Here is a 52,555-nt window from a genome sequence, read left to right as displayed (position 1 = left end):
GCACGAACGCGATGTCGGGACGGCGATGGTGGTCGGCGCTCGGCTTGCAGAAGAGCATGCCGCCGCGGTTCAGCGCGACCTGCGTCAGGCCCTCCTGGGTGGTGGCCACCGAGCCGGCCCGCGCGATCGGCCGCCCGGACGGGGTGAGGGTGGGGGCGATGTGCTCCTGCCAGCGGCGCGGCGCGGGGTCGTCGAGGCCGAACAGGGCGACCGAGGCCAGCTCTTCGGCGTCGACGCCGGCGCGGCCGGCCAGCGGGTGGCGTACCGACAGCCCCAGCTCGACCGGGCAGTGGTTCAGCTCGGCGCCGCCCTCCAGGTCGGGCTCCTCCAGTGGCAGCAGCGTGAACGTCAGATCCACCCGCCCCTCGCGCAGCTTGCTGAACGGGTCGGAGAGCGGCACCTCGACCAGCTCGACCATGCAGCCGGGGTACCGCCGCTCGAACGCCGCCACGCTGCCGGTGACGATCTCGGTCGGCGTGGCCAGGAACCCCACCCGCAGCAGGCCCGCCACCTCCCGCGCCGAGGCCGTGGCCCGCGACACGGCCGCCGCCATGCCGTCGTAGGCGGGCCGCAGGTCGGCCAGGAAGCGCCGGCCGAGCGGCGTCAGGCCCACCCGCCTGCTGGTGCGGTCGAACAGGCGGCCGCCGATCCGGGTCTCCAGCGACCCGATGAGCTGGCTCACCCGGCCGGGCGACAGATACAGGCGCTCGGCCGTACGCGCGAAGTGCAGCTCCTCGCTCAGCACGACGAAGCACTCCAGTTCCCTGAACTCCATGCCACTCCCCGGACGCGATCGCTTAGCCTGCCTAAAGCAAGGCTTCGAGCTTCGTCATTGTTCCGTCCCCGGCCGATGAGGAGGCTGAACGGCATGACGACTCTTGAGACCTCCACTGTCGCGCGGGCCCGCTGGCTCGCCGTCCTCGCGGTCGCGGTGGGCACCTTCACCATCGTGACCAGCGAGATGTTGCCCGTCGGCCTGTTGACCTCGATCGCCGCCGACTTGGGCGTGTCCGACGGCACCGCCGGGCTGATGGTGTCGCTGCCGGGGCTGGTCGCGGCCGTCTCGGCCCCCGTGCTGGCCCTGGCCACCCGGCGGCTGGACCGGCGCGTCCCCTTGCTCGGCCTGATGGCGTTGCTCGCGGTGGCCAACCTGGCGGCGGCGTTCGCGACGAGCTTCCCCGTCATGCTGGGCGCGCGGGTGCTGACCGGGATCAGCATCGGCGGGTTCTGGGCCTTCGCGGCCGGGCTGGGCCTGCGGCTGGTGCCCGAGCGCTCGGTGGGCAGGGCCACGTCGGTGATCCTCGGCGGCGTGTCGGTGGCCTCGGTGCTCGGCGTGCCGGCGGGCACGCTCATCGCCTCGGCGGCGGGGTGGCGCACGTCGTTCGCGGTCATGGGCGGGCTGGCGCTGGTGCTGCTCGGGCTGCTGGCCGCCGTGCTGCCGCCGATGCCGGGCGAGGCCGCCTCGGGCGGCGCCCGCGCGCCGCTGCCGGGGGCGCTGCGGGTCGTGCTGGCGGCGACCGTGCTGATCATCACCGGGCACTTCGCGGCCTACACCTACGTCCGGCCGTTCCTGGAGCAGGTCGCGGACGCCGGTCCCGGCCTGGTCAGCGTCGCCCTGCTGGTGTACGGCGCGGCCGGCGTCGTCGGCAACTTCGTCGCGGGCGCCAGGGCGGCCCGCGACCCCAAGCCGGTGCTGATCGTCCTGGCCCTGCTCATCGCCGCCTCCACGGCGGCGCTGGCGCTGGTCGGGCTGCCCCTGGTCATGCTCGTCGTGTGGGGCCTCGGTTACGGCGGCGTCGGCGTGGCGCTGCAGCTGTGGATCATGCGCTCGGGCGGGGGCGAGCTGGGCACCGCGCTGTTCGTGGGGGCGTTCAACGTCTCGATCGCGCTCGGCTCGTTCGTCGGCGGCCGGGTGGTGGACGGCGTGTCGATCTCGTCGGTGATGTGGCTGGGCGCCGCGCTGGCGCTGCTCACCGCGGCTTTCGCTGGCATTTGGGGCAGGAGTACGACGACCGGTTCATGAACGCCTCGCGCCTGATGGGCGTGCCGCAGCGCGAGCACGGCAGGTCGCGGCGGCCGTAGACCTCCAGCGACCGGTCGAAGTAGCCGCTCTCGCCGTTGACGTTGACGTAGAGGCTGTCGAAGGAGGTGCCGCCCTGCTGGAGGGCGGCGCCCATCACCGTGCGCACGCCGGCCAGCAGCTCGGCGACCTTCGGACGGGTCAGCGTCTCGGTGGGACGCGCCCAGTGGAGCCGGGCGATCCACAACGCCTCGTCGGCGTAGATGTTGCCGACGCCGCTGATCAGCGACTGGTCCAGCAGCGCCCGCTTGATCTCGGTGCGCCTGGCCCTGAGCCGGCGGGTGAACTCCGCCTCGTCGAACGACGCCTCGAACGGGTCGGGCGCGATGTGCGCGATCGGCGCGGGCACGCCGCCGACGAGCGGGGTCAGCATGACGTGGCCGAACGTGCGCTGGTCGACGAAGCGCAGGTCGGGGCCGCCGTCCTCGAAGCGGAGGCGGACGCGCAGGTGTTTCTCCGGGGGCGTCTGCGGATCGACGACGAGCAGCTGGCCGCTCATGCCCAGATGGGCCAGCAGGGCCTCCTCGCCGCCCGACAGGGGCAGCCACAGGTATTTGCCGCGGCGCTCGGCCGACAACACCGTACGGCCCTTCAGGCGGGCGGTGAACTCGTCGGCCCCGGGGACGTGCCGCCGGATCGCGCGCGGGTGGAGCACCTCCGCGGCGGCGATCTCGCGGCCGACGACCCATTGCGCCAGGCCGCGCCTGACGACCTCGACCTCTGGCAGCTCAGGCACCGTGCACCCACCGTCCTCTCGACTTCCCCGGCCGCCGGGCATGCCGCGGCGGGGACGGATCCGCAGTCACAACGCCGGACGCGGGCCGGGGCTTCCCGTGCGCCGGGGTCAGCTCGCGGGCTGGCTCTCGCGCTGCTCGCGGCGGGCCCGGATGCGCGTCCAGGCCGCCTCGGCCGCCTGCTGCTCGGCCTCCTTCTTGCTGCGCCCGCTGCCCGAGCCGTAGGACTCGCCGCCCACGCGCACCATGGCCGTGAACGACTTGGCGTGGTCGGGGCCGCTCTCCTCGACGTGGTACTCGGGCACGCCGAGCGCCTCGGAGGCGGTGAGCTCCTGCAGGGACGTCTTCCAGTCGAGCCCCGCGCCCAGCGAGGCCGAGCGCACGATCAGCGGGTCGAACAGCAGGTGGACGACCCGGAACGCCTCGTCGAGGCCCTTGTCCACGTAGATCGCGCCGATCAGCGCCTCCAGCGTGTCGGCCAGGATCGAGGACTTGTCGCGCCCGCCGGTGCCCTCCTCGCCCCTGCCGAGCCGCAGGAACCGGCCCAGGCCCAGGTTGCGGGCGACGTCGGCCAGCGCGCGCATGTTGACCACGGCGGCGCGCAGCTTGGCGAGCTGCCCCTCGGGCAGGTCGGGGTGGTTGCGGTAGAGGGTGTCGGTGACCACGAGACCCAGCACCGAGTCGCCGAGGAACTCCAGGCGCTCGTTGGTGGGCAGGCCGCCGTTCTCGTACGCGTAGGAGCGGTGCGTCAGCGCCCGCTCGAGGATGTCGGGGTCGAGGCCGACGACCAGGACCCGCTGCAGCTCTTCCCTGGCGACCTCCACGGCCACCGGCTTAGGACCTGCGCCCACGTGTTTCCTCCTCGGACATCTTCACAAGGCGGCCGCGGAAGATGCCCGAAAACGTGGTGGGCGTCGGGGTAACGGGTAGCCCCGGCGTCCACCACGGCCGCGGGCGAACCGCCGCCGTACGCATCTACAGACGTTAACGCCGACCGAGGCACAATGGCACCCGGTCGGCATCACGTCAACTGCTGACGGTGAAACCCGCTCCGAACCTGACGGGCGGGCCTGCTGTCAGTGTGATCAGGCGGACGGCTCGATGACCTGACGACGGTTGTAGGTGCCGCAGGTGGGGCACGCGATGTGCGGCTGCTTGGGCGAACGGCACTGCGGGCAGCTCACCAGGGCGACAGCAGTCGTCTTCCACTGGGAGCGACGGGCGCGGGTGTTGCTCCGCGACATCTTTCGCTTCGGGACGGCCACGTCACTTCTCCTGATCGTTATCGTTCTCGGAAACCAGACCTTGCAACGACGCCCAGCGGGCATCGATCTTCTCGTGCCGGTGATCGTCGCCGGCCTCGGCCAGCTTGATCCCGCACTCCGTGCAGAGCCCCTCGCAGTCCTCGCGGCACACGGGGCTCAGCGGCAGTGCGAGCACCACCGCGTCACGGAACGTCGGCTCGAGGTCGAGCAGCTCTCCGTCGAGCAGCGAGTCGTCCTCCGAGGCGTCCTCGTCGGAGTAGAAGAACAGCTCCTGCAGATCGACCTCGATGTCCGAGGTGATCGGGTCAAGGCACCGCGCGCACTCCCCGGCGAGCGGGGCGTGCGCCGTGCCCGAGACGAGCACGCCTTCCATCACTGCTTCGAGCCGGAGGTCCAGCTCGACTTCGGCGTCTTTGGGGACACCGATCATGTCGACGCCGAGGTTAGCCGGTGCCGGAAGGGACAGGGTCATCTGCCGCATCGTGCCCGGTCGCTTCCCCAGATCATGAGTGGAGAGCACCCAAGGGGAGCGGGGGTCGAGGTGCTGAGTCATCCTGCTCTCGCTAGGCATGGCGAAGACGCTCGCCGTCGTACAAGGCCGAAATGAAAGGATACCAGGTCGCGGTCAGCCCCTGAGACGCTCGATGAGCAGCTTGTGCACCAGGTCAGGGACCAGGCCGGACACGTCGCCACCATACCGCGCGATCTCCTTGACCCGGCTGGAGGACAGGAAGGAGTACTCGGGATTGGTGGGCATGAAGAGCGTCTCGACGCCCGACAGACGGTAGTTGAGCTGGGCCATCTGCAGCTCGTAGTCGAAGTCGCTGACGACCCTGATGCCCTTGACGATGGCGGGGATGTCGTTGTGCTTGCAGAAGTCCACCAGCAGGCCGTGGAACTTCTGCACCTTGACGTTGGGGTACTCCTTCGTCACGGTCTGAAGGATCTCGATCCGTTCGTCGACCGTGAACAGGCTGCTCTTCTCGATGTTGATGAGGACCGCCACGACCACCTCGTCGTACAGGCGGGCCGACCGGCCGATGATGTCGAGGTGGCCATTGGTGATGGGGTCGAACGACCCCGGGCAGACAACGCGGCGCAAGACGCCTCCCAGGTCTACGGGTTCCCGGCGGCGCGACCGTACCAAACGGATGCTTCGCCGTATCTACGGACCCTCTCCTCAACATATCCTTCCGGCCACATCAAGGACTTTCCCCTCGTTTCCCGCTCGAATGCCACCAGCCCCTCGTCCATCAGCCAGCCGTTGTCGCGCAGCAGCTCCAGGACCCGCGTGACCTCGCCGTCACCCAGCGCGTACGGCGGATCGGCGAAGACGATGTCGTACGGCTCCTCCGGCGGCCTGGCCAGGACCCGCTCGACCTTGTCGGCCACCAGCTCGGCGCCTTCCAGGCCGAGAGACCGGATGTTGGCCCTGATCGTCCGGATCGCCTTGGCGTCGGACTCGACGAGCAGCGCGTGGGCCGCGCCCCTGGACAGCGACTCCAGGCCCACGGCGCCCGAACCGGCGTACAGGTCGAGCACGCGGGCCTCGCGCAGGCCGTACAGGGAGTCGAGGGTCAAGAAGATGCCTTCCCTGGCCCTGTCGCTGGTCGGCCTCGTGCCCCGCCCCGGCGGCACGGCCAACCGCCGCCCACCCGCGCTCCCCGCGATGATCCGAGTCATAAGGCCCATTGTTCCGCATGTTCGCCCAGGTCAAGAGTGGACAAGTGTCGGCCTCGACTGCGCAAGGGTGATTCACATCGGCCGGATCGGCCCGCATGATGAGTCTGCGGCCTTCAAGGTGACCCACATGAAGGCCGACCGGCGTGATCGTGAGCCCTTCCGCACGCCGGTTCCCTCGGCACCTGACCCGAGGGTGGGCCCAGCCGGGGACGGCATTCGGGGGGAGGCCGTCCCCGCGGCTGGGCCATTGACTTCTTCTTTTTTACGGCTTCGCGTGGTTTCCCACTCGCCATACTTCGGCTGACGGCCCTCCATGTAACGGCCTCTGACCCTTCACCGGCTCGCCGCCGTCACGCGAGCCTTCGTTGACCGGCTCCGTGGTTCTCCTGGGCCCTCACGTCTTCTCCAGGTACTCCGCCTTCTCGTCCTCCAGGAGGCGGGCTATCTCGGCGCGCAAGCCCTCATGGTGGGCCAGTTCGGGGTCGTCCGACAGGAGCTTTGCGGCTTCGTCCCGCGCTGTTGTGATGACGTCTTCGTCTCTCAGGAGCTGCAGGAGCTTCAGCGAGCTGCGCTTGCCCGACTGGGCCGCCCCCAGGACGTCGCCCTCGCGGCGCTGCTCCAGGTCGACGCGGGACAGCTCGAAGCCGTCGAGCGTGGCGGCCACCGCGTCGAGGCGGGCGCGGGCCGGGGTGCCCTCGGGGAAGTCGGAGACCAGCAGGCACAGGCCGGGCAGGCCGCCCCGGCCCACCCGCCCGCGCAGCTGGTGGAGCTGCGAGACGCCGAAGCGGTCGGCGTCCATGATGATCATCACCGAGGAGTTGGGCACGTCGACGCCCACCTCGATGACGGTGGTGGCGATCAGCACGTCGAGCTCGCCCTTGGTGAAGGAGCGCATGATCGCGTCCTTCTCCTCCGGCGGGAGCTTGCCGTGCAAGGTGCCGACCCGCAGGTCCTGGAACGGGCCCTGGGTGAGCAGCTCGGCGACCTCCAGCACGGCCAGCGGCGGACGGCGGTCGTCGTCGCCCCCGGCCGCCGCCAGGTCGCCCTCGTCGCCCTCCAGGTCGCCGATCCGCGGGCACACGATGTACGCCTGCCTGCCCAGCTCCACCTCCTCGCGCACCCGCTGCCAGGTGCGTTCGAGATAGTGGGGCTTCTCGGCGGCCGGCACGACGTGCGTGGTGATGGGCGCGCGCCCCGACGGGAGCTGCGACAGCGTCGAGACCTCAAGGTCGCCGAAGACCGTCATGGCGACCGTGCGCGGGATCGGGGTCGCGGTCATCACCAGCACGTGCGGACGGCCCCCGCCCGCCTTCTCGCGCAACGCGTCACGCTGCTCCACGCCGAAGCGGTGCTGCTCGTCGACCACGACCAGCCCCAGGTCGGCGAACTGCACGTGCTCCTGGAGCAGGGCGTGCGTGCCGACCACGATGCCCGCCGTGCCCGAGGCCGCGTCGAGCAGCGCCGCACGCCGCGCCGCCGCGCCCATCGAGCCTGTCAGCAGCGTGACCGCCGTGCCGCCGAACATGCCGCCCTGGGCCAGCTCGCCCAGCATGTTCGTGATCGAGCGGTGGTGCTGCTGGGCCAGCACCTCCGTCGGGGCCAGCAGCGCGGCCTGGCCGCCCGCGTCGACCACCTGGAGCATCGCGCGCAGCGCCACGACCGTCTTGCCCGCGCCCACCTCGCCCTGCAGCAGCCGGTGCATCGGGTGCTCCAGCGCCAGGTCGGCCGCGATCTCCTCGCCCACCTGCGACTGCCCCTCGGTGAGCGAGAACGGCAGCCGCCCGTCGAAGTCGGCCAGCATGCCGTCGGAACGCCTCGGCCGCGGCCTGGCCGGCCACGCCGTGGCCGCCTGGCGGCGCTGGAGCAGCACCGCCTGCAGCACGAACGCCTCGTCGAACTTCAGCCGCTTGCGCGCCCGGCCCACGTCGGCGAGGTCCTTCGGCCGGTGGATGGCCACCAGCGCCTCGGCGAGCGGCTGGAGGCCGTGCCTGGCCCGCAGGTCGGCGGGCAGCGGGTCGTCGAGCGGGCCCAGCGTGTCGAGCACCACGCCGACCGCCCGGCGGATCGCCCACGGCGTGACGTCCTTGCCCGCCGGGTAGATCGGCACCGGCGCGGACGCGAACTCCTCAGCGCTCGCCTCGGCCTCCTCCTCGAACAGCTCGAACTCGGGGTGCGAGAGCTGCCAGCGCGGTTTGGAGCGCGCCCCGAAAAGCCCCACCTTGCCGGCGAACATGCCGCGCCGCCCCGGCTTGAGCCGCGACTCGGCCACATGGGAGCCCTTGCCGAAGAACGCCAGGTAGATGCGGTTGCCGTTGCCGTCGACGACCTCGGCCTCCAGCCACGTGCCGCCGCGGTTGCGCATGGGCTTGCGCATCAGCCTGGTCACCTCGCCGACCACGGTGACGTGCTCGTCGACCTCCAGCGCGTCGAGCGAGGTCAGCTCGCCGCGCTCGGCGTAGCGGCGCGGGTAGTGGCGCAGCAGGTCGCCGACCGTCTCCAGGCCGAGCACGCTGTGCAGCAGCTTGGCGGTCTTCGGGTCGAGCGCTTTGGTCAGGGGCTCGTCGAAACGGCTCACGGGATCCAGTTCTACCGCCTGCGGCCGACAGGAATCCCGCACCGGGCCCGGGAGTCGCCCGCGGAGGGGGCCGCGCCGAGCCCCGGGGCGCCCACGGAAGAGGCCGCGCCGGGCCTGGGAGTCGCTCGCGGAAGGGGTGCGCGCCGCTACTCGACGCCGATCAGCAGCGGGTAGCCGCCCTGCTCGCCGTCGTAGACGACCAGGTCGACGTCCGGCCGCGTGCGCCGCAGGTGGTCCTCCAGCCGGACGGCCAGCCGTTCGGGCAGGTCGGAGCCCGTGACCAGGGTCACCAGCTCGCCGCCGCCGGCCACCATCCGGTCGATGATCAGCCTCGCCACGCGCTCCAGGTCGCCGCCGATCACCGCCACGTCCCCGTCGATCAGGCCCAGCACGTCGCCCGGCCGGCACACGCCCGCGCTGGTGAACGCCTCCCTGTCCGCCACCGCCAGGTGTCCGTACCTGGTGTGGCCGGCGGCGTCCGTCATGGCCACCACGTCGTCGTCGAACCGGCGCAGCGGGTCGTGCACGGCCAGCGCCGACAGCCCCTGCACGGTCGCCCTGGTCGGCAGGACGCTGACGGCCACGCCGTCCTCGCGGGCGATCTCCGCCGCCGCGACGGCGACCGCGAGGACGCCCTCGTCGTTCGGCAGCACGGCCACCTCGGCGCCCGCCTGCCTGATCGCGGCCAGCAGCTCCGGCAGCGCGGGCCGGGTGCCTGGCGCGCGGCGCACCACGACCGCGCCGCTCTCCTCGAACAGCGCCGCGATCCCGTCGCCGGCCGCCACCGCCACCACGCCCCTGCCCGCCCTGCCCCGGTGCGTGCGCTCGGCCAGGTACGTGATCCTGACCCGGTGCGGACGCCCCGCCCGCAGCCCCGCCTCCACGGCCGCCCCCGCGTCGGCCACGTGCACGTGCACGTTCCACAGGCCCTCGCCGCCCACCACGACCAGCGACTCGCCCATGGCGTCGAGCTCGTCGCGCAGCGCGGCCACCGCGCGCTCGTCGGCGTCCAGCAGGTACATGACCTCGTAGCCGGCGCCCACCTCGGTCATCGGCGTGACCCGCCCGGTCGGCGCCGGCACGTCGTAGTGGTCGCTGTAGGAGTCGGTGAGCACGGCGGCCAGGGTCTCCAGCACGATCGCCGCCCCCGCGCCGCCCGCGTCCACGACCCCGCTGCGGGCCAGCACGTCGAGCTGCCCCGGCGTGCGGCGCACCGCGGCCCGCGCCTCCCGCGCCGCCTGCCGCGCCACCTCGCCCGCGTCGCCGTCGGCGTCCCGGGCGGCCCGGGCGGCCGACTCCAGCACGGTCAGCACCGTGCCCTCGACCGGCCTGGCCACGGCCTCCCTGGCGAGCGTGGCCGCCCTGACCAGGCCGGCGCGCAGGTCGGAGCCGTCCTTGAGCACCTCGGCCAGCCCGCGCAGCGCCTGGCTGACGATGACCCCCGAGTTGCCGTGCGCCCCCACCAGCGCCCCGTAGGCGAGCGTCTGCCACACCACGGCCGCGTCGACGTCGTCGGGCAGGGACTCGACAGCCTCGGCCGCCGACAGCATGGTCAGGTGCAGGTTCGTGCCGGTGTCGCCGTCGGCCACGGGGAACACGTTGAGCGCGTCGATCTCCGGTCTCGCCCGGCCGAGGGCGTCGGCGGCCAGGCGGGCCCAGCGGCGCACCGCGGGCGGGTCGAGGGCCTTCATCTGCGCTCCTTCGACCTCCCCGCATGCGCTACCTTGTTGGAGGAGAATATCCCCGCACCGGCCACCGTCCAGTGCTCTGGTTCGCGCCCAATGGTGTGGATCAGATATTCTCGTCTGGCTGGCCGGTTGTCCCGGCATGCCCTCCGCCCGGAAAGCATCAGCGGACAGGGCTACATCGACTGTTATAAGGAGCGATACCGTGGCTTCCGTCTGCGATGTCTGCCGCAAGGGGCCGACCTTCGGCAACAACGTGTCCCACTCGCACCGCCGTACCCGTCGTCGTTGGAACCCCAACATCCAGACGGTCCGCGCGGTCGTCGGCGGCACGCCGAAGAAGCTGAACGTGTGCACCTCGTGCATCAAGGCGGGCAAGGTCACCCGCTAGTTCTCGTCTTTCGCGAAGCCCGCCGCTCCTGATCACTGGAGCGGCGGGCTTTCGTCGTGCCCGCCCCCTGGCCCGCCCCGCCATGGGACGGGCTCAAGGGTCAGCGCCAGCGCCAGGCGTGGTCCACCGGACCGATGCCGGAGCCCAGAGGGAAGCCGCGGGCGATCGCGCCCGTCACGTACTCCTTGGCCCTCCCCACCGCCGTCGGGACGTCGTCGCCGAGCGCGAGCCGGGAGGCCAGGGCCGAGGCCAGGGTGCAGCCCGTGCCGTGGGTGTGCCGGTTGTCGAGGCGTTGGGCGGCGAAGCGGTACTCGGTCGTGCCGTCGGTCAGGAGGTCGACGGGGGCGCCGGGCAGATGGCCGCCCTTGATGAGGGCCCAGGACGGCCCCAGCGCGAGCACGGCGTCGGCGGCCCTGCGCAGGTCTCCCTCGTCCTCGACCTTGACCGAGGTGAGCTGCTCCACCTCCCACAGGTTCGGCGTCACGACCGTGGCCACGGGCAGCAGGCGCGTCCTGAGCGTGTCGACGGCCTCGGGGGCGAGCAGGGAGTCGCCGTGCTTGGACACCCCGACGGGATCGACCACCACCGGCGCGTCATAGGCCCCCAGCACCTCGGCCACCGTCTCCACCAGCACCGGTGAGGCCAGCATGCCGGTCTTGACCGCCTGCGCCCCGATGTCGCCCAGCACGGAGTCGAGCTGCGCGCGCACGGCCTCGGGCGGCAGCTCCCAGTAGCCCTGGACGCCCAGCGAGTTCTGGGCCGTGACGGCGGCGATCACGCTCATGCCGTGCACGCCCATCGCCATCATGGTCTTCAGGTCGGCCTGGATGCCCGCGCCGCCTCCGGAATCGGAGCCCGCGACGGTCAGCACACGTGGAGGGGTCGTCATGAACCCCATCCAACCACTCGACCGGCACCAAGCAGGCACTCAGCCGATCGCGCACTCCCCGCCGACCAGCCCGCACGCGCCCGGCTCCTGCGCCTTCCCCGTCGCCGAGTACGTGACGCTCACCGAGTCCCCGGCGGCCAGCGAGCCCGACAGGTCGATGATCAGCAGGTCGCCGTCCTGGGTCCAGGAGCCGCCGTTCACGTCCATCACGCGGCCCTCGACCGGGAGGGAGAAGGTGGCGTTCGCCAGCGGGGCCGGCGACTGGTTGGTGACGCGCAGCGTGGCCGAGTACGAGGTGAGCCGCTGCTTGACCGTCTGCCGCACGTTGACCGAGCCGCCGCTGCCGCCGTACCCGGACGTGGAGGTGGTCGCGGGCGCGGGGCTGCTGCCCACCGTGGGGACGACGCCGGTGTCGGAGTTGCCCAGGGGCGTGCCGTCGTCGGTCGGGGCCTCGGAGATCGTCTCCTCGGCCGGCGGCTCCGGCTGCCGCGTCGGCTTGGCCGAGGCCTTCGTCCGCGTCCTGGTGGGCGTGGGGGTGGGGGCCGTGCTGCGGCGCGGGGCGCGGTTGCCGACCGTGGGGGCGGTGGTCGTCGGGGCGTCGGAGGGCGTGCTCGTCTCCTCGTCCTCCGACGGCTCCTCGGAGGGCTCTTCCTCCTCCGTGCCGGGGTCGGAGACCGCGGCGGTCGAGGGGCTGGCGCTGGTGTGGACGGCGGCGCAGCTCGCGTCCGCGCACTTGCCGGGGTCGTCCGAGGAGCTCATGAGCTTCACCCCGGCGACCGTGCCGCCGAGCACGACGGCCACGGCGGCGACCGACAGCAGCGCCATGCGGCCCCTGCCCTTGCCGCTGCCGCCGCCGGCAGGCGGGTTCAGGCCGTCGTCGTCGCCACCGCCGCCGCCCCTGGACGACTTGCGCCGGCCGCCGCGGCGACGGCCACGGGACTCGCCGGACTCGTCCAGGTCGTCGAGGTCCTGGTCGGAGGACCAGCCCGAACGCAGGAAGCCGGTCTCGGCCTCCGCCCAGGCGGGCGTGTGCGCGGCGGTCGGCTCCCCGGCCACCTTCACGTCACCGGGCTCCGGCGGCCTGGCGTGGAAAGCGGTGTCGGACCCGGCGGGCACGTCGAACCTGGCCGTGCTTCCGGGCTCCGGCACGTCGAACCTGGCGGTGCCACCGGGTCCAGGCATGTCGAACCTGGCCGTGCCGCCCGGCTCCTGGGCGTCGAAGGGGCCGGTGTTCCTGCCCTGCCTGTCGAACGGGCCGCTGTCAGGGCCCTGCGCGTCGAACGGGCCGGTGTTCCGCCGGGGGGCGTCGAAGGGGCCCGGGGTGCGGCCGGAGGCGTCGAAGCTCGGCGGCGGCCCGAAGGCGGACGTGGCGTCGGGCTGGGAAGAGGGGCCGACGGCGTCCCAGTCGGCCGGGCGGGCGAACGCGCCCGTCACCTCGAACGGCCCGGCGCCGTTCGGCTCGGGGTAGGGCGACCCGGAGAACTGGGGGCCGTTCGGCGGCGGAAAGGGGCCGGAGGGGGCGTCGGACGGCGGGAACCCTGGGGCGGCGTCGGCGGGCACGGCGAAGGCACCCGTGGTCTCGAACGGCTCGGGCTGCCTGCCGCTGCGCTGCGGCGGGCCGTCCTCGCGGCGCGGCATCGGGGCCCACTGCCCCGTCACCTCGACCTGGTCCGGCAACGCCGGCCAGCCCGGCGCCTCGGCCGGGTCGTCGGGACCCCAGAAAGCGCTGCCGTTCCCCCGTTCATCCCCATCGTCGGATCCACCGGTGCCGTGGCGGCCCATGGCTGCCCTTTCTCGCGGTTACAGTGGCCGCCAATCTTCATAACACCTTTACTACGTCCTTGTCACAACAATCCCGCTAGTCCTACCCTAAATCCGGAAAATTTCACGTAAATCGGGACAAGTCATCACCGAAAGTGATCCCAGCCGCCCTGTCCTACCTGGCGGCCGTGCACCAGGACGCCCTCCCCCTCGACCACCCGGCCCACGACCTGCCACGACGGCGGCAGCCGTACGTCAGGAGGGAAAACCGCGGCGAGCGCGTGATCCTCACCACCCGTGAGCACCCATTCGAGCGGATCCTGCCCCAGTTCCTCGGCCGCCGCCGCCACCGGCTCCCCCACGGCGAACGCCCCGGGATCGAGCTCGACGCGTACGCCGCTGGCCGCGGCCACGTGCCCGAGGTCCTGCACCAGGCCGTCGCTGACGTCGAGCATGGCGCTCGCGCCCAGCGCGGCCGCCCGCGGCCCCTCCTCGTACGGCGGGCAGGGCCGCCGGTGAGCGGTCACCGCCTCCGCCAGCACGCCGGAACCCGCGGCGACCCCGGCGGACAGCAGCGCCAGCCCCGCGGCGGCGTACCCCAGCCGCCCGGCCACGGCCACCACGTGCCCCGGCCGCGCCCCGGACCGCGTCACCGGCGCCCGCCCGCGCAGGTCGCCCAGCGCGGTCACCCCGATGACCACCAGGTCCGACCGGGTGATGTCGCCGCCGACCACGCTCGCGCCGACCACCGCGCACTCCTCGCGGAATCCGTCGGTCAGGGCGTCCAGCCAGGCCACCGGCAGCTCGGCGGGGATGCCGAGCCCGACCACGATGGACGTCGGGACGGCCCCCATGGCGGCGATGTCGGCCAGGTTCTGGGCGGCGGCCTTGCGGCCCACGTCGCGCCCGCCGGACCAGTCGAGCCGGAAGTGCCTGCGCTCGACCAGCAGATCGGTCGAGACGACCACCCGCCCGTCGGGCGCGGCGACCATGGCGGCGTCGTCACCCGGGCCGAGCATGACCCCCTCTCCCTGGGGCAGGCGTCCGGCAATACGATTGACGACACCGAACTCGCCGAGATCTCCGACTGTGATGACGCACCTCCTGACGCTCACAGGGTACGGTGGCCCTTCGGCGTGATCCAATCGCCCGGGAGGACGTGATGGTGCAGGCCTACATCCTTATTCAGACCGAGGTCGGCAAGGCCGCCGCCGTTGCCGAGGAGATCTCCGGAATTCCGGGGGTCACCCAGGCGGAAGACGTGACGGGGCCCTACGACGTGATCGTCCGCGCTGAGGCGCGCAACGTCGACGAGCTCGGCAAGCTGGTCGTGGCGCAGATTCAGGCGGTGGAAGGGATCACGCGTACTCTTACGTGTCCGATCGTTCATATCTGACACATTCGAGGTCTGGGTTCCATGCGCGCCGCCGCCGTTCTGTTCCTTCTTCTGGCACTCGCCGGCTGCGGTGGCGTGGTGCAGGTCGATCCGCCCAAGCCTTCGGGGGAGGCTGCGGCGGCCTGTGACAGGCTCGCGTCCCTGCTGCCCAAGACGCTCGACGGCGCCGAGCGCGGCACGTCGGAGCCGGCCTCGCCGTACGTGGCGGTCTGGGGGGAGGCGTCCATCGCGGTGCGCTGCGGTGTGCCGCGGCCTGCCCGGATGGCGCCGACCGACCAGCTCCGGGAGATCGACGGGGTGGGCTGGTTCGCCGATCCGGACAAGCCCACCCTGTTCACCGCGGTGGCCGCGCCCACGTACGTGGAGGTCACGGTCGGCGGCGACCACGCGGCGCCCGACGTGCTGGCCGAGCTGTCGGGGCCGATCGGGCGGGCCGTCTCAACGCAGGCCGGGTGAGCGCGACAGCGCGAGCTGGATCAGCCGGTCGACCAGCTGCGGGTACGACAGCCCCGAGGCCGCCCAGAGCTGCGGCGCGACCGACAACGAGGTGAACCCGGGCATCGTGTTGATCTCGTTGAAGATCAGCCGGCCGTCGGGCGTGTAGAAGAAGTCGACCCTGGACAGCCCCTCGCAGTCGAGCGCCTCGAAGGCCCGTACGGCCATCGCGCGCAGCTCCTCCGCGGTCTCGGCCGGGATGTCGGCGGGCACGGTGAGCGACATCTGGTCGGGGTAGTACTTGGCCTCGAAGTCGAAGAACTCCTGGCCGCCCTCGACCTTGACCTCGCCCGGGATCGACGCGGCGGCGGGCTCGTCGCCGAGCGACTCCAGCACCGCGCACTCGATCTCGCGGCCCTCGATCGCGGCCTCGATCAGCACCTTGGGGTCGTGCACCCGGGCCGACTCGACGGCCGCCTCCAGCTCGGCGCGGTCGTGGGCCTTGGAGATGCCCTGCGAGGAGCCGGCCCTGGCGGGCTTGACGAACACCGGGAAGCCGAGCTCCTCGGCCTCCTTCAGCACGCACTCGCGGTTGAGCCGCCAGTCGCGGTCGCGGACGACGACGTAACGGCCGATCGGCAGCCCGGCGGCGGCCATCACGGTCTTCATGTGCGCCTTGTCCATGCCGACGGCGCTGGCCAGCACGCCGGAGCCGACGTAGCGGACGCCGGCCATCTCCAACAGGCCCTGGATGGTGCCGTCCTCGGCGAACGGGCCGTGCATGACGGGGAAGACGACGTCGACCGTGCCGAGCTCGACCGGGATGCTCCCGGGGTCGTAGGCCACCAGCCCGGCGCCGCCGCTGGGCAGCGCGAGCGCGGCTCCGGAGGTGTCGACCGCGGGCAGCTCCCCGGCCTCGATGGCGAACCGCTGGTCGGACGCGGCGAGCACCCACCTGCCGTCCTGGGCGATCCCGACCGGGATCACCTCGTACTTACTCCTGTCGATCACATCCAGCACGCTGCCCGCGCCCATGAGGGACACGGCATGCTCAGAATTGCGACCTCCGAAAACGACGGCGACGCGTGGCTTGCTCATGACGTCCGAATCTACCGGGGTGTCCCCCTGACAGCGAGTCGAGCGCGCGGTGGCGTCCGGATTCACAGGCCGTACCGTTCGGGTTTGGGCGAGCGGGACATGAGCAGCATGCCCGCCTCCGACGGCGACATGCCGTCGTGCACGACCCCGACGACCACCTCGGTGATCGGCATCTCGACGTCGTGCTTCCTGGCCAGCTCAAGGACGGACTCGCAGGACTTCACGCCCTCGGCGGTCTGCTTGGTGGCGGCGACGACCTCGGCGAGGGTCATGCCGCGGCCCAGGTTCTCGCCGAAGGTGCGGTTGCGCGACAGCGGCGAGGTGCAGGTGGCCACCAGGTCGCCCATGCCGGCCAGCCCGGCGAAGGTGTGGGGGTCGGCGCCGAGCGCGGCGCCCAGGCGGGAGATCTCGGCCAGGCCCCTGGTGATGAGCATGGCGCTGACGTTGTCGCCCATGCCCATGCCCGCCGAGACGCCCACGGCCAGCGCGATCACGTTCTTCACCGCGCCGCCCAGCTCGACCCCGACCACGTCGGTGTTGGTGTATGGCCGGAACCACGGCGGCAGGTGGCAGGCGGCCTGGAGGCGTTCGGCGACCGACTCGTCGGTGCAGGCGACGACCGTGGCGGCGGGCTGGCGGTGGGCGATCTCCTTGGCCAGGTTGGGCCCGGACACCACCGCGACCCGCTCCTCGGGCACCTCGGCGACCTCGCGGATCACCTCGCTCATGCGCTTGGTCGTGCCCAGCTCTACGCCCTTCATGAGGCTGACCAGGACCGCGTTCGGCGGGATGTGCTCGCGCCAGGCGGTCAGGTTGGGCCGCAACATCTGCGAGGGCACGGCCAGCACCACGAAGTCGGCGCCGTCGAGCGCGCGCACGGGGTCGGTGGTGGCCCGCAGCGCCTCGGGCAGCGTCACGCCGGGCAGGTAGTCGGGGTTGGCGTGGTCCTTGTCGATCGCCTCGACCAGCTCCGGCCTGCGCCCCCACAGCGTGACCTCGTTGCCCGCCTCGGCGAGGACCATGGCGAACGTGGTGCCCCACGAGCCCGTGCCGAGAACGGCTGCCTTTGTCATGCCATCACCGCCTGGCGGGATCGTAGGGAGTTTCGGGGGCCTTCTCGCCGCGCAGCTCGGTCAGCTGCTCGGTGATGGCCGCCATGATGTCGGCGGTCGCCTCGCGCAGCACACTGGCGCGCAGGGGCTGCCCCTCGTACTTGGACAGGTCGACCGGCGGGCCGACGGTGACGTGGAAGGTCTTGCGCGGGAACAGCCTGGGCCTCTTGGCGCCGTACGGGAGCAGCTCGTGGGCGCCCCAGTGGGCGATGGGGATGACCTGGGCGCCGCTCTCCAGCGCCAGCCGGGCGGCGCCGGTCTTGCCCACCATGGGCCACAGCTCGGGATCGCGGGTGCAGGTGCCCTCGGGGTAGAACAGGATGGCCGCGCCGTCGCGCAGCCGCTGGGCCGACGAGCTGAGCGACCTGGCCGCCTCGCTGCTGCCCCGCTCGACCGGGATGGCCAGCAGGCCGTTGAGCGCCCGGCCCAGGAAGGGCACCTTGAACAGCACGGCCTTGGCCAGGATGACCGGCCAGCGGCCGTTGTTGAACAGGAAGTGCGACAGCAGGACGGGATCGCTCCAGGACAGGTGGTTGGCCGCGATGATGATGCCGCCGGTGCGCGGGAGTCGCTCGCCGTTGCGCCAGTCCTTCTTGACCAGGAGCCACGACAGCGGCTTGACCACCGCTACGGCGAATGACTCCCAGAAACGCGAAGGTCGCGTGGGGCGGCTCATGGTCTCCTCCAACCCGTACGGTGTGCGCCCCAAGTCTCCCGGTTGGCCGCGTGGGATGTCGAGGCGAGATGCTTAAGCCTATGAGCAACCGCTGGTCTCTGGTCATTCCGGTGAAGACGCTGGTCGCGGCGAAGACGCGGCTGGCGGCCGCGACGGGTCCACACCGTACGCGGCTGGCCGTGGCCGTGGCCTGCGACACCGTGGCCGCGGCGCTGGCCTGCCCGGCGGTGGCGCGGGTGATCGTGGTGACCGCCGATCCGGCCGCGGCGGGGCCGCTGGGGGTGCTGGGCGCGGAGGTGGTGCACGACCCCGACCGCGGGCTCAACACCGCGTTGCGCACGGGCGCGGCCCATGCCGTACGCGTCGCGCCCGGTGCGGCGGTGGGCGCGCTCCAGGCCGATCTGCCGGCCCTGCGACCGGCCGAGCTGGCGACGGCGCTGGCCGCGGCGGCCGAGTTCGACCAGTCGTTCGTGCCGGACGCCCAGGAGGTCGGCACGACCTTCTACGGCGTGCTGGCCGGGCGGCCGTTCACGCCGCGGTTCGGCGGCGAGTCGCGGGCCAAGCACCTGGCCGGCGGCGCGAAGGAGCTGTGCGTGCCGGGGATCGACTCGCTCCGGCGGGACGTGGACACCCCCGACGACCTGCGCGCGGCCCTCGCCCTGGGCCTGGGCCGGCACACGGCGGCGGTGGTCGCCGACCTGTGGCCGGGGGCGTGACCCTCCGGGCCGCCTCTCGCCCGCCGGACGGCGGTCGGCTTAGGCTGGACGGCGTGCAGGCGACGGTACGCAGCTTCGACGAGGTCACCCGTTCCGGCTCGGTCTTCCTCGACGACGGGACGGTGCTGGAGTTCGGCACGCGCGCCTTCGACGCGGGGCCGCTGCTGCTGCTGCGCACGGGGCAGCGGGTCAACCTGGCGACCGACGGCGGGCAGATCACCTACATCACGCTGTCGACGTTCCCGATTCCCGCGCCCGAATGACGACGCGGTCCCGGAAAACAGCGAACGCCCGGGCGTGGGCCGCCCGGGCGTGATGTCCGCTGAGACTATTTCTTCTTGCCGATCTGCTTGCCGCCCTCGTTCACCAGGTCCTTGAATTCGGAGCCGGGACGGAACTTGGGCGCCCAGCTCTCGGCGACCTTGATCTCGGCGCCGGTCGACGGGTTCCTGGCAGTGCGGGCGGGCTTGTTCACCATCTCGAACGCGCCGAAGCCCGTGATGGAGACCTTGTCCCCGCTCGCCACGGCCTTCTGGATGGCCTCGATGACCGCGTTGACGGCCTCGGTGGCCGTCCTTTTGTCGCCCACCCGATCGGTGATGGCGTCGACGAGCTCTCGCTTGTTCATGAAAGTCCTGCTCCCCCAGTGACGGCTCGGGGTTCCAGCTCTCGAGTTCGACGTAGAAACCCCTTACGCGCTCGAAAGTAGGCGGGATCGCGGGGGAACTCAATCACCCTGCGTGTTTTCCCCCTCGCGTGGCGTGTCGAGGGCGCCCAGAAAGGCGTCGAGCCGGGCGGCCGCCCTTTCCGGATCGCGCTTGGCGAGATCGCAGATGGACAGGTAACGGCGGGCCGCCCGTTCCTTGTCGGCGGCGGGGAGCATGCGGACGCGGCGGTGCGCCTCGCGCAACCGCCGCGCCAGTTCGTCGTCTTCTAGACGGTCGTCGGCAGCCATGGCTGCCGACCATTCTCGTACGCGGCCACGTCGTCGGCGTGACGCAGGGTCAGGCCGATGTCGTCCAGGCCCTCGGTGAGGCGCCAGCGGGTGTAGTCGTCGATCTCGAACGGCACGACCTCGCCGGCCCAGCGGACCTGGCGTTCCAGCAGGTCGACGGTCACCTGCAGCGTCGGGTCGGCCTCGACGGCGGCCTGCAGGGCCTCGACCTTCTCGGCGGGCAGGACGACCGGCAGCAGCCCCATCTTGGTGGAGTTGTTGCGGAAGATGTCGCCGAAGCGGGCGGCGATCACGGCGCGGAAGCCGTACTGCTGCAGGGCCCACACGGCGTGCTCGCGGGAGGAGCCGGTGCCGAAGTCGGGGCCGGAGACCAGGATCGAGCCGCCCTCGTAGGAGGGGTCGTTCAGGACGAACGTCGGGTCCTCGCGCCAGGCGGCGAACAGGCCCTTCTCGAAGCCGGTGCGGCTGACCTGCTTGAGCCAGACGGCCGGGATGATCTGGTCGGTGTCGACGTTGCTGCGGCGCAGCGGCACCGCCGTACCGGTGTGGGTGGTGAAGGCGTCCATCGGTCTGGTTCTCCTTACAGGTCGGCGGGGGCGGTCAGGCGGCCGGTGACCGCGGTCGCGGCGGCGACCTGCGGCGACACCAGGTGGGTGCGGCCGCCCTTGCCCTGGCGGCCCTCGAAGTTGCGGTTGGAGGTGGAGGCGCTGCGCTCGCCGGGCTTGAGCGTGTCGGGGTTCATGCCGAGGCACATCGAGCAGCCGGCCTCGCGCCACTCGGCGCCGGCGGCCTTGAACACCTCGTGCAGGCCCTCCTGCTCGGCCTGGAGCTTGACCAGCATCGACCCGGGCACGATCAGCGTGCGGGTGCGGACCTGGCGGCCGCGCAGGATCTCGGCGGCCGAGCGCAGGTCCTCGATGCGGCCGTTGGTGCACGAGCCGACGAACACGGTGTCGACCTCGATCTCGCGCAGCGGCGTGCCCGCGGTCAGGCCCATGTACTCAAGGGCGCGCTCGGCGGCCGAGCGCTCGACCGGGTCGGCGAAGCTGTCGGGGCTCGGCACGGACTCGCCCAGCGGCAGGCCCTGGCCGGGGTTGGTGCCCCACGTGACGTACGGGGTCAGCGTCGAGGCGTCGATCTCCACGACCTTGTCGAACACGGCGTCGTCGTCGGTGCGCAGCGACTTCCAGTACTCGACGGCCTGGTCCCACAGCTCGCCCTCGGGGGCGTGCGGGCGGCCCTTGAGGTAGGCGAACGTGGTCTCGTCCGGGGCGATCACGCCGGCGCGGGCGCCCGCCTCGATGGACATGTTGCAGACGGTCATGCGGCCCTCCATGGAGAGCTTGCGCACGGCCTCGCCGCGGTACTCGACGATGTAGCCCTGGCCGCCGCCGGTGCCGATCTTGGCGATGATCGCCAGGATCAGGTCTTTGGCGGTGACGCCGGCGGGCAGCTCGCCCGAGACCTCGATGGCCATCGTCTTCGGCCGGTAGGCGGGCAGCGTCTGGGTGGCCAGCACGTGCTCGACCTCGGAGGTGCCGATGCCGAACGCGATGCCGCCGAAGGCGCCGTGGGTGGAGGTGTGGGAGTCGCCGCACACGATCGTCATGCCCGGCTGGGTCAGGCCGAACTGCGGGCCGATGATGTGCACCACGCCCTGGCCGGCGTCGCCCATCGGGTGCAGCCTGATGCCGAACTCGGCGGCGTTCTTGCGCAGCGTCTCGACCTGGGCCTTGGAGACGGGGTCGGAGATCGGGCCGAGCACGGTCGGGACGTTGTGGTCCTCGGTGGCGATGGTGAGATCGGGCCTGCGCACCTTCCGGCCGGCGAGACGGAGTCCGTCGAACGCCTGCGGACTGGTCACCTCGTGAATGAGGTGCAGGTCGATGTAGAGCAGGTCGGGTTCGCCCTCCGCACGGCGGACGACGTGCTGCTCCCAGACCTTCTCGGCCAGTGTGCGGCCCATGATCTCCTCCTTGAGATTGCCTCCGACTTGCTTTCTCATATGTCGAGACGGCAGTATCGGTGTATGGACAACTCTAGCGGAGTCGGAGTACTCGACAAGGCCGTTCTTGTACTCAATGCCCTCGAAGCGGGTCCCGCTTCCCTGGCTCAGCTCGTCCAGGCCACCGGCCTGGCCCGCCCCACGGCCCACCGGCTGGCCGTCGCACTTGAGCACCACCGCATCGTGAGCCGCGACACCCAGGGCAGATTCGTGCTCGGGCCGCGGCTCGCGGAGTTGTCCACGGCGGCCGGCGAGGACCGGCTGCTCGCGGTGGCCTCGCCCGTGCTGATGCAGCTGCGCGACCTGACCGGCGAGAGCGCGCAACTCTACCGGCGCCAGGGTGACGAGCGGGTCTGCGTGGCGGCGGCCGAGCGGGCCAGCGGCCTGCGTGACACCGTCCCGGTGGGCTCGGCGCTGCCGATGACGGCCGGCTCGGCGGCCCAGATCCTGCTGGCCTGGGAGGAGCCCGACCGGCTGCACAGGGGCCTGCGCGGCGCCAAGTTCACCGCCGCCACCCTCGCCTCCGTGCGCCGCCGCGGGTGGGCCCACAGCGTCGGCGAGCGCGAGCAGGGGGTGGCCAGCGTGTCCGCCCCCATAAGGGGCAGCGGAGGCAAGGTGATCGCGTCCGTCTCGGTCTCCGGGCCCATCGAGCGGCTCACCCGGGCGCCCGGCCGGTTGCACGCCGTGCCCGTCATGGCGGCCGCCGAACGCATCACCGAGGCCATGCGCCGCACGTCATGATCGGCGAAAGCTCGTATTTCGGGGGCCGACTGCCTCGCGGGCGCACTAGCCTGAGTGCGTGACAGATCGCATCGAGGTAGCCGCCACTGAGCTGCGACCCCTGCTCGAAGAGTTCATCCTGTGGGCGCGTTCCAACGCGCCCGGAAGCGACCCCGAGCTCGTGGGGCCTGCCGCACTCTGGCACCGTCTCGCCTTCTCGCAGGACCTCGGCACGTGGAAGCGTGCTGACCTGCGCAACCTGCTGCTCGACCGCATGCCGAAGGTCGTGGAGGATCCCGACGCCGCCGCCGACGGCATGCTGCCCGCCGTCGACGCGTACCTGACGTTCCTCTCCCAGACCGGCAGGCTCGCCAAGGGCTCCGACTCCCTCGCCGACCTGCAGGCCGAGCTCGACGACGTCGAGGACGAGTTCGTCGAACTCATGGAAGACCTGCTCGACGACGACGGCGCGGGTGACGACGAGGAGGAGACCGGCGACCTGGGCGACTTCGAGGCGTTCGCCGACGAGCTGGCCGAGCTCGACACGATCAGGCTGCGCCCCGACTCCGAGCTGGCCGCGGCCGCCCGCCGGTCCCCGCTGGTCGCCAAGGCCCGCGACCTGGCGCTGTGGGTCGGCTCCGGCCGCCGCGTCGGCGAGGACACCCTGCTCACCGACGCCGAGGTGGAGGAGGCGCTGGCCGCCGTCGGCCTGCCCAGGCCCGAGACCGACGGCCCGGTGGCCGAGGCGGTCCCGCAGCTCTGGAACATCTGGAACCTCGCCGTCGACCTGGAGTTCCTCGAACCGGGCGAGGGCAACACCGTGGCCGTCCAGGACGACACCTCCGAGTGGCCGTTCGACGACGACGAGGACGTCCTCGACGCCTGGATGCTCGGCCTGCACTCGGTCGACTACGGCGACCCCGAGCTCGACGACGACGACCTGACGATGGCGCTGGCCGGCCTGACCCGGGGTCTGCTGGTCAGGCTGCTGCTGGCCGGCGGCTCGCGCGAGCGCGACGACCTGGCCCGCGAGCTGGCCGAGGCCGCCGCCGACCTCGACGAGCTGGGCGGCGACGCCTGGGAGGCGGCCGGCGACCCGCTGGCCCCCGCCATCGACTGGCTGACCGGCTACGGCATGGTCGAGGTCGAGGGCACGACCGTGCGTCTCACCCCGCTGGGCACCGAGGGCGTCGTCCACCTGGTGGACGACGCCGACATCGAGGTCGACGCCCGGCCCGCGATCGAGTCGATGAGCGCCCACGAGCTGCTGGCGCTGAGCGCCGAGCTGCCCGAGGACGAGGCCGACGCCGAGTTCGCCGCCTGGATGCGGCTCAGGGAGCCGGCCAAGGCAGCCGAGGAGCTGCTCGACGCGGCGGCCGAGGACGAGAGCGACGCCCTGATCCGGGTGCAGGCGGCCAGCGTGGTGGGCACGCTGGGCGAGGCCGCCGTCCCGGCCTGGCAGGAGGCGCTCAAGCAGCCGTCCCTGCGGCCGTACGCGGCGACGCACCTGAGCCAGCTCGGGGTCGAGGGGGCGCCCGAGCCCACCCAGGACGACACCCACTGGCTGATCCTCGACATGTGGACGATCTCGGCCGGGCTGGGGCGTTCGGAGTTCGTCAGCAGCCTGCGGGACATCGGGCCCGACATGGTCAACGGTCTTCTCGAGGTGATCTGGAAGATCCCGCACGCGCACGTCGAGGAGCTGCTCGACCTGATCTCCCAGGTCCACCCCGACAAGCAGATCGCCAAGGCGGCCCGCCGCGCCCTGTTCAAGGCCCGCTCCTCGGCCTGATCCACGACGGAACAGGGCCCCGCGCGATCCGCGCGGGGCCCTGTTCCGTTTTCGAGCGTCCCTTGGGTTTTCGAGCGTCCCTGGGAAAACGAAAAACGCCCCGGTGCTTGACGCGCCGGAGCGTTTGGGTGAACGTAGTCCCGACCGGATTCGAACCGGCGCTACCGCCTTGAGAGGGCGGCGTCCTGGGCCACTAGACGACGGGACCTTCGCACAGCTTGTGATCGTGGTAGTCCCGACCGGATTCGAACCGGCGCTACCGCCTTGAGAGGGCGGCGTCCTGGGCCACTAGACGACGGGACCTTGTCCACAAGCTGGTGTGCCGGGTCTCCCCGGCGACGCAGGTAACTCTACCGCACCCCGCAGACCACAACCAAACCGCTTATCGGCGCATGAGATCGGGCCTGTGGCGGCGGACCCAGTCGCCCATCGGCCCCCGTTCCCACAGCGGGTCGATCTCGCCGAGCGGGATCGCGACCTCGGGCCGTCCGGTGACGGGGTCGGCGGGCGCCCGGGCCAGGCGCTCGCGCATCCACCGCGGCGTCCGCGGCGGGAGCGTGCGCTCGCCCCACCCGACCAGCCCCACCGAGCGCAGCGCAGGGACGCGCACGCGGACGCCGCCGGGCCGGCCCAGGGGCCTGGGGTCGGCCGTCCGGGTGTCCACCACGCCGATCGCGGTGATGTCGGGCCAGCGCAGGCGCACCCGGAAGCCGCGGGCGTCGGCCAGCTCCACGCCCTCCGGCGAGAAGCGCACCACCGTGCCCGCGACCAGACGGCGGTGCTTGACGACGAGCACGCCGGTCAGTGCCGTCGTGGCGAGCGCGCCGATCACGACGCCCAGCGCCGAGCTGCCGGTGAGGACGGCCCCGAGCAGCAGGCAGACGGCGAAGAAGAGCGCCAGCGGCGCGGCGAACGGGGCGACGAAACGGGCGAGGCCGCCCTCGCGCATGCGGAATTCGTCCATGAGGCGAGGGAGGCTACCCGCCGAGCAGCCCGCGGCGGAAGGTCTCCGCCGTTGCGGCGACGCGGTCTTCCCCTCGCACATGGCCCGCACCGCGCGTGCCGGCCGGCGCACGCCTTCCACCCCGAAGCCCTCAACAGCCCCCTGAGGAACGAAAACGCGCCCCTCGTCACACGGATGTCCAGCATGACGACTTCGTCCGCGTACGGCAGGGTCAGGGCCGTCCTGGTGGCATCGGCATGCTCGGCGACGTCGGTCATCGCCTCCTGGGCGACGCGGAACCGGGTGATCCGCTCGTGCTGAGGCACCGCATGATCAGCTCTGGACGACCTGGCGATCTGACTGGGCCGCCGACACGAAAAAACGGATGTCTCTTAGGGAGACATCCGTTTCGGAAACTTGCTGGGGTACCAGGACTCGAACCTAGACTAACTGAACCAGAATCAGTCGTGCTGCCAATTACACCATACCCCACCGCTGCGAACTCCTTCTCGGAGCGCGCTTGGCGACGTCCGAAAGAATAGCCCAGCTCGGGGGGTAAGACCAAAACGATTGCCGAAGCGGCGTCCGGCCGCCTGCGGCACAGGCTCCGACGTGCCAAGCTGAAGAGGACAAAACACCACGTGGAGGAGCCAAAGCGTTGGCCGAGAACCCGTTCTTCGCCCCTAGTAGCCTGCCGTACCAGCTGCCGCCGTTCGCGGACGTCCGCGAGGAGCACTACCTGCCCGCGTTCGAGCGCGGCATGGCCGAGCACCTGGCCGAGGTCGACGCGATCGCGAACAACACCGAGCCGCCCACCTTCGACAACACGATCGCGGCCCTGGAGCGTTCGGGGCGGATCCTCGACCGCACGGCCACGGTCTTCTTCAGCATGGCCGCGTCCAACTCCAGCGACGGGATCATGGAGATCGAGAAGGAGATCTCCCCGAAGCTGACCGCGCACAACGACGCGATCCGCCTCAACCGGGCGCTGTGGGCGCGGATCAAGCAGGTCGGCACGTCCGACGCCGAGGAGGCGTGGCTGCTGGAGAAGTACCGGGAGGACTTCGTCCGGGCCGGGGCCGACCTGTCGGAGCCGGAGCAGGACCGGCTGCGCGAGCTCAACGGCGAGCTGTCGAAGCTGTCGACCGAGTTCGCGCAGACCCTGCTCAAGGCGTCCACCGAGGAGGCCCTGGTCCTCACCGACGCCAAGGAGCTCGACGGCTTCGACGAGGCCAGGATCGAGTCGCTGCGCAAGGACGACGGCACCTACGTCCTGCCGCTGCTGAACTTCACCAACCAGCCCGGCCTGGCCCAGCTCACCGACCGCGACGTGCGCCGCCGCCTGTACCAGCGGAGCGTCGGCCGCGCCCCGGCCAACTTCGACCGGGCCGCCAGGATGGCCACGCTGCGGGCCGAGCGGGCCGCGCTGCTCGGCTTCCCCGACCACGCCGCCTACTCGGTGGCCGACCAGACGGCCAAGACCGTCGAGGCGGTCGAGGAGATGCTCGGCCAGCTCGTCGGCCCGGCGGTGCGCAACGCCGGCAAGGAGGCCGAGGCGCTGACCGAGCAGGCCGGGTTCGAGATCGAGCCGTGGGACTGGTCGTACTACTCGGAGAAGGTGCGGCTGGCCCGCTACGACTTCGACGCCGACGCCATGCGCCCCTACTTCGAGCTGAACCGGGTCATCAGGGACGGCGTGTTCTTCGCCGCCACCAAGCTCTACGGCATCACCTTCACCGAACGGCCCGACCTGCGCGGCTACCACCCCGACGTGACCGTCTTCGAGGTGTTCGACGAGGACGGCGGCGCGCTCGGCCTGTTCCTGCTCGACCCCTACGCCAGGGCGAACAAGCGCGGCGGGGCGTGGATGAACAACCTGGTCGACCAGTCGCACCTGTTCGGCGAGCTGCCGGTGGTCATGAACAACCTCAACATCACCAAGCCGGCCTCGGGGCCGACGCTGCTGACGTACGACGAGGTGAACACCGCCTTCCACGAGTTCGGCCACGCGCTGCACGGGCTGTTCTCGCAGGTGCGCTTCCCGCGCGTGTCGGGCACCAGCGTGCCGCGCGACTTCGTCGAGTACCCCTCGCAGGTCAACGAGATGTGGGTGACCTGGCCGGAGGTCCTGGCCAACTACGCCAAGCACCACGAGACGGGCGAGCCGATGCCCGCCGAGCTGGTGGAGAAGCTCAACGCGGCCGAGAAGTTCAACCAGGGCTTCGCGACGGTGGAGTACCTGGCGGCCACGCTGCTCGACTGGGCCTGGCACCGGCTGGCGCCCGGCGAGCAGGTGGCCGACGCGCAGGCGTTCGAGCAGCGGGCCCTGGAGGCGGCCGGGATCGACGTGCGGCTGGTGCGCCCGCGTTACCGGACCAACTACTTCGCCCACATCTTCTCGGGCGGCTACAGCGCCGGCTACTACTCCTACATCTGGAGCGAGGTGCTCGACGCCGAGAGCGTGGAGTGGTTCAAGGAGAACGGCGGCCTGACCAGGGCGAACGGCGACCACTTCCGCCGCGAGCTGCTCTCCAGGGGCGGCAGCCTCGACCCGCTGACCGCCTTCCGCAACTTCCGCGGGCGCGAGGCGGGCATCGGGCCGCTGCTGGCCCGCCGCGGCCTCGACTGACCGCCGCTCCCCCGCCTCCCCCGCCTCCCCCGATGAGGCTTTCCCTACGGCTCCGGCAGCTCCTCGATGCGCTGCCGGAGCCATTCCTTCTCCGCCCGGCTCGACGCGCGGGCGATCTCCAGCATCCCCCGCCGGTACGGGTCGGGCTCGTCCTTGATCCGGACCGGCCGGCCGCCCTCGTAGAAGAAGCTCGCCGGGGCCTCCAGGAAGGCCAGCCGCCGGCGCAGCACCCGTGACCGGTCGGCGGGGTCGGGCAGCGCCGACAGGAACGTCAGCAGGGCGAAGAAGCGCGTCTGGTCGCTGACGTCGAGCTCGCTCGGCTCGCGCAGCCGCCGCAGCAGCTCCTCGCGGCCCTTGCCGGTGAGCGTGAGCACCTGCCTGCGGGCCGCCGCCGCGCCCGCCTCCTCGTGCCGCTCGACCAGGCCCTTGCTCTCCAGTCTCGATATGGCGGGGTAGAGGGCGCCGTCGCTGACCGGGCGGAGGTGGCCGGTGAGCGCGGCCAGGCGGGCCTTGAGCTCGTAGCCGTGCATCGGACGTTCGTTCAGGAATCCCAGGATGGTGAGGGACAGATCCCCGCCGCTTGCCATGTCGCGCATCGTAACGCTATACCTCTAAACGAGATACAACGAATCGAGGTATGGATGTTCCGGCTGGCTCTCCCCATCTACGTGGAGCTGCTCACCGCCGTGGTGGCGGTGGGGGTGATCGACCTGCTGTGGGTCTCGGGGCTCGGGGAGGGCGCCATCGCGGCCGTCACCGTGGGCACCACGGTCGAATACCTGGCCTACGGGCTGTTCCTGGCCGTCCCGACAGGGGTGACCGTGCTGATCGGGCGGCGTGACGGGCACGCGCCGATCGGGCCCGTGATCAGGACGGGCTGGGTGTTGTGGGCCGCGTTCTCGGTCGCCGTCGCCGTCCCCGGCGTGTTGCTGCGCGAGCCGCTGGCGGCCCTGTTCACCGACGATCCCGGGCCGACGGCCGGTTTCTTCCTGGTCTCGCTGGCGGGGTTGCCGGTGTTCTTCGCCCAGACCGTCGTGGACGGCGTCCTCAAAGGGCTGGGCAACACGAAGACCCCCATGCGGAACGCGCTGATCTGCAACGCCCTGGTGATCGTCCTGGACCCGCTGTTCATCTACGGCCTCGACCTGGGGGTCCAGGGGGCCGCGCTGGCCACCGTGGCGGCGCGGCTGGTCACGCTCGGGGTGGCCTCGACCTCCCTCGTACGGCTCCGCGCCGCCGGCGGCGACGGCCTGCTCGCCGGCGAGGTGCTGCGGACCGGCCTGCCCATGTCGGGCGACTTCCTGGCCCGCTCCCTGGTGGGCATGGCGCTGGTGGAGATCGTGGCCGGGTTCGGCACGGCCGAGGTCGCGGGGTACGGCATCGGCCAGAAGATCATGCTGGCCGGCGTCATGGTCTTCTACGCGCTGCGCCAGGCGGCGATGATCCGCACCGCGCGGTCGGAGCCGGTCGGGTCACCGCTGCGGCTCGGGCTGGTGACGGGGGCGGTGGTCGCGGTGGTGCTCAACCTGGCGGCCGTGCCCGCGGCCGGGCTGTTCACCGACGACCCGGCGGTGGCCGTGGGCTTCCTGCGCTGGATGGCGCTCTACCTGGTGCCGTTCGGCGGGCTGATCGCCGTCGGCGGGGTGCTCCAGGCGAGCGGAAGGGGCAGCCGCCTGCTCGCCGCCACGCTGGCGGGCTTCGCGGTGCAGCTGCCCCTCGCCTATCTGCTGAGCTCGTGGCTCGGCGTCACGGGGGTGTGGCTGTCGATGGCCGTCGGGTCGTCGCTCAGCCTCGCAGGCGCGCTAGCGCCGCTCGGATCCGCTCCATGGAGCGCTCGCGCCCGAGCACCTCGATCGACTCGAACAGCGGCAGGCCCACCGTCCGGCCGGTGATCGCCACGCGCACGGGGGCCTGGGTCTTGCCCAGCTTGAGCCCGAGCGGCGCGCCGACCTCCTCCAGGGCCTCCTTGAGCGAGTCCGGGTCCCAGGCGACCGTCTGGAGGCGGTCGAGATAGCCGTCGAGGATCTCCACCGGGGAGTTCTTCATCGCCTTGTCCCAGGACGGCTGGTCGAAGACGGGCTCGTCGAGGAAGAGGAAGTCGACGTTCTGCCGGATCTCCGACAGCACGCCGATGCGGGTCTGGGCCAGCGCCGCGACCTTGCTGAACAGCTCGCGGTCCCAGGCGGGGTCGAGGTAGGGCGAGCAGCGCTCCTCGAAGGTCTCCAGCGGCAGGGCCCTGATGTACTCGCCGTTGAAGGCCCGCAGCTTCTTCTCGTCGAAGAAGGCGCTGGCGGAGTTGACGTCCTCCAGCCTGAACAGCGGGACCATCTCCGCCCACGGCATGATCTCGCGGTCCTCGCCGGGGCCCCAGCCGAGCAGCATGAGGTAGTTGACCATGGCCTCGGCCAGGTAGCCCTCGTCGCGGTAGTCCTCCAGGGCCACCTTGTCGCGGCGCTTGGACAGCTTCTTGCGCTGCTCGTTGACGATCACCGGCAGGTGGGCCCAGACCGGCGGGGTGGAGCCGAGCGCCGGCCACAGCAGCACCTGCTTGGCGGCGTTGCCCAGGTGCTCCTCGCCGCGCACGACGTGCGTGATGCCCTGGGTGATGTCGTCGACGGCGTTGGCCAGCACGTAGAGCGGCGAGCCGTCGGTGCGGGCGATCACGAAGTCTTCCTGGGCCTCGTTGGGGAACTCGACGTTGCCCCTGATCAGGTCTTCGACGAGGGTGACGCCCTCGTCGGGGGTGCGGAAGCGCACCGCGCCCTCGGTCAGGCCGCGCTCGCGGCAGAACCCGTCGTAGCCCTTGTGCTCGGAGCCGGTGCGGGCCACCAGGGTCTCGCGGGTGCAGTCGCAGTGGTACGCCTTGCCGTCGGCCAGTAGCTTGGCCACGGCCTCGCGGTGCTGCGGCTCGTAGGCCGACTGGAAGTAGGGGCCCTCGAACACCGGGTTGGTGCCGTTGATGCCGATCCAGTCGAGCGCCGAGATGATGCCCTCGGTCCACTCCGGACGGTTGCGCGTGGCGTCGGTGTCCTCGACGCGCAGGACGAAGCGGCCGCCGGACTGTTCGGCGAGGGCCCAGTTGAACAGCGCCGTGCGGGCGCCGCCGACGTGGAACATGCCGGTCGGGGACGGGGCGAAACGCACCCGTAGATCAGTCACGGGAGACCACCTTGTTCGTGAGAGTGCCGATGCCTTCGATGCCGACGCTGACCTCGTCGCCGATCTCCAGCGGACCGACGCCCGCCGGGGTGCCGGTCAGGATGACGTCGCCGGGGATCAGCGTCATGACGGCGCTGACGTAGGCGACCAGCGCGGGGATGTCGTTGATGAGCTGGCTGGTGCGGCCGCTCTGCCGGATCTCGCCGTTGACCGTGGTGGTCAGCGCCAGGTCGCTCGCGTCGAGATCGGTCTGGATCCAGGGCCCGAGCGGGCAGAACGTGTCGAAGCTCTTGGCCCGGGTGAACTGCACGTCCTTCTTCTGCAGGTCACGGGCGGTGACGTCGTTGGCGCAGGTGTAGCCGAAGATGACGTCCTTGACCCGGTCGACGGGCACGTCGCGGCAGAGCCTGCCGATCACCACGGCCAGCTCGCCCTCGTAGTCGACCCGGTCGGACAGCGAGGTCGGGTAGGCGATGGCCTCGCCGTGGCCGATCACCGACGTGGACGGCTTCATGAAGATGAGCGGCTCGTCGGGCACCTCGTTGCCCATCTCGCGGGCGTGCTCGGCGTAGTTCCTGCCGATGGCGACGACCTTGCTCGGCAGCATCGGGGCCAGCAGCTTCACCTGGGACAGCGGGAAGCGCTCGCCGGTGAACTGCACCTGGCCGAACGGATGGCCGGAGACCGTGGAGACGAACTCCTCTCCAGGGCCGCCTTCGACCACGCCGAACGACACGCCTTCGCCTGTGGAGAACCTCGCTATACGCACCTGACAAGGCTATCGCCGCCGCCGGAGGGGTCCGCCCACCGGCAAAAAAGTCAGGAACTCTCCATAAATGCCCCCAGAGTCCGTTTTGTGGGGCATCGGTGGTGGTTAAGCGGATATCTCTGCTTATCAGAGACTTCTAGGGGGTGACGGAACGTGCCGGACACGATGGTCAACCAGACTTCTGCCGTACCGCGGGCCAGAACGCAGGAGGGCGGGCCGGCGACTTCGCTGGTCACCGACAAGGGCACGACGAGCATCGACGACGTCGTCGTCGCCAAGATCGCCGGGCTGGCCGCACGCGAGGTATCCGGCGTGCACGCCATGGGCGGCGGCGCCGCCAGGGCGCTCGGCAACGTGCGCGGGATGGTCGGCGGGGAGCGCAGCGTCGCCCAGGGCGTCTCGGTCGAGGTCGGCGAGCGCCAGGCGGCCGTGGACATGGACCTGGTCGCCGAGTACGGCACCGCCATCCCCGACCTGGCCGCGGCCGTGCGCAGGAACGTCATCGCGGCGGTCGAGCGCATGTGCGGCCTGGAGGTGACCGAGGTCAACATCAGGGTGGACGACGTGCACCTGCCCGGCCAGGACCGCGACAGGGACAGGGACAGGGGCGACGGTCGCCGCGAGGTCATCGAGCAGCCGGAGCCCCGGGTCCAATGACCGGGCCCGGCGCCACCGCCTATACGCGGGACGACGCCGACGCCGACGCCAAGGCGGAGGCCGAGACGCTGGCCGAGCTCGTACGGGCCTGCCCGGGGGTGGCGGGGCTCTCCGGCGGGCCGTTCGGGACGGTGGCGACGTACCTGCCCGGGGCGCGGGTCATGGGCGTCTCGGCCGACGGGGACACGGTGGAGATCGCCATCGTGGCGACCCTGGTACGGCCGCTGCCGGAGACCGCCGAGGACGTCCGCCGGGCGGTGTGGGAGCCGGGCGGCGGACGTCCCGTGAACGTGCACATCGACGACGTGGTGATCGACGTGGTGGAGGAATCATGAGCAACGTCCCTTGGCTGCCGGTCATCGGCATGGCGGTCGGCATCATCCTCGGACTCGCGGGGGCCTTCGGCGGCCTCGGCGCGTTCCTGCTCGTCCTCGTGCTCGGCGCGGTCGGCTTCCTGGTCGGCAAGGTCGCCGAGACCGGCGAGCTGAACCTGTCCGGCCTGACCGCGAGGCGGCGATGACCACCACTGCCCACGTCACGGTTCCCCGGCAGCGGCTCGCGCCGTCGGCCGAGCCCGAGCGGCGGGGCCGTACCGAGATCTCCGAGCGGGTGGTCACCAAGATCGCCTGCTGCGCGGCGCGTGAGGTGCCCGAGGTCCTCGACGTGCGGCTGGGCGGGGCGCCGTGGACGCACTCGTCCAGCGCCGAGGTGCGCGGCGAGCGGGCCACCCTGAAGCTGGACGTGACCGTCGCCTACCCGGCCCCGCTGCACGCCGTGGCCGCGCGGCTGCGGGAGCACGTGCGCAACCGGGTGGCCATGCAGACCGGCCTGGACGTCACCCGCCTCGACGTGATCATGACCGATCTGGCGGGAGGCCCGGCATGACCCGCCCGCTCCCGTCCGGGGAGCCCGTGGAGACGCCGGGGGCCGTCCCGGCGGGCGTGGCGGGGGCGCATCGGGGCGAGCCGGGAGCGGCGCCGCCGCGGGACAAGGGCGCCGACCGGGCCGCGGTGCGCGCGTTCCGGCCGCAGCGCCGGGTGCCGGCCATCGTGGTCGCCGTCCTGCTCACGCTGCTGGGGCTGCTGGTCGCCGCCGAGACGGTGTCCGCGCTGGCCGGCAGCCCGTTGCGATGGCTGCCCTACGACCGGATGCTGGCGTGGGCGGCCACGACGCCGTGGTCGGACCCGCTGGTCCTGACCGGGGCCGCGATCGTGGCGCTGGCAGGGCTGGCGCTGCTGGTCACCGCCCTGGTGCCGGGACGGCCGCGGATGGTCCCCGTGCGGACCGGCGACCCGGACCTGATCATCGGCGTGCGTCCCAAGAGCTTCACCAGGGCCCTGGAGCACGCCGCCGAGGAGGTGCCCGGGGTGCGCTCGGCGCACGCCAGCCTGCGCGGCCATACGGTCGCCGTCACGCCCGCCACGTCCGGCTGGGACGACGAGGGCTTCGGCCGGGCCGTGCGCGAAGCCGTCCTCACCAGGCTCGCCGGGCTGGACCCGGTGGAGCCGTACCGGGTGGCGGTCAACGTCAAGGAGCGCCGATGAACAGGAAGACCGGCCGCGGCAACCGGTGGGGGCTGGCCCTGGTCGGGCTGGTGCTGGCCGTGCTCGGCGGGCTGGCGCTGGCGCGCGGGCTGCTGGGGCCGTCCACGCCGATCGTGGACGCCGGCGTGCGCGGGTTCTTCGCCCGCAACAGCCCGCCCGTGTGGTGGGCCGTGGCCGCCGTGTCGGTCCTGGTCGCGCTGCTGGCCCTGCGCTGGCTGGTCGCGCAGGGACGCAGGGACGCCCGCACCCGGCTGCGCCTGGAGGCCGGCCCGGACGGCGTCACCGAGATCGCGGCGGGCGGGATGGCCCACGCGGTCGCCGCCGACGTCGCGGCCAGCCCCGCCGTCCTGAACGCCGACGCCGACCTGGTCGGCCCGCGCGGCCACCCGGAGGTACGGCTGCGCGTGGCCGCCGACGAGGCCGCCCCGATGAGCGAGCTGAGCGAGCACCTGTCCCGGGTCACCCTGCCGAACCTGCGGGACGCGCTGGACAGGGATCACGTACCGGCGGTGGCCCGCGTTAGCCTGGAGCCCTCACCTGCGACGCAGCGGGTCGTGCGCTAAGGCTTCGCCGAGAGGGGTCCTCCGTTGTCCATCGTGAAGATCAACGTCCTGACCGTGCCCGCCGAGATGCGGGAGGAGCTGGAGCGGCGGTTCTCCGGCCGGGCCGGGATGGTGGAGTCGGCCGACGGGTTCGAGTGGTTCGAGCTGCTGCGGCCGGTCGAGGGCACCGACCAGTACCTCGTCTACACGCGCTGGCGCAGCGAGGAGGACTTCCAGACGTGGCAGCAGGGCCAGGCCTTCCAGCGCGGCCACGCCCAGGCCGCCGCGGAGCAGGGCCAGGGTCACGGCCAGGGTCACGGTCACGGGCAGGGCCCGGCGGCGACGGACTCCCAGGTGTGGAGCTTCGACGTCGTGCAGAGCGCCGGACCCAAGGGCTAGGCGTCGAGGGGGTTGGCGGCGATGCGGTCGGCGATCCCGCCGCGCACGAACCGGCCGGCGTAGCTCGACGGCTTGCGCGCGCCCTGGTCGGCGATGCAGGCGGCGAACTCCTTGGCGATCTCCAGCCGCGGGTAGCGCTCCAGCACCTCGCGCCGCACGCCGTCGGGGATGTCCTCGGTGCGCCGGCCGGAGATGTCCATGCCGGTGGACAGTTCCAGCAGGTGGCCCTCCGGGTCCTCCTCCACCGGCACCTCCTCCCACATGTGCCGGATGATCACCTCGGAGGCGCGCAGCCGGCGCTCGGGCGACCAGCCGGCCCCCGCGCAGAAGGCCCACGCCACGTGGCCGCCGGCCTCCTCGAACGGCACCGTCTGGCTGTCGAACTCGGCGACCAGGCCGATGTCGTGCAGCATTGACGACACGTAGAGCAGCTCGGCGTCGAAGTCGATCGCCCTGCTCCGGGCGTAGGCGGCGGCCCACAGGTACGCGCGTACGGAGTGGTTGAGCAGCGAGGGTGACTGGTAGCGGGTGGCCACCTCCAGCGCGCCGCGGCAGGCGGGCGTGTCGGGCAGCACGATGTCGTCGAATCTCACGGCTCCAGCATGACATCCGCGCTGCCGGAGGCACCGGCGGGCATCGGGCCGTTAACGATCCGGTACGCGACTTGACCGGTTGATCGTGATTCCGAAAGCATGTCCCGCCCTCACTTTCTTGTCCGGAAGGAACCCTGGCGTGCGCCGGCTCGCGATACCTCTTGCCCTCACGCTCGCGCTCGGCGGGCTGACGAGCCCGGCGCAGGCCGCCGACAAGGTGACCCGTACCGCGCAGTGCCAAGGCGACTGGCTGCCGGGCACGCCGACGGCCGAGGACGTCATGAAGGGCGAGATCTCGCTGGTGGGGCTGCCGGCGTACAAGCTGGGCAAGGACATCGACTGGGGGGCGAGCCCGTACCGGAACCGGTCGTGGGAGTTCGTCTTCCAGTCGTTGCGCTGGATGGGCACGCTGGTCGTGGCCTACGAGAACACCGGCGAGCGGCGTTACCTGGATCGTGCCACCGAGATCACCAAGGACTGGGTGGCGAACAACCGGCGCGGGGCCGCCGCCACCAAGCCGTACGTGTGGAAGGACCACCCGGTCTCGCTGCGCACGCAGCCGTTGTTGTGCCTGAGCATGCACGTCAAGGACAGCTGGCTGAAGGACAGCCTGGCCGACCACGCCAGGCTGCTGTCGGACGCGCGGCTGTACAAGAAGGGCCACAACCACGGCATCGACCAGGACATCGCCCTCATGGGCATCGGCTGCCGGTACGGCCGCTCCGACTGGTCGAACCTGGCCTCCAGGCGGCTCACCGGCACGGTCAAGCTCGACGTCGACTCCCAGGGCGCGCTCATGGAGCAGGCCCCCCGCTACGCCGTCTACGTGTACGGCCGCCTCCAGGTCGCCATCACCAACATGAAGGCGTGCGACCGCAAGGTGCCGGCCGAGATCAGCCGGCGGGCCGAGGCGCTGAAGGACTTCATCGCCCACTCCACGATGCCCAACGGCTACATGGTCCCGATCGGCGACGGCAGCGCCGAGACCGAGCCGAAGATGGAGACCGGCACCCCGAAGCAGAAGGTCAAGGTCTACAAGGCCGGTTACGTCTACGGCCGGACGGCCTGGGGCAAGCCGGACTCGTCGTACTACTCGATCAGGTTCGGGCCCGGCATGAAGTTCCACGGGCACGAGGACCACCTGGGCGTGACGTACTACGCGCAGGGCCGCGACATCCTCATGGACGGCGGCTTCCACTCCTACGAGAAGAGCGCCTACCGCTACTGGACGCTCTCCCCCGAGGCGCACAATGTGCCGACGGTCGAGGGGGCCCGGTTCCGGCCGCGCACCTCGTCCAAGCTGACCAAGACCTCCTACGGCAAGGACCGGCAGGCCTTCCGCCTCACGGACCGGGCCTACGGCGTGAGCCGGACGCGTTCGGTGCTGGTGAACCACGGCCAGGACCTGATGGCGGTGCTCGACACGGCCTCCGGGGGCAAGAAGGTCAGGAACCTGTGGCGGTTCGCGCCCTCGTACAAGGTCGTCTCGAACAGCGGCGGCAAGGTGGTGCTGGCCGACGGCGCCTTCAAGGTGACGCTGATGCAGTTCTCCGCGTGCGAGCGGGTCGGCGGCCAGAAGGTGGAGCGCGGCGGCGAGCTGGGCTGGGTCTCGCCCACCTACCTGGCCAAGGACGCGACCAACGTGGTGGTGTCGCCGGCGGCGAAGTCGCTGCTGACGGTGATCGTGCCGGGCACCGACTCGCCCAAGGTGTCGTGCTCGGGGGGCAAGCTCAAGATCGAGGGCGAGACCCTCTCCGCGGGCCTGCTCTAGCCGGTCTAGAAGGCGATCCGGCGGTACCACTCGTTGGCGAGCATCTGGGCGCGGGCCCGCTCCGGCAGCCCGGTCAGCATGGTCATCGACGCGCCGCGCTGCACCTCGGACTCGTGGGCGAGCATGGCCGCCCACTTGCGCTCCGACCAGCGCGAGACGTCGATCGCGGCCGAGACCTGGTGGTCGGGGACGCCGGGCAGGGCCTGGCCCGGCTCCGGATCGGCGCCGAAGACCGCCCGCCAGTGGGCCGTCACGACCGAGCGCGGGACGGTCGCCAGGTAGAGCGCGTGCGGCCGCCAGGGATCGCCCATGCCGGGATAGAGCTGGTCGTAGCCGGCCGCCTCGACCGCGGCCAGGGTGACCCGGTGCACGTGCACGTGGTCGGGATGACCGTAGCCGCCGAAGCCGTCGAAGGTGAGCACGACGTCGGGCCGGACGGCTCTGATGTGCTCGACCAGCAGGCCGACCGCCTCGTCGAACGGCACGTCGAGGAAGCGCGGACGGCCGGGGGCGGACTCGGGCTTGCCCGCGTCGGCGAGGCCGAGCAGCCGGGGCTTGCCCGCGCCGAGGATGTCGAGGGCCCGTTCCAGCTCCTGCGCCCGCTGGGTGCCCTCGGCCCAGGTGCAGGTGACGACGGCGGTCGTGGCGCCCTCGTCGGCGTATTTGGCGAGGGTGCCGCCGGTCCAGATCGCCTCGTCGTCCGGGTGGGCGTGCACGCCGAGCACACTGAAGCTCATGGGACCCCATCGTATGGAGGCCGGGCACCGGTCAGGACCCGCGTAGGCTCTACGCGTACCCCCTCCCCCTCGGAAGAGATGAGCCGATGAGCGAGCCCGTGCCCCCTGACCTGCTGGAGATCGCCGACGCGCTCGTGCCCGGCGCTCCCCTCGGCAGTGCGCGGCTCGCCCCCGGCGGGATGCACGACGTCGTGCTGCTCCCCGGGGTGGCGGCCGTGCGGGTCGGCCGGCGGCCGAGCGTGAGCGCGGCGCTGCCGCGGCGGACCGAGCTGCTGCGCGCGATCGCGGCCGCCGGGCTGCCGTTCGCGGTGCCCGAGCCGCTGACGCCGGTGACGACGTTCGGGGAGCGCGCCGCCGTGGCCGTGTCCTGGCTGGACGGCGCCGGTCTCGGCGCGGGCCAGGGCGACCCGGCCCTGATCGGCGAGCTGCTCGGCGCCCTCCGGGAGCTGCCCGTCACCCCGGAGCTGCGCGCCCTGCTGCCCGCCCCGCGCTCGTACGCCGGGCCCGCGAGCTGGAGCACGATCCTCGCCGAAGAGGTCATCCCGCGCTTCCCGGCCAGGTGGCGGGAGGAGGGACGCCGGCGCCTCGACGACGCCCTGGCCCTGGAACAGGTCCCCGACTCGCTGGTCCACGGCGACCTCGTCGGCGACAACGTCCACTGGGACGCCGACGGCAAGCTGGTCGGCGTCCTCGACTGGGACCGGGCCCACCTGTTCGACCCGGCGATCGACGCGGCCTTCATGGGCTGGCACGGCTGGGAGCGCCTGCGCGACGCCGTCGACGCCGGCACCTACCGGCGGGCGGTCACCTGGGAGCGCGCGTTCGGCGTCAACCAGCTCGTCGCCCTCCTCGTGCTGGCCGGCGAACCCCTGACCCTCGTGGACAGCTTCACCACGCACGTCGTGGCCTGGCTGGACGAGGACGGCGGCCCCGACCGGCTCTAGGCCGCCCGCTCCCGCCGCGCCGGCGTGCGGATGATCGACACGCCGACGGTGCCGAACGCGGCCAGCAGGATGACGGGGCCGCCGATCCCGAGTACCAGGTTCCACGCGCTCGCGCCGAACAGCCACACCACGATGCCCGCCAGCACGCCCGCCGGGAACCACCAGCCCGCCAGCCCCGCCCGCGCGTACGCGACCGCGACGAGGACCAGGCCCAGGAAGGACCCGATCATCCCGGGCAGCTGCCAGGCGGCGATGAGGGCGGGCTGCGCCGCGTCCCGCATGAGCTGCTCGGCCTGCGCGGCGGGCAGGGCGTCGAAGAGGACGACGTCAAAGAAGTCGGAGATCATCAGCGACGAGAAGTTGATCAGGCCGAGCACCGCGAGCGCGCCCGCGACGGTGGCCAGCGCCCTGCCCTTGCCCCGGACGAGCAGGACCATGCCGATCACCCCCGGCACGAACAGCACCCAGGCGTAGTGCAGGAGCGTCGCGCTGACGCCCACGGCGCCCGGGTTGTGCGCGTAGACCAGCGGGTCCTCGACCCCGGGCTCGGACGGGTCGGTGATCATGCCGAGGATCAGGCAGACCGGGGCCAGGACGAGGCTGCCGCCGGCCAGGAGGCGGCGGATGAAGAGCGCGTCGGTGAACATGCCGGGCACGGTAGGCGTCGCCCGCCAGGTCCGTCGTCAAGGCAGGCTTGGATCCGACGTCCCCCTTTCGGTGGATTCCGCTGCACATTGCGACAATCCGGGCGGGCTACTCTCGCCTCATGCTCCACCGCCGTTCCCCCTCCCCCGTCGACTGGCTCGTGGCGGCGGTCGTGGCCCTGTTCGCGGTCGCGGAGGAGGTCAGCGTGCGCTCGATGGCCTCTCCCCGCTCCTACGTGCTGCTGTGGATCGCCGCCGGGCTGGTCACCGCCGTGGCGGTGCTGTTCCGGACGCGCGCGCCGTTCGCGATCCTGGCCGTCTACTCGGCCGCCAACATCGCGACGTTCGCGCTGGCGCCCGGGTCCCCCGCGGCCTGGCAGTTCTACACCCAGCTCGTGCTGCTGTGCACGCTGCTGGCCGAGGTGCGCCCCGACAGCGCGCGGGCCGTGGCCGGGCTGACCGCGACGGGCGTGTTCGTGGCCGCCATGCTGTCCAGGACCTCCCCTCCGTCCGGATGGGGGGACGTCGCCGTGGCGCTGGTGATGTGCGCCATCGCCGCCGGAGCCGGTCTGGCCGTACGCCGCCACCGCGTGCTGGCCGTGCAGGCGGCCGAGCGCGGCGCGCTGCTGGCCCGCGAGTCGGTGCAGGAGGAACGCGCCCGCATCGCCCGCGAGCTGCACGACATCGTCGCGCACAGCGTCAGCGTGATGACCATGCACACCGGGACCGTACGGCTGCTCCTGCGCGCGGACCAGGAGTCCGAGCGGCAGGCGCTCAGCACGGTGGAGGCGGCCGGCCGGGAGGCCATGGAGGAGCTGCGGCGCATGCTCGGGCTGCTGCGCGGCACGCAGGACGGCGACCTGCTCCCGCAGGCCGGCCTCGACCGGCTGGCGGATCTGCTGGAGCAGTTCAGGTCGGCCGGGCTCGACGTCACGCTGGCGGTGTCGGGCGAGCGGGCGCCGTTGTCGGCCGGGCTGGATCTGTCGGCGTACCGGATCGTCCAGGAGGCGCTGACCAACACCCTCAAGCACGCGGGGCCGACGCGGGCGGCGGTGAGCGTCGCGTACCTGCCGGCGGAGCTCCGGCTGGAGATCACGGACGAGGGGCCGCGCGGCCCCCGGCCGCCGTCGGCCGGGGGCGGCGGCGGCCACGGGCTGATCGGCATGCGCGAGCGAGCCGCCCTCTTCGAGGGCACGCTGGCGGCGGCGCCCCTCCCTGGGGGCGGCTTCACGGTACGTGCGGAGCTCCCCCTGTGACGCCCTCCTCCCCAGGGCACCCGGACGCCCCCGACGCCTTCGCCGATCCCGCCCTTGACGAGCCCGGCGGCGGGATCGGCGTGGTGATCGCCGACGACCAGGGGATGATCAGGGCCGGGCTGCGCCTGATGATCGGCACCCAGCCGGACCTGTCCGTGCTGGGCGAGGCGGCCGACGGCGAGCGGGCCGTGGAGCTGGCCCGCGACCTGCGCCCCGACGTCGTGCTGCTCGACATCGCGATGCCCCGCCTGAACGGCCTGGAGGCCGCCCGCCGCATCCTCGCGACCCCCGCGCCCCCACGGGTGATCATGCTGACCACCTACGACACCGACGAGAACCTCGACCTCGCGCTGCACGCCGGGGTCAGCGGGTTCCTGCTCAAGGTGTCGCCGCCCGAGCACCTGTTCGCCGCCATCCGCAGCGCCGCGCGGGGCGACGTCCTGCTCGACCCGGCGGTCACCGGCCGCGTCGTGGCGGCCTACCGGCGTACGGCCCCCGCCCCGTCGCCGGCGGCCAGGGGGGTGACCGCCCGGGAGGAGGAGGTGTTGCGGCTGGTGGCGCAGGGCCTGTCCAACACCGAGATCGCCGGCACGCTGTCCATCACGGAGGCGACCGTCAGCACCCACATCAATCGCCTGCTGACCAAACTCGCCCTCCGGGACCGCGCCCAGATGGTCCGCCACGCCTACGAATCCGGCCTCGTCCGCCCCGGCGACCCTCCCGACGGCGTCCCACCAATCAGATGACCTGATTCCATGAGGTGATGACCGCCACCGAAGCGTCCAGAAACTCCGCCGCCGTGATCGCACCGGCTCCCACGATGGTCAAGGCGTTCCTGGCGAGAGGCACGGCCTCCCTGGACCCCGACTTCGAAACCGACGTCGCCGCAGCCCGCGAGGCGCTCGACGACGAGATGAGAGACACGGGACCCCGCGCCTGATCCCGGGCACAGGGATGCTCGGCGATCTCCCCGGCGTAAGGGGCGAGGTCCTTCCTCACTGACGCCCGGCAGCGCCCAGTGGGGCCACCCGGGTCACCCCTTGCCTCGCGCCCACGGCTGAGGGCCGGGGCACGGGGTGCGCCGAAGGCGCCAGGTCAAGAACGCCTGAGCTCCCCTGGGCGCGCAGCGCCCACAAAGCGAAGACCGCTCGGGGCGCGCCGCCCCCGGGGTCAGCTGCAGTCGCGGCCGGCGCGCAGCAGGCCGTACGTGACCGCCTGCTCCAGCGCCTGCCAGGAGGCGTCGATGATGTTCTCGGCCACCCCCACCGTCGCCCACTCGGCGGTGTCGTCGCTGGAGGTGATGAGGACGCGGGTGACGGCGTCCGTGCCGTGGGTGCCTTCGAGGATGCGGACCTTGTAGTCCACCAGCTCCAGCCGGGCCAGCTCGGGGTAGAGCTGCTCAAGCCCTTGCCGTACGGCCTTGTCCAGGGCGTTCACGGGGCCGTTGCCCTCGCCGGTGGCGACGATGCGCTCGCCCTTGGCGTGCAGCTTGACGGTGGCCTCGCTGACCAGCTCGCCGCCCTTCGTCCGCTCGACGATCACCCGCCACGACTCCACCTCGAAGTGCCGCCGGCGCGCCCCCTGGACGGTGTCGCGCAGCAGCAGCTCGAACGACGCGTCCGCGGCCTCGAAGGTGAAGCCCTGCGACTCCAGCTCCTTGACGCGCTCGACGAGCGTCTTGGTGTGCTCGGGGGTCAGCTCGTAGCCCAGCTCGCGGCCCTTGAGCTCGACGGAGGCGCGGCCGGCCATGTCGGAGACGAGCATGCGCATGTCGTTGCCCACGGCGGCCGGGTCGATGTGCTGGTACAGGTTGGGGTCGACCTTGATGGCGCTGGCGTGCAGGCCGGCCTTGTGGGCGAAGGCGGACATGCCGACGTAGGGGGCGTGCGAGTTGGGGGTGACGTTGGTGACCTCGGTGATCGCGTGTGCGATGCGGGTCATGTCCGCCAGCGCCTCCCGCGGCACGAGGTCGAAGCCGCGCTTGAGCTGGAGGTTGGCGACGACGGTGAAGAGGTTGGCGTTGCCCGAGCGCTCGCCGTAGCCGTTGGCGCAGCCCTGGACGTGCGTGGCGCCCGCCTTGACCGCGGCGAGGGTGTTGGCGACGGCGCAGCCGGTGTCGTCGTGGCAGTGGATGCCGACGCGGGCCCCGGTCTGGACGGCCGCGTGCACGGTCTCGGCCAGCTCGTCGGGCAGCATGCCGCCGTTCGTGTCACACAGGGCGATGACGTCGGCCCCGGCTTCGGCGGCGGTCCGCAGCACTTCCAGCGCGTAGGCTGGATTGGACGTGTAGCCGTCGAAGAAGTGCTCGGCGTCGAGGAAGACTCGCTGTCCCTCCGCACGAAGGTGAGAAACCGTATCGCGGATCATCGCGAGGTTCTCCTGGAGAGTCGTGCGGAGGGCCAGCTCCACGTGCCGGTCGTGGCTCTTGGCGACAAGGGTCACGACCGGCGCGCCGGATTCGCGCAATGCGGCTACCAATGGGTCGTCGGCGGCCTTCACACCGGCCCGGCGGGTCGCGCCGAACGCGGCGAGCTGCGCGTGCTTCAGGTCGAGCTCTGTTCGAGCGCGCCTGAAGAACTCTGTGTCCTTGGGGTTGGCGCCCGGCCAGCCCCCCTCGATGAAACCGACGCCCAGGCTGTCCAGCTGCCGTGCGATGGCGAGCTTGTCGACGACGGTGAGGTTGAGTCCTTCCTGCTGCGCGCCGTCGCGCAGGGTCGTGTCGTAGACGTGGAAGCGGTCGTCGGCCATGAAGTCTCTTCTTTCGGATCCGTGTCCTGGAAAACAAAAAGACCCCTCACGGACGTGAGAGGTCTGCGCGCTGGCGGTGTCCCTGTGTCAGCCAGCGCGCCTGCCGATAATGAGCAGACCGTAGAACATGGTGCCTGCCAGTCTGCCACAGGGATTCACCATCTGGCACATCGGTCTCAGCTTGTGGACACGACCTTTACACTTGCACGCCCGCGCCCCCGGTGACGGCGCGTTCGAGGGCCGCCGGGTCGAACACCTCGTTGCCGAGCTGCTGCCCGTCGAGCAGGACGGTCGGCGTGCCCTGGATGTGGATCTTCGAGGTCTCCGCCAGGTGGGTCTTGGCGTACGACTGCGAGGTGACGCACTCGTCCACCGAGGCGCCGGCCTTCCTGGCGGCGGCCACCAGCTCCTGCACGGTGAAGCCCGAGGCCGAGCCGTGCGGGGCGGGCTGCATGGCGTAGAGCTCGTCCCTGAAGGCCAGCCAGTTCTCCTCCGGCACGCATCGGGCGGCGGCCGCGGCCCTGATGGAGTTGGAGCGCATGGGCTCGTCCTGGAAGATCGTCACGGGGTGGAAGACGACCTTGAGCCTGCCCTCCCTGGCCAGCTTCTGGATCGTGCCGTCGACCTTGGAGTGCATCTCCTTGCAGATCGGGCAGTCGAAGTCTTCGTACACGTCGAGCACGGGGGCGTCGCCGGACCTGTCGGCCAGCACCATCGAACCGTCGAGCTGCCTGGTCAGGCGTACCGACCCGGCCGTCTCACCCGGCTCCGAGAAGGCCAGCACACCGAGCATCACCAGCGCCGCACACGCGACCGCGACCGCAACCAACCGCTTCATCATCCGCCCACTTCCAGCTCACCGATCGCGCAGACCCTACCAACGCCGGAACCACTCTCCGGACAGCCGCCCGGGGCGGCCCCCTCATTGGTACCTGATGACGATGAGAGAACGCTGTGAGGGGAGAATGACCTTCATGAAGGCGAACCTCCTCGACCCCGCGGTGGGCCGGTACATCCTCGACCACTCCACCCCGCCCGACCCCCTGCTCGACGAGCTGGCGCGGGAGACCGCCGAGGCGACGGGCGACGCCGCCAGGATGCAGATCTCCGCCGACCAGGGCCGGTTCCTGACCATGCTGACCCAGCTCGCGGCCCCGGCCGTGGCGGTCGAGGTGGGCACGTTCACCGGCTACTCGTCGGTGTGCATCGCGCGGGGGTTGTCCGGCGGGCGGCTGCACTGCTTCGACGTGAGCGAGGAGTGGACGTCGATCGCCCGGCGCTACTGGGAGCGGGCGGGCCTGACCGACCGCGTCTCGCTGACGCTCGGGCCCGCCCTGGAGACGCTGGCCGCCTTCGACGAGCCGATCGACCTGGCCTTCCTCGACGCCGACAAGGGCAACTACCCCGGTTACTACGAGTTGCTGGTCGAGCGGCTGCGCCCGGGCGGCCTGCTGCTGGCCGACAACACGCTGCGCAGCGGCCACGTGGCCGACCCGGCGCACTCGGAGACGACGACGGTGCAGATCCGCGAGTTCAACGACCTGGTGATCGAGGACCCGCGGGTGAGCGTGGTGATGCTGCCGGTCGCCGACGGGATCACGATGATCAGGAAGAACCACTAGATCGCAGGACGCCGCCGCCGTTACTCTGAGTGATCCTTTGGAAACCCCCGGGAAAGCATGAGGACGGCGGCATGGTCAGGCCCCTGGAAGAGCGCTACCGCACCGTGCGCGAGCTGTTCCCCGAGTTCCGCATCGAGACGGTCCAGGGCCGGATCGTGGTGAACGAGCCGGGCACCTGGCAGCACAACACGATCCTGTCCCGGACGTTGTTCCAGCTCGCCGCCGCGGCGGCGGTCCGGGGCTGGGAGATCTGGCCGAACATCACCGTCTACCTGGGCCCCGGCCACGATCTCTACGTGCCCGACCTGGCCGTGGTCCCGCGCCGGCCGCGGCTGCACGAGGAGCACGCCGTCCACGGCGCCTCGACGATCCTGCTCGTGGACGTCGTCTCGGTGGCCACGACGTACGACGTGCACTTCGTCAAGACGGGCGGTTACGCGCGCGGCGGGGTGCCGCTCTACCTGGTGATCGACCCGTTCCAGCGGCTGGTGACGCTGTTCGGCGGGCCTGGCGGGCGGCGCTACCGCAGCGAGAACGTCGTCTCCCTGGGCGAGCCGGTGTTCCTGCCCGACCCGTGGAACCTCCACGTCGACACCGCGGCCCTGACGGAGGCCGGCGCCTGAGACGCCGGCCGTCCGCGCGGCTCTAGCCGATCTTGTGGATCCAGTTGCGGGTGTCGGGACGGGCGCCGTACTGGATGCCGACGAGCTCCTCGCGCACCCGCATCGTCACCGGGCCGGGGGTGCCGTCGGCGATGGTCCAGGAGCGGTCGTCGCCCCTGACCGAGCCCACCGGCGTGACCACGGCGGCGGTGCCGCACGCGAACACCTCGGTCAGCTCGCCGGAGGCGCAGGCGGACTCCCACTCGTCCACCGAGACCAGCCGCTCCTCGGTCTCCAGGCCGAGGTCGCCGGCCATCTCCAGGATCGACTCCCGGGTGATGCCGGGCAGCAGGGTGCCGGTGAGCGCCGGGGTGACGAGCTTGTTGCCGAAGACGAAGAACAGGTTCATCCCGCCCATCTCCTCGACGTACTCGTGCTTGTGGGCGTCGAGCCAGACGACCTGGTCGCAGCCGTTGTCGACGGCCTGGCGCTGGGCGACGAAGGCGGCGGCGTAGTTGCCGCCGCACTTGGCGAAGCCGGTGCCGCCGGGCGCGGCGCGCGTGTACTCGGTGGACAGCCAGACCGAGACGGGCTTGATGCCGCCGCTGAAGTACGAGGCCGCCGGCGAGGCGATCACCATGTACTTGTAGGTCTTCGACGGGTAGTTGACGCCGAGCCCGGCCTGCGTGGCGAACATGAACGGGCGCAGGTAGAGGCTGTGGCCCTCGGTGGTCGGCACCCACTCCTTGTCGGCCGAGACCAGCAGCTCCAGCGACTCCACGAACGCCTCCTCCGGCAGTTCGGGCATGGCCATGCGCTCGGCCGAGCGGTTGAAGCGGGCGGCGTTCGCGTACGGCCGGAAGGTCGCGATCGAACCGGAGATCTGCCGGTACGCCTTCAGGCCCTCGAACAGCTCCTGCGCATAGTGGAAGACCGAGGTCGCGGGGTCGAGCGAGAGCGGCCCGTACGGCATGAGCCGGGCGTCGTGCCAGCCCTCGCCGTCGGTGTAGTCGATCGAGATCATGTGGTCGGTGAAGACCTGCCCGAACCCGGGGTTCGCCAGTACCTGCTCCCGCTCGGCCGCGGTGCGAGCGTGGTCGGAATGCTGCACGTCGAAGCTGAGCTTCTGAGCGATGGTCATGACGGAGGTCCTTCTCTCTACGAATCTGCGACTTCGAAAGCTGATTCTGTTAGCTACTGCCCGCGAGCAGTATTCGTACTTCCTAGTGTCTCGCGATTTGGGATGGCAAGAGGCAGTTGGGGTGGTTAGAACCGGCGAACGCGAAAAAGCGCCTGGCAGTCCGTGTTCGGACCGCCAGGCGCGTGCGGGGCTAGGCGGTCCTAGCCGGCTACTCGCGCGGCGATGTCGTCGCCGATCTCGCTGGTCGTGCGGCCGGCGCGGCCGGTCACCCGCTCGGCGATGTCGGCGGCCACGGCCTGCTCGACCTTGGCGGCCTCGGCGTGCAGGCCGAGGTGGTCGAGGAGCATGCCCACGGACAGGATGGTGGCGGTCGGGTCGGCCTTGCCCTGACCGGCGATGTCGGGCGCGCTGCCGTGCACCGGCTCGAACATGCTCGGCGAGGTGCGCTCGGGGTTGATGTTGCCGCTGGCCGCCAGGCCGATGCCGCCGGCGATGGCGGCGCCGAGGTCGGTGATGATGTCGCCGAACAGGTTGTCGGTGACGATCACGTCGAAGCGCTCGGGCTGGGTGACGAAGAACATCGAGGCCGCGTCGATGTGGCTGTAGTCGGTGGTGACGTCGGGGAACTCCGCGGCCACGCGGTTGACCGTGCGCTGCCAGAGGTCGCCGGCGAAGGTGAGCACGTTCGTCTTGTGGACGAGCGTGAGCTTCTTGCGGGGCCGCGACTGAGCCTTCTGGAAGGCGTACCGCACGACGCGCTCGACGCCGTGGGCGGTGTTCAGCGACTCCTGGGTGGCGATCTCGTGCGGCGTGCCGCGGCGCATGACGCCGCCGGTGCCCGCGTAGAGGCCCTCGGTGCCCTCGCGGACGACGACCATGTCGATGTGCTCGGCGGTGGCGCCGGCCAACGCGGTCTCGACGCCGGGGAACAGCTTGACCGGACGCAGGTTGACGTAGTGGTCGAACTCGAACCTGAGCTTGAGCAGCAGGTCGCGCTCCAGGATGCCGGGCGGCACGCTGGGGTCGCCCACGGCGCCGAGCAGGATCGCGTCGTAGCCGCGCAGCTCTTCGAGCACCGCGTCGGGCAGGGTCTCGCCCGTGCGGTGGTAGCGGGCTGCGCCCAGGTCGTAGTGGGTGGGCTCGATCTTCGTGCCCACGGCCTCCAGGACCTTGAGCCCTTCGGCTACGACCTCGGCGCCGATGCCATCCCCGGGGATGACGGCCAGGCGGATGTTACGCGACTCCATGGGCGGTACCTTACCGGCTCGTCTCGGCTGACGAACACATCATCTCAACAATCGGACAATCCGTTTTGGGGGGATTGCGACCTTTTGACCGTTTCGTTAGAGTCCGACGAGCCTAATCCACGCAGCCGCTGCGTGGAGCCGGGGACCCATCTTTCCCCCCGGGGCGAATCGGCTGCGCCTCCCCCCCGAGGAGCCGCCGTAGGGCTACTTCCAGGCCCGAGCCCGTCAGCTAACCCGGTCGGCCACGTGGAAGGACAGTCCCCTGTCTAGCATCGCCATCCTTGTGGCGGTGGCAGCGGGCGCCGCAGGTCTCGTGCCTGCCGCCCCCGCGGCTCCCGCCGCTCCGGCCGCCCCCACCTCCTCCATCACCCTCACCGGCCCCCAGGTGAAACAGGTCCAGGAACGGCACGCGCCGAAACCGGCCTGGAAGGTCGCCCTCGAATACGCCATGGACAAGCGCGGCACCCCGTACGTGTGGGGCGGCGCCAGCGAACGGGGCTACGACTGCTCGGGCCTCATGCTCCGGGCCTACGAGGACGCCGGCATCGAGCTCCCCAGAACCGCCGCGGAGCAGTACGGCGCCTTCTCCAGGAAGATCGCCTGGAAGGACCTCAAGCCAGGCGATCTGGTGTTCTTCAGCGGCCTCGGCCACGTCGGCATGATCTCCAAGCCCGGCTACATGGTCCACTCCCCCCACACCGGCGACGTGGTGAAGGAGGAACGCCTGTCGCAGTGGCGCAGGCAGGCCTTCGTCGGCGCGGTACGCCCCGACCCCAAGGGCGTCAAGCGCTGGGCCGACTACAAGCAGCTCCAGAAGGCCCCCGCCCCCGCCATGCTCACCGCGACCCTGTGACGACGACCTTCCCCGGGGCGTGCCCCTCCTCCTGGTAGCGGACGGCCGCCGGGAGCTCGCCGAAGGGGAAGGTCCTGTCGATGACCGGGGTGACCGCGCCCCGCTCGATCAGCCCGGTCAGCGTCAGCAGGTTCGCCCTGTTGCTCCCGCAGCGGACGACGTCCGCCCTGACGATCCGCTGCGGGACGAAGGGCCCCGACGCGAGCGCGGCGAACATGTGGCCGGCCGGCTGCACCCAGCGGCCGGCCGGCCCGCCGACCAGCACGTACGTGCCCTTCCTGGTCAGGACGCGGCGGCAGTCCGTCAGCCGGCGGCCGCCCGCCACGTCGAGCAGCAGGTCGAAGCGCCGGCCCGAGGCCGCGAAGTCCTCCTTGGTGTGGTCGATGACGTCGTCCGCGCCGAGCGAGCGGACCAGGTCCGCGTTGCGCCCGCTGCACACGCCCGTGACGTGCGCCCCCAGCGCCTTGGCGAGCTGCACGGCGAACGTGCCCACGCCGCCGGACGCGCCGTTGACCAGCACCTTCTGGCCCGGCTGGAGGCGTCCCTCGTCGCGCAGCGCGATCAGCGCGGTGTTGGCCGCCATCGGCACCGCCGCCGCCTGCTCGAACGACAGGCCCGCCGGTCTGGGCGCCACCTCGCCCTGCCGCAGGCAGACGTACTCGCCGAAGCCGCCCCCGAGCGACATCGCGTACACCTCGTCGCCGGGACGGAACAGCGTGACGTCCTTGCCGGCCGCCTCGACCTCCCCCGCCACGTCGGCCCCGAGGACGGCGATGCGCGGCCGGCGCAGCCCGACCCCGCCGCCCATGACCCGGGCCAGGTACGGCTCCCCCCGCATGAAGTGCCAGTCGTAGGGCTGCACGGACGTGGCCCGCACCCGGACCAGCACCTCGTCGTCGCGCGGCACGGGCCGCTCGACGTCGGTCAGGACGAGCTGGTCGGGCGAGCCGAACGAGCGCAGGACGTACGCCTTCATCGTTTTCTCCCTCGTGCCGCTGATGTGCCGCCAGTGTGGGCGTGACCTGCGCGGACGCTCAACGGTCGAAAGGCGACGGCTCGATGGCCGAAAGTACGACGGCCCGCCCGCCGATGGTGCGAACCAGGACCGGCCGTCCGCGCGATGACCGGGCACGGGCGCGGGCGGCACGCTCTCAGGCATGAGATGGATCGCACCCGCCGGGCTGCTCGCGCTCAGCGTCGTCCCGCTGGTCGCCGGCGCAATCCGGGTGACCGAACTGGCCGCCGGCGCCCCCGTGACGGCGGACAACGCGCGCTTCTTCGCCATGCCCGTGCCGGTGTTGCTGCACATCCCGGCTTCCCTGGTGTTCTGCGTCCTCGGCACGTTCCAGTTCCAGGCCCGGTTCCGGGCCGGGCGGCCGGGGTGGCACCGCGCGGCGGGGCGGGTGCTGGTGGCGTGCGGGCTGGTCGCGGCGCTGTCGGGGGTGTGGCTGACGCTCTTCTCCGACCTTCCCGCCGGCGACGGGACGCTGCTGGCCGCCTTCCGGCTGCTGTTCGGGACGGCCATGGCCGCCTGCCTCCTGCTCGGCCTGGCCGCGATCCGGCGGCGCGACCTGGCCCGGCATCGCGCCTGGATGACCCGCGGGTACGCGATCGGACTCGGCGCGGGCACGCAGGCGTTCACCCTGGCGTTCGGGCTGGCCGCCTTCGGGCCGCCCGGCGAGCTCGGCCGGGCGCTGCTCGTCGGCGCGGGCTGGGTGATCAACCTGGCGGTGGCCGAGTGGGTCGTCCGCAGAACCCTCGGAGGTCAGGTGCGTACGCGGTCGGTCTCGTAGGCCCACATGGCGATCTCGACGCGGTTGCGCACGCCGAGCTTGGTCATCAGGCTCGCGACGTGGCTCTTGACCGTGCTGAGCGAGATGTGCAGCTCGCGGGCGATCTCGCTGTTGGTCCGGCCGCGGGCCACGGCGCGCAGGATCTCCTCCTCGCGGCCGGTGAGCGCCTCGACCGGCTGCGCGGGCGTCTCCGTACGCCCGGCTCCGGCGAAGGCGGCCAGCAGGCGCGCGGTCACGCTCGGGGCGATGAGCGCCTCGCCGCCGGCCGCCGCGGTCACCGCCTGGGCGAGCAGCGCCGGGCCGGCGTCCTTGAGCAGGAACCCCCTGGCTCCGGCGCGCAGGGCGGCGTAGACGTACTCGTCGAGGTCGAACGTGGTGATCACGACCACCGCCATGGGGTCGGCGACGTCGGGCCCGGCCAGCTCGCGGGTGGCCGCGATGCCGTCGAGGCCGGGCATGCGGATGTCGAACAGGCACACGTCGGGGCGCAGGCGGCGGGCCAGCTCGACGGCCCGCCTGCCGTCACCGGCCTCGCCGACGACCTCGATGCCGGGCTGGGCGTCGAGGATCATCCTGAGCCCGGTACGCGCGATCTCCTGGTCGTCGGCGACCAGCACCCGGATGGCCGCCGTGCCCTCCGGGTCTCTTCCCGCGGCCTCCTGCTGAGCGTTCATGCCGCTTTCTTCCGCGCTCACGCGGCCTCCTGCCGGGCGTTCATGCGGTCTCTTTCGGCAGGACGGCGGTGACCGTCCAGCCCCGGTTGGGGTTGGGGCCCGCCTCGCAGGTGCCGCCGAGCAGGGCGGCGCGTTCGATCATGCCGATCAGGCCGTAGCCGGGGGCGGCGACCCCGCCGGCGCGGTCGCCGTCGTCGCTCACGGTCAGGCGTACGGCGGCGGCGTCGGCGGTGACCCGGACGGTGATGTGGGTGGCGTGACGGGCGTGCCGCCGGGCGTTGGTGATCGACTCCTGGGCGATGCGGTAGAGCGCCGCGCCGGCCGAAGGCGGCAGGTCGCCGAGCCCGTCCGCGATCTCCACCTCGACGGCCGGGCCGACGCGCGGGCGTCCGGCGAGCCGCCGCAGGTCGTCGAGGTGACGGCCCGGGGTCAGCTCCGCCGGCTCGTTCCTGCGCAGCACCCGGACCATGGCCCGCATCTCGGCGAGCGTGCGCGACGCCTCGGCCTCGATCACCCGCAACGCGTCGGTGGCCGCGCCCGGCTCGGAGGCGGCGGTGGCCAGACCCGCCTGGGCGCGGATGGCCATGGCCGAGACGTGGTGGGCGACGGTGTCGTGCAGGTCGCGGGCGAGCTGTTCGCGTTCGAGTAGTTTGACCTGGTCGAGCTCGCGCAGCCGCGCGCCGGCCCGGAAGCGGAAGGCGCTGCCCAGCCCGACGGTCGCGACCAGCACGCCGAGCGCCGGGACGACGTCGCCGGGCGCCATGCGTCCGGACGCCAGCGACAGGCCGACCGCGACCAGCCCGGCCGCCATCCCGATCACGGCCTCGCGCCCCGAGCCCCACCGGAACAGCGCGTAGAGCACGATCGTGACGAACGCCAGCGTGTACGTCTCCACCGGCTCGCCGCCGGTCAGCAGCGGGGCCACGGTCGTGGCGCCGAACACGAGCGCGACCATGAGCAGCGGCCTGGTCCTGCGCCACAGCAGCGTGGGGATCAGCGCGACGGTGACGGCCGTCGAGACCACCGGCCAGCGGAGGTCGGGCCGCAGCATTCCCTCGATCACCGCGGCCGGCACGAGCACCGCGACGAGCGCCCAGTCGCGCCACACCCGCACGGGCGGGCCGGGAGGACGAGGCTCGCGCCACACGGAACGAAGGAGGCCGGCCACCCCCATATCGTAAGCGCGCCCCCATTCCCCCGCATCGCCCCGAACCCCCGTCCCACAGGCGGGGCTGGGTGTCGGGACCTCGGGCGCGGAGTTACCGGCCTGCGAGGGGGTCAGTGTTTGCGGGCGTCGAAGATGAGGTCCCAGGCGCGGGA

60 protein-coding genes, 3 tRNA genes and 1 riboswitch (2 of these 64 running past the window's edge) are annotated in these 52,555 nt (G+C 71.8%); of the genes, 26 read left to right on the top strand and 37 right to left on the bottom strand.

Annotation, left to right across the window (positions count from 1 at the left end):
* Window positions 1-775, bottom strand: partial view of a LysR family transcriptional regulator gene (locus ACIBK9_RS42725; RefSeq protein ID WP_364330347.1) — the 5' portion only. 128 nt of this gene lie to the left of the window's left edge; the window shows 775 of its 903 coding nt (coding positions 1-775); its start codon is at window positions 773-775; the stop codon falls past the left edge of the window.
* Between the two features lie 93 nt (window positions 776-868).
* On the opposite strand from ACIBK9_RS42725, the gene ACIBK9_RS42720 reads away from it, so the two are divergent.
* Entirely contained in the window at window positions 869-2,023 is a 1,155-nt protein-coding gene (locus ACIBK9_RS42720; protein WP_397164631.1) for an MFS transporter, read from the top strand.
* Here the strand turns inward: ACIBK9_RS42720 and mutM are convergent.
* The 8 genes from mutM to ACIBK9_RS42680 all read right to left on the bottom strand — a co-directional run bounded on the left by mutM (window position 1,971) and on the right by ACIBK9_RS42680 (window position 10,028).
* Complete coding sequence (mutM, locus tag ACIBK9_RS42715; RefSeq protein WP_357973056.1) at window positions 1,971-2,816, bottom strand: bifunctional DNA-formamidopyrimidine glycosylase/DNA-(apurinic or apyrimidinic site) lyase; 846 nt, start codon at window positions 2,814-2,816, stop codon at window positions 1,971-1,973. The two genes, ACIBK9_RS42720 and mutM, sit on opposite strands and share 53 nt — an antisense overlap.
* A gap of 108 nt (window positions 2,817-2,924) precedes the next feature.
* A complete protein-coding gene (rnc, locus tag ACIBK9_RS42710; RefSeq protein WP_352324836.1) occupies window positions 2,925-3,644 on the bottom strand; it encodes a ribonuclease III in 720 nt (239 codons plus the stop codon).
* 255 nt (window positions 3,645-3,899) lie between these two features.
* Entirely contained in the window at window positions 3,900-4,079 is a 180-nt protein-coding gene (rpmF, locus tag ACIBK9_RS42705) for a 50S ribosomal protein L32 (protein WP_033409409.1), read from the bottom strand.
* Between the two features lies 1 nt (window position 4,080).
* Window positions 4,081-4,650 carry a YceD family protein gene (locus ACIBK9_RS42700; RefSeq protein ID WP_387670994.1) on the bottom strand — a complete coding sequence of 190 codons (570 nt, stop codon included), beginning with the start codon at window positions 4,648-4,650 and terminating at the stop codon, window positions 4,081-4,083.
* Between the two features lie 54 nt (window positions 4,651-4,704).
* Window positions 4,705-5,181: a pantetheine-phosphate adenylyltransferase gene (gene coaD / locus ACIBK9_RS42695; protein ID WP_352324821.1), complete on the bottom strand. Its 477-nt coding sequence runs from the start codon at window positions 5,179-5,181 to the stop codon at window positions 4,705-4,707.
* Between the two features lie 14 nt (window positions 5,182-5,195).
* Window positions 5,196-5,762 carry a 16S rRNA (guanine(966)-N(2))-methyltransferase RsmD gene (gene rsmD / locus ACIBK9_RS42690; RefSeq protein WP_358288503.1) on the bottom strand — a complete coding sequence of 189 codons (567 nt, stop codon included), beginning with the start codon at window positions 5,760-5,762 and terminating at the stop codon, window positions 5,196-5,198.
* A 394-nt stretch (window positions 5,763-6,156) separates the two neighbouring features.
* Window positions 6,157-8,337: an ATP-dependent DNA helicase RecG gene (recG, locus tag ACIBK9_RS42685; RefSeq protein WP_397164628.1), complete on the bottom strand. Its 2,181-nt coding sequence runs from the start codon at window positions 8,335-8,337 to the stop codon at window positions 6,157-6,159.
* 146 nt (window positions 8,338-8,483) lie between these two features.
* Window positions 8,484-10,028, bottom strand: coding sequence for a DAK2 domain-containing protein (locus ACIBK9_RS42680; RefSeq protein WP_397164627.1), 1,545 nt, complete (start codon window positions 10,026-10,028; stop codon window positions 8,484-8,486).
* Window positions 10,029-10,227: 199 nt separating this feature from the next.
* Between ACIBK9_RS42680 and rpmB the strand changes: the two genes are divergently transcribed.
* Window positions 10,228-10,413 carry a 50S ribosomal protein L28 gene (gene rpmB, locus ACIBK9_RS42675; protein WP_043618345.1) on the top strand — a complete coding sequence of 62 codons (186 nt, stop codon included), beginning with the start codon at window positions 10,228-10,230 and terminating at the stop codon, window positions 10,411-10,413.
* 100 nt (window positions 10,414-10,513) lie between these two features.
* On the opposite strand, the gene thiD is transcribed toward rpmB, so the two are convergent.
* The 3 genes from thiD to ACIBK9_RS42660 form a co-directional block, all read right to left on the bottom strand.
* Window positions 10,514-11,311, bottom strand: coding sequence for a bifunctional hydroxymethylpyrimidine kinase/phosphomethylpyrimidine kinase (gene thiD, locus ACIBK9_RS42670; RefSeq protein ID WP_397164625.1), 798 nt, complete (start codon window positions 11,309-11,311; stop codon window positions 10,514-10,516).
* Between the two features lie 30 nt (window positions 11,312-11,341).
* Complete coding sequence (locus tag ACIBK9_RS42665) at window positions 11,342-13,084, bottom strand: hypothetical protein (protein WP_397164624.1); 1,743 nt, start codon at window positions 13,082-13,084, stop codon at window positions 11,342-11,344.
* A gap of 125 nt (window positions 13,085-13,209) precedes the next feature.
* Window positions 13,210-14,178: a thiamine-phosphate kinase gene (locus ACIBK9_RS42660; protein WP_397164622.1), complete on the bottom strand. Its 969-nt coding sequence runs from the start codon at window positions 14,176-14,178 to the stop codon at window positions 13,210-13,212.
* Window positions 14,179-14,225: 47 nt separating this feature from the next.
* Here ACIBK9_RS42660 and ACIBK9_RS42655 point away from each other — a divergent pair, with 47 nt between their 5' ends.
* Both ACIBK9_RS42655 and ACIBK9_RS42650 read left to right on the top strand, forming a co-directional pair.
* Window positions 14,226-14,459, top strand: coding sequence for an Lrp/AsnC family transcriptional regulator (locus ACIBK9_RS42655; protein ID WP_125637145.1), 234 nt, complete (start codon window positions 14,226-14,228; stop codon window positions 14,457-14,459).
* Window positions 14,460-14,480: 21 nt separating this feature from the next.
* Window positions 14,481-14,915, top strand: coding sequence for a DUF3515 domain-containing protein (locus tag ACIBK9_RS42650; protein ID WP_397164620.1), 435 nt, complete (start codon window positions 14,481-14,483; stop codon window positions 14,913-14,915).
* On the opposite strand, the gene ACIBK9_RS42645 is transcribed toward ACIBK9_RS42650, so the two are convergent.
* The 3 genes from ACIBK9_RS42645 to ACIBK9_RS42635 all read right to left on the bottom strand — a co-directional run bounded on the left by ACIBK9_RS42645 (window position 14,898) and on the right by ACIBK9_RS42635 (window position 17,780).
* Window positions 14,898-15,992, bottom strand: coding sequence for a D-alanine--D-alanine ligase family protein (locus tag ACIBK9_RS42645; protein WP_358288524.1), 1,095 nt, complete (start codon window positions 15,990-15,992; stop codon window positions 14,898-14,900). The two genes, ACIBK9_RS42650 and ACIBK9_RS42645, sit on opposite strands and share 18 nt — an antisense overlap.
* Window positions 15,993-16,054: 62 nt before the next feature.
* Window positions 16,055-17,065 carry an NAD(P)H-dependent glycerol-3-phosphate dehydrogenase gene (locus tag ACIBK9_RS42640; RefSeq protein WP_352352158.1) on the bottom strand — a complete coding sequence of 337 codons (1,011 nt, stop codon included), beginning with the start codon at window positions 17,063-17,065 and terminating at the stop codon, window positions 16,055-16,057.
* 4 nt (window positions 17,066-17,069) lie between these two features.
* Window positions 17,070-17,780 carry a lysophospholipid acyltransferase family protein gene (locus ACIBK9_RS42635; RefSeq protein WP_358288530.1) on the bottom strand — a complete coding sequence of 237 codons (711 nt, stop codon included), beginning with the start codon at window positions 17,778-17,780 and terminating at the stop codon, window positions 17,070-17,072.
* Between the two features lie 80 nt (window positions 17,781-17,860).
* Between ACIBK9_RS42635 and cofC the strand changes: the two genes are divergently transcribed.
* On the top strand, window positions 17,861-18,496 hold the full coding sequence (cofC, locus tag ACIBK9_RS42630) for a 2-phospho-L-lactate guanylyltransferase (protein ID WP_397164618.1): 636 nt from the start codon (window positions 17,861-17,863) through the stop codon (window positions 18,494-18,496).
* A gap of 53 nt (window positions 18,497-18,549) precedes the next feature.
* Window positions 18,550-18,759: a hypothetical protein gene (locus ACIBK9_RS42625; protein WP_352324833.1), complete on the top strand. Its 210-nt coding sequence runs from the start codon at window positions 18,550-18,552 to the stop codon at window positions 18,757-18,759.
* A gap of 65 nt (window positions 18,760-18,824) precedes the next feature.
* On the opposite strand, the gene ACIBK9_RS42620 is transcribed toward ACIBK9_RS42625, so the two are convergent.
* From ACIBK9_RS42620 to leuC, 4 genes are all read right to left on the bottom strand, one after another.
* Window positions 18,825-19,124, bottom strand: coding sequence for an HU family DNA-binding protein (locus tag ACIBK9_RS42620; RefSeq protein WP_352352161.1), 300 nt, complete (start codon window positions 19,122-19,124; stop codon window positions 18,825-18,827).
* Between the two features lie 99 nt (window positions 19,125-19,223).
* Window positions 19,224-19,451: a hypothetical protein gene (locus tag ACIBK9_RS42615; RefSeq protein WP_352352162.1), complete on the bottom strand. Its 228-nt coding sequence runs from the start codon at window positions 19,449-19,451 to the stop codon at window positions 19,224-19,226.
* Window positions 19,430-20,017 (bottom strand): 3-isopropylmalate dehydratase small subunit, encoded by a 588-nt coding sequence (leuD, locus tag ACIBK9_RS42610; RefSeq protein ID WP_358288536.1) that lies wholly within the window; start codon window positions 20,015-20,017, stop codon window positions 19,430-19,432. Before leuD ends, ACIBK9_RS42615 begins: the two co-directional genes overlap by 22 nt.
* A gap of 14 nt (window positions 20,018-20,031) precedes the next feature.
* Window positions 20,032-21,417 (bottom strand): 3-isopropylmalate dehydratase large subunit, encoded by a 1,386-nt coding sequence (gene leuC / locus ACIBK9_RS42605; protein WP_352319072.1) that lies wholly within the window; start codon window positions 21,415-21,417, stop codon window positions 20,032-20,034.
* Window positions 21,418-21,480: 63 nt separating this feature from the next.
* On the opposite strand from leuC, the gene ACIBK9_RS42600 reads away from it, so the two are divergent.
* Both ACIBK9_RS42600 and ACIBK9_RS42595 read left to right on the top strand, forming a co-directional pair.
* On the top strand, window positions 21,481-22,197 hold the full coding sequence (locus tag ACIBK9_RS42600) for an IclR family transcriptional regulator (RefSeq protein WP_352319070.1): 717 nt from the start codon (window positions 21,481-21,483) through the stop codon (window positions 22,195-22,197).
* 58 nt (window positions 22,198-22,255) lie between these two features.
* Window positions 22,256-23,968, top strand: a complete 1,713-nt coding sequence (locus ACIBK9_RS42595; RefSeq protein ID WP_397164616.1) for a hypothetical protein — start codon at window positions 22,256-22,258, stop codon at window positions 23,966-23,968.
* Between the two features lie 135 nt (window positions 23,969-24,103).
* Here ACIBK9_RS42595 and ACIBK9_RS42590 read toward each other — a convergent pair.
* The 4 genes from ACIBK9_RS42590 to ACIBK9_RS42575 all read right to left on the bottom strand — a co-directional run bounded on the left by ACIBK9_RS42590 (window position 24,104) and on the right by ACIBK9_RS42575 (window position 25,403).
* Window positions 24,104-24,176 (bottom strand) — tRNA-Glu (locus ACIBK9_RS42590).
* A gap of 19 nt (window positions 24,177-24,195) precedes the next feature.
* Window positions 24,196-24,271: transfer RNA gene (locus ACIBK9_RS42585), tRNA-Glu, on the bottom strand.
* 79 nt (window positions 24,272-24,350) lie between these two features.
* Complete coding sequence (locus tag ACIBK9_RS42580) at window positions 24,351-24,932, bottom strand: hypothetical protein (protein WP_397164614.1); 582 nt, start codon at window positions 24,930-24,932, stop codon at window positions 24,351-24,353.
* Window positions 24,933-25,331: 399 nt separating this feature from the next.
* Window positions 25,332-25,403: transfer RNA gene (locus ACIBK9_RS42575), tRNA-Gln, on the bottom strand.
* A gap of 166 nt (window positions 25,404-25,569) precedes the next feature.
* Between ACIBK9_RS42575 and ACIBK9_RS42570 the strand changes: the two genes are divergently transcribed.
* Window positions 25,570-27,540: a M3 family metallopeptidase gene (locus ACIBK9_RS42570; RefSeq protein ID WP_397164612.1), complete on the top strand. Its 1,971-nt coding sequence runs from the start codon at window positions 25,570-25,572 to the stop codon at window positions 27,538-27,540.
* A 44-nt stretch (window positions 27,541-27,584) separates the two neighbouring features.
* On the opposite strand, the gene ACIBK9_RS42565 is transcribed toward ACIBK9_RS42570, so the two are convergent.
* The gene (locus ACIBK9_RS42565) at window positions 27,585-28,127 is read right to left on the bottom strand and encodes a PadR family transcriptional regulator (RefSeq protein ID WP_352352171.1); all 543 of its coding nucleotides are present in this window, start codon (window positions 28,125-28,127) and stop codon (window positions 27,585-27,587) included.
* Window positions 28,128-28,181: 54 nt separating this feature from the next.
* Between ACIBK9_RS42565 and ACIBK9_RS42560 the strand changes: the two genes are divergently transcribed.
* Window positions 28,182-29,432, top strand: a complete 1,251-nt coding sequence (locus tag ACIBK9_RS42560; protein WP_397164610.1) for an MATE family efflux transporter — start codon at window positions 28,182-28,184, stop codon at window positions 29,430-29,432.
* Here ACIBK9_RS42560 and gltX read toward each other — a convergent pair.
* Both gltX and ACIBK9_RS42550 read right to left on the bottom strand, forming a co-directional pair.
* On the bottom strand, window positions 29,326-30,657 hold the full coding sequence (gene gltX / locus ACIBK9_RS42555) for a glutamate--tRNA ligase (protein ID WP_387671299.1): 1,332 nt from the start codon (window positions 30,655-30,657) through the stop codon (window positions 29,326-29,328). The genes ACIBK9_RS42560 and gltX overlap by 107 nt on opposite strands.
* A 34-nt stretch (window positions 30,658-30,691) precedes the next feature.
* Window positions 30,692-31,468 carry a fumarylacetoacetate hydrolase family protein gene (locus tag ACIBK9_RS42550; protein WP_352352174.1) on the bottom strand — a complete coding sequence of 259 codons (777 nt, stop codon included), beginning with the start codon at window positions 31,466-31,468 and terminating at the stop codon, window positions 30,692-30,694.
* 165 nt (window positions 31,469-31,633) lie between these two features.
* Here ACIBK9_RS42550 and ACIBK9_RS42545 point away from each other — a divergent pair, with 165 nt between their 5' ends.
* From ACIBK9_RS42545 to ACIBK9_RS42515, 7 genes are read left to right on the top strand one after another with little or no spacing between them, the layout of a single operon-like run.
* On the top strand, window positions 31,634-32,125 hold the full coding sequence (locus ACIBK9_RS42545) for an Asp23/Gls24 family envelope stress response protein (protein ID WP_397164718.1): 492 nt from the start codon (window positions 31,634-31,636) through the stop codon (window positions 32,123-32,125).
* Window positions 32,122-32,460, top strand: coding sequence for a hypothetical protein (locus ACIBK9_RS42540; RefSeq protein ID WP_397164608.1), 339 nt, complete (start codon window positions 32,122-32,124; stop codon window positions 32,458-32,460). Before ACIBK9_RS42545 ends, ACIBK9_RS42540 begins: the two co-directional genes overlap by 4 nt.
* On the top strand, window positions 32,457-32,645 hold the full coding sequence (locus ACIBK9_RS42535; RefSeq protein ID WP_352352177.1) for a hypothetical protein: 189 nt from the start codon (window positions 32,457-32,459) through the stop codon (window positions 32,643-32,645). Before ACIBK9_RS42540 ends, ACIBK9_RS42535 begins: the two co-directional genes overlap by 4 nt.
* Entirely contained in the window at window positions 32,642-33,010 is a 369-nt protein-coding gene (locus ACIBK9_RS42530; RefSeq protein ID WP_397164606.1) for an Asp23/Gls24 family envelope stress response protein, read from the top strand. The genes ACIBK9_RS42535 and ACIBK9_RS42530 overlap by 4 nt, the downstream gene beginning before the upstream one ends.
* Window positions 33,007-33,669 (top strand): DUF6286 domain-containing protein, encoded by a 663-nt coding sequence (locus ACIBK9_RS42525; RefSeq protein WP_397164604.1) that lies wholly within the window; start codon window positions 33,007-33,009, stop codon window positions 33,667-33,669. Before ACIBK9_RS42530 ends, ACIBK9_RS42525 begins: the two co-directional genes overlap by 4 nt.
* The gene (locus ACIBK9_RS42520) at window positions 33,666-34,232 is read left to right on the top strand and encodes an alkaline shock response membrane anchor protein AmaP (protein ID WP_397164602.1); all 567 of its coding nucleotides are present in this window, start codon (window positions 33,666-33,668) and stop codon (window positions 34,230-34,232) included. The genes ACIBK9_RS42525 and ACIBK9_RS42520 overlap by 4 nt, the downstream gene beginning before the upstream one ends.
* Before the next feature lie 24 nt (window positions 34,233-34,256).
* Window positions 34,257-34,610 (top strand): antibiotic biosynthesis monooxygenase family protein, encoded by a 354-nt coding sequence (locus tag ACIBK9_RS42515; RefSeq protein WP_397164600.1) that lies wholly within the window; start codon window positions 34,257-34,259, stop codon window positions 34,608-34,610.
* On the opposite strand, the gene ACIBK9_RS42510 is transcribed toward ACIBK9_RS42515, so the two are convergent.
* Window positions 34,607-35,203 (bottom strand): HD domain-containing protein, encoded by a 597-nt coding sequence (locus ACIBK9_RS42510; protein WP_397164599.1) that lies wholly within the window; start codon window positions 35,201-35,203, stop codon window positions 34,607-34,609. The two genes, ACIBK9_RS42515 and ACIBK9_RS42510, sit on opposite strands and share 4 nt — an antisense overlap.
* 139 nt (window positions 35,204-35,342) lie before the next feature.
* On the opposite strand from ACIBK9_RS42510, the gene ACIBK9_RS42505 reads away from it, so the two are divergent.
* Window positions 35,343-36,974, top strand: coding sequence for a heparinase II/III family protein (locus tag ACIBK9_RS42505; RefSeq protein ID WP_397164597.1), 1,632 nt, complete (start codon window positions 35,343-35,345; stop codon window positions 36,972-36,974).
* A 5-nt stretch (window positions 36,975-36,979) separates the two neighbouring features.
* On the opposite strand, the gene ACIBK9_RS42500 is transcribed toward ACIBK9_RS42505, so the two are convergent.
* Window positions 36,980-37,711: a PIG-L family deacetylase gene (locus ACIBK9_RS42500; RefSeq protein WP_397164595.1), complete on the bottom strand. Its 732-nt coding sequence runs from the start codon at window positions 37,709-37,711 to the stop codon at window positions 36,980-36,982.
* Between the two features lie 86 nt (window positions 37,712-37,797).
* Between ACIBK9_RS42500 and ACIBK9_RS42495 the strand changes: the two genes are divergently transcribed.
* Window positions 37,798-38,655 carry a phosphotransferase gene (locus tag ACIBK9_RS42495; RefSeq protein ID WP_397164593.1) on the top strand — a complete coding sequence of 286 codons (858 nt, stop codon included), beginning with the start codon at window positions 37,798-37,800 and terminating at the stop codon, window positions 38,653-38,655.
* Here the strand turns inward: ACIBK9_RS42495 and ACIBK9_RS42490 are convergent.
* Window positions 38,652-39,302, bottom strand: coding sequence for a hypothetical protein (locus ACIBK9_RS42490; RefSeq protein WP_397164591.1), 651 nt, complete (start codon window positions 39,300-39,302; stop codon window positions 38,652-38,654). The genes ACIBK9_RS42495 and ACIBK9_RS42490 overlap by 4 nt on opposite strands.
* A gap of 119 nt (window positions 39,303-39,421) precedes the next feature.
* Between ACIBK9_RS42490 and ACIBK9_RS42485 the strand changes: the two genes are divergently transcribed.
* From ACIBK9_RS42485 to ACIBK9_RS42475, 3 genes are read left to right on the top strand one after another with little or no spacing between them, the layout of a single operon-like run.
* The gene (locus ACIBK9_RS42485; protein WP_397164589.1) at window positions 39,422-40,555 is read left to right on the top strand and encodes a sensor histidine kinase; all 1,134 of its coding nucleotides are present in this window, start codon (window positions 39,422-39,424) and stop codon (window positions 40,553-40,555) included.
* The gene (locus tag ACIBK9_RS42480) at window positions 40,552-41,301 is read left to right on the top strand and encodes a response regulator (protein ID WP_397164588.1); all 750 of its coding nucleotides are present in this window, start codon (window positions 40,552-40,554) and stop codon (window positions 41,299-41,301) included. Before ACIBK9_RS42485 ends, ACIBK9_RS42480 begins: the two co-directional genes overlap by 4 nt.
* 17 nt (window positions 41,302-41,318) lie before the next feature.
* The gene (locus ACIBK9_RS42475; protein ID WP_397164586.1) at window positions 41,319-41,495 is read left to right on the top strand and encodes a hypothetical protein; all 177 of its coding nucleotides are present in this window, start codon (window positions 41,319-41,321) and stop codon (window positions 41,493-41,495) included.
* Between the two features lie 230 nt (window positions 41,496-41,725).
* Here ACIBK9_RS42475 and cimA read toward each other — a convergent pair whose 3' ends face one another.
* Window positions 41,726-43,303, bottom strand: coding sequence for a citramalate synthase (gene cimA, locus ACIBK9_RS42470; protein WP_358288591.1), 1,578 nt, complete (start codon window positions 43,301-43,303; stop codon window positions 41,726-41,728).
* Between the two features lie 196 nt (window positions 43,304-43,499).
* Window positions 43,500-44,132 (bottom strand): DsbA family protein, encoded by a 633-nt coding sequence (locus ACIBK9_RS42465; protein ID WP_397164584.1) that lies wholly within the window; start codon window positions 44,130-44,132, stop codon window positions 43,500-43,502.
* 145 nt (window positions 44,133-44,277) lie between these two features.
* On the opposite strand from ACIBK9_RS42465, the gene ACIBK9_RS42460 reads away from it, so the two are divergent.
* On the top strand, window positions 44,278-44,925 hold the full coding sequence (locus tag ACIBK9_RS42460; protein WP_397164582.1) for an O-methyltransferase: 648 nt from the start codon (window positions 44,278-44,280) through the stop codon (window positions 44,923-44,925).
* Between the two features lie 71 nt (window positions 44,926-44,996).
* The gene (locus ACIBK9_RS42455) at window positions 44,997-45,548 is read left to right on the top strand and encodes a Uma2 family endonuclease (protein WP_358288597.1); all 552 of its coding nucleotides are present in this window, start codon (window positions 44,997-44,999) and stop codon (window positions 45,546-45,548) included.
* A 22-nt stretch (window positions 45,549-45,570) separates the two neighbouring features.
* On the opposite strand, the gene ACIBK9_RS42450 is transcribed toward ACIBK9_RS42455, so the two are convergent.
* Window positions 45,571-46,668 carry a branched-chain amino acid aminotransferase gene (locus ACIBK9_RS42450; RefSeq protein ID WP_397164580.1) on the bottom strand — a complete coding sequence of 366 codons (1,098 nt, stop codon included), beginning with the start codon at window positions 46,666-46,668 and terminating at the stop codon, window positions 45,571-45,573.
* Window positions 46,669-46,868: 200 nt separating this feature from the next.
* Window positions 46,869-47,915 carry a 3-isopropylmalate dehydrogenase gene (locus ACIBK9_RS42445; protein ID WP_352319018.1) on the bottom strand — a complete coding sequence of 349 codons (1,047 nt, stop codon included), beginning with the start codon at window positions 47,913-47,915 and terminating at the stop codon, window positions 46,869-46,871.
* 99 nt (window positions 47,916-48,014) lie between these two features.
* A riboswitch (cyclic di-AMP (ydaO/yuaA leader) is annotated at window positions 48,015-48,174 on the top strand.
* 30 nt (window positions 48,175-48,204) lie between these two features.
* On the opposite strand from ACIBK9_RS42445, the gene ACIBK9_RS42440 reads away from it, so the two are divergent.
* Window positions 48,205-48,768 carry a C40 family peptidase gene (locus ACIBK9_RS42440; protein ID WP_397164578.1) on the top strand — a complete coding sequence of 188 codons (564 nt, stop codon included), beginning with the start codon at window positions 48,205-48,207 and terminating at the stop codon, window positions 48,766-48,768.
* Here the strand turns inward: ACIBK9_RS42440 and ACIBK9_RS42435 are convergent.
* Window positions 48,752-49,744, bottom strand: a complete 993-nt coding sequence (locus ACIBK9_RS42435) for an NAD(P)-dependent alcohol dehydrogenase (protein WP_397164576.1) — start codon at window positions 49,742-49,744, stop codon at window positions 48,752-48,754. The genes ACIBK9_RS42440 and ACIBK9_RS42435 overlap by 17 nt on opposite strands.
* A gap of 181 nt (window positions 49,745-49,925) precedes the next feature.
* Between ACIBK9_RS42435 and ACIBK9_RS42430 the strand changes: the two genes are divergently transcribed.
* Window positions 49,926-50,561, top strand: coding sequence for a DUF2306 domain-containing protein (locus ACIBK9_RS42430; protein WP_397164574.1), 636 nt, complete (start codon window positions 49,926-49,928; stop codon window positions 50,559-50,561).
* Here ACIBK9_RS42430 and ACIBK9_RS42425 read toward each other — a convergent pair.
* From ACIBK9_RS42425 to ACIBK9_RS42415, 3 genes are all read right to left on the bottom strand, one after another.
* Window positions 50,534-51,235: a response regulator gene (locus ACIBK9_RS42425; protein ID WP_397164716.1), complete on the bottom strand. Its 702-nt coding sequence runs from the start codon at window positions 51,233-51,235 to the stop codon at window positions 50,534-50,536. The two genes, ACIBK9_RS42430 and ACIBK9_RS42425, sit on opposite strands and share 28 nt — an antisense overlap.
* A 40-nt stretch (window positions 51,236-51,275) precedes the next feature.
* Window positions 51,276-52,403 carry a sensor histidine kinase gene (locus ACIBK9_RS42420; protein WP_397164572.1) on the bottom strand — a complete coding sequence of 376 codons (1,128 nt, stop codon included), beginning with the start codon at window positions 52,401-52,403 and terminating at the stop codon, window positions 51,276-51,278.
* A 110-nt stretch (window positions 52,404-52,513) separates the two neighbouring features.
* Window positions 52,514-52,555, bottom strand: the end of a protein-coding gene (locus tag ACIBK9_RS42415; RefSeq protein WP_397164570.1) for an ROK family protein. The gene runs 1,143 nt beyond the window's last position; 42 of the gene's 1,185 nt are visible here — the last part of the coding sequence; the start codon falls outside the window, past its right edge; its stop codon occupies window positions 52,514-52,516.

Source organism: Nonomuraea sp. NPDC050227 (assembly GCF_044459705.1).
GTDB lineage: Bacteria > Actinomycetota > Actinomycetes > Streptosporangiales > Streptosporangiaceae > Nonomuraea.
This window is presented reverse-complemented; position numbering and strand designations above follow the sequence as displayed.

Excerpts from the sequence above, each read along its gene's own strand:
- ACIBK9_RS42665 (WP_397164624.1), bottom strand. The coding sequence starts at position 13,084 with ATGGGCCGCCACGGCACCGGTGGATCCGACGATGGGGATGAACGGGGG.
- gltX (WP_387671299.1), bottom strand. The coding sequence starts at position 30,657 with ATGTTCCACGTCGGCGGCGCCCGCACGGCGCTGTTCAACTGGGCCCTC.
- ACIBK9_RS42430 (WP_397164574.1), top strand. The coding sequence starts at position 49,926 with ATGAGATGGATCGCACCCGCCGGGCTGCTCGCGCTCAGCGTCGTCCCG.
- ACIBK9_RS42650 (WP_397164620.1), top strand. The coding sequence starts at position 14,481 with ATGCGCGCCGCCGCCGTTCTGTTCCTTCTTCTGGCACTCGCCGGCTGC.
- leuD (WP_358288536.1), bottom strand. The coding sequence starts at position 20,017 with ATGGACGCCTTCACCACCCACACCGGTACGGCGGTGCCGCTGCGCCGC.
- ACIBK9_RS42530 (WP_397164606.1), top strand. The coding sequence starts at position 32,642 with ATGACCACCACTGCCCACGTCACGGTTCCCCGGCAGCGGCTCGCGCCG.
- ACIBK9_RS42460 (WP_397164582.1), top strand. The coding sequence starts at position 44,278 with ATGAAGGCGAACCTCCTCGACCCCGCGGTGGGCCGGTACATCCTCGAC.
- ACIBK9_RS42490 (WP_397164591.1), bottom strand. The coding sequence starts at position 39,302 with ATGTTCACCGACGCGCTCTTCATCCGCCGCCTCCTGGCCGGCGGCAGC.
- thiD (WP_397164625.1), bottom strand. The coding sequence starts at position 11,311 with ATGGGGTTCATGACGACCCCTCCACGTGTGCTGACCGTCGCGGGCTCC.
- ACIBK9_RS42450 (WP_397164580.1), bottom strand. The coding sequence starts at position 46,668 with ATGACCATCGCTCAGAAGCTCAGCTTCGACGTGCAGCATTCCGACCAC.
- ACIBK9_RS42520 (WP_397164602.1), top strand. The coding sequence starts at position 33,666 with ATGAACAGGAAGACCGGCCGCGGCAACCGGTGGGGGCTGGCCCTGGTC.
- ACIBK9_RS42545 (WP_397164718.1), top strand. The coding sequence starts at position 31,634 with ATGGTCAACCAGACTTCTGCCGTACCGCGGGCCAGAACGCAGGAGGGC.
- ACIBK9_RS42615 (WP_352352162.1), bottom strand. The coding sequence starts at position 19,451 with ATGGCTGCCGACGACCGTCTAGAAGACGACGAACTGGCGCGGCGGTTG.
- ACIBK9_RS42700 (WP_387670994.1), bottom strand. The coding sequence starts at position 4,650 with ATGCCTAGCGAGAGCAGGATGACTCAGCACCTCGACCCCCGCTCCCCT.
- ACIBK9_RS42535 (WP_352352177.1), top strand. The coding sequence starts at position 32,457 with ATGAGCAACGTCCCTTGGCTGCCGGTCATCGGCATGGCGGTCGGCATC.
- ACIBK9_RS42525 (WP_397164604.1), top strand. The coding sequence starts at position 33,007 with ATGACCCGCCCGCTCCCGTCCGGGGAGCCCGTGGAGACGCCGGGGGCC.
- leuC (WP_352319072.1), bottom strand. The coding sequence starts at position 21,417 with ATGGGCCGCACACTGGCCGAGAAGGTCTGGGAGCAGCACGTCGTCCGC.
- ACIBK9_RS42580 (WP_397164614.1), bottom strand. The coding sequence starts at position 24,932 with ATGGACGAATTCCGCATGCGCGAGGGCGGCCTCGCCCGTTTCGTCGCC.
- ACIBK9_RS42455 (WP_358288597.1), top strand. The coding sequence starts at position 44,997 with ATGGTCAGGCCCCTGGAAGAGCGCTACCGCACCGTGCGCGAGCTGTTC.
- ACIBK9_RS42560 (WP_397164610.1), top strand. The coding sequence starts at position 28,182 with ATGTTCCGGCTGGCTCTCCCCATCTACGTGGAGCTGCTCACCGCCGTG.
- ACIBK9_RS42445 (WP_352319018.1), bottom strand. The coding sequence starts at position 47,915 with ATGGAGTCGCGTAACATCCGCCTGGCCGTCATCCCCGGGGATGGCATC.
- ACIBK9_RS42655 (WP_125637145.1), top strand. The coding sequence starts at position 14,226 with ATGGTGCAGGCCTACATCCTTATTCAGACCGAGGTCGGCAAGGCCGCC.
- ACIBK9_RS42495 (WP_397164593.1), top strand. The coding sequence starts at position 37,798 with ATGAGCGAGCCCGTGCCCCCTGACCTGCTGGAGATCGCCGACGCGCTC.
- ACIBK9_RS42475 (WP_397164586.1), top strand. The coding sequence starts at position 41,319 with ATGACCGCCACCGAAGCGTCCAGAAACTCCGCCGCCGTGATCGCACCG.
- cofC (WP_397164618.1), top strand. The coding sequence starts at position 17,861 with ATGAGCAACCGCTGGTCTCTGGTCATTCCGGTGAAGACGCTGGTCGCG.
- ACIBK9_RS42640 (WP_352352158.1), bottom strand. The coding sequence starts at position 17,065 with ATGACAAAGGCAGCCGTTCTCGGCACGGGCTCGTGGGGCACCACGTTC.
- ACIBK9_RS42720 (WP_397164631.1), top strand. The coding sequence starts at position 869 with ATGACGACTCTTGAGACCTCCACTGTCGCGCGGGCCCGCTGGCTCGCC.
- ACIBK9_RS42645 (WP_358288524.1), bottom strand. The coding sequence starts at position 15,992 with ATGAGCAAGCCACGCGTCGCCGTCGTTTTCGGAGGTCGCAATTCTGAG.
- ACIBK9_RS42540 (WP_397164608.1), top strand. The coding sequence starts at position 32,122 with ATGACCGGGCCCGGCGCCACCGCCTATACGCGGGACGACGCCGACGCC.
- ACIBK9_RS42600 (WP_352319070.1), top strand. The coding sequence starts at position 21,481 with ATGGACAACTCTAGCGGAGTCGGAGTACTCGACAAGGCCGTTCTTGTA.
- ACIBK9_RS42435 (WP_397164576.1), bottom strand. The coding sequence starts at position 49,744 with ATGAAGGCGTACGTCCTGCGCTCGTTCGGCTCGCCCGACCAGCTCGTC.
- cimA (WP_358288591.1), bottom strand. The coding sequence starts at position 43,303 with ATGGCCGACGACCGCTTCCACGTCTACGACACGACCCTGCGCGACGGC.
- ACIBK9_RS42635 (WP_358288530.1), bottom strand. The coding sequence starts at position 17,780 with ATGAGCCGCCCCACGCGACCTTCGCGTTTCTGGGAGTCATTCGCCGTA.
- ACIBK9_RS42425 (WP_397164716.1), bottom strand. The coding sequence starts at position 51,235 with ATGAACGCTCAGCAGGAGGCCGCGGGAAGAGACCCGGAGGGCACGGCG.
- rsmD (WP_358288503.1), bottom strand. The coding sequence starts at position 5,762 with ATGACTCGGATCATCGCGGGGAGCGCGGGTGGGCGGCGGTTGGCCGTG.
- ACIBK9_RS42565 (WP_352352171.1), bottom strand. The coding sequence starts at position 28,127 with ATGGCAAGCGGCGGGGATCTGTCCCTCACCATCCTGGGATTCCTGAAC.
- ACIBK9_RS42620 (WP_352352161.1), bottom strand. The coding sequence starts at position 19,124 with ATGAACAAGCGAGAGCTCGTCGACGCCATCACCGATCGGGTGGGCGAC.
- ACIBK9_RS42485 (WP_397164589.1), top strand. The coding sequence starts at position 39,422 with ATGCTCCACCGCCGTTCCCCCTCCCCCGTCGACTGGCTCGTGGCGGCG.
- ACIBK9_RS42680 (WP_397164627.1), bottom strand. The coding sequence starts at position 10,028 with ATGAAGGCCCTCGACCCGCCCGCGGTGCGCCGCTGGGCCCGCCTGGCC.
- ACIBK9_RS42500 (WP_397164595.1), bottom strand. The coding sequence starts at position 37,711 with ATGAGCTTCAGTGTGCTCGGCGTGCACGCCCACCCGGACGACGAGGCG.